Consider the following 57,671-nt stretch of genomic DNA (forward strand, 5'->3'; position numbering starts at 1 on the left):
AGAGCGGCTGTCGCGTATTTGAAGTCGAAGGGAATAGCTTCCCCGCGCATGATAGCCAGGGGATATGGTGAAAGTTTGCCGTTGAATAAGTGTAAAGACGGTGTAAACTGTACTGAAGAAGAATATCAGTTAAATCGTCGGACTGAGATTAAAATTCTGAACATTGATTCTGCACCCGTTGGCAATAAATCAAAATCATCTGTCAAGTCGAATTCGTCGGCAAAAAAATCGAAGCCGAAATCCAGAAAACGCAGACGGTGAGCAAGATATAAATTCAGGCCTGAATACGTAACGGGCTGATAAATTAACCAGATATACGCAAGCCAAAAACGTAGTAGGTTTTCAGCCAAAAACCTCGCAACTTGACCCCTATTTCGACAGATTTTATGCGCTTGGCATTTTATAATTTCGTTACGTGGGGGACGCTGGTTTGTTTGATACTGCTTTCGTATGGGCGTGCCCAAGCTCAGAAAGAGGTTCTTTATTCGCAGTACTTGATAACGCCCCTAAGCATCAATCCGGCATATGCCGGTAGCCGGGAATCTATCCATCTGACGGCTTCACTACGTCGCAAATGGATCAGCGTTCGTGTCGCGCCCGTTACGCAGACTGTGTCGGTCGATGGGGCCGTCGCGAAAGGGAAGATAGGGCTGGGGTTTCAGGCGCAAAATGACCGCATGGGACTTTTTGCGGCTACGGGAGCTTACGGAAGTGTAGCCTACCGATTCAATCTGCCGGCCTTGGCTAAGTTGTCGATTGGTATTCAGGGTGGTATTAACGTACTGCCGATCTACGATTTTGCAAGTGCGTCGAGCCTGAACCGAGCCATCGCGAGTTTTGGAGTTGGGATTTACTACCAGTCCGATCGCTGGTTTGGCGGCATTTCGGCCCCCGAAATGACAGGGCAGGCGCTGGATTTGTCGGGGCGGTATCTGTACAAAAGCGTTCGACCGGTGATGGCACAGGTAGGAGTAAACCTAAGTGCCGGTGAAAATACAGTTTTGATTCCGTCGGTGATGGTATCGAAAATCGAGGATAAACCGCTTGGCGTCGATGTGAACCTGAAAGCCTGGTTTAATGAACAAATTGGGATAGGCGCGTCGTACCGGCAGAATAGTCCGGGGTTGATACAGACGAATTATTTACAGGCTTCGGCTGAATATCAGTTAACAAAAGCGATTCGACTGGGCTACATCTTTTATTCAAAAACGCCCGAAAATCCGACGGCTGGCCTGTATTTCCAAGAGAGCGTTCATGAAGTAATGCTCCGTTTTGCACCCAACGTATTAAAATTTACGTATTAATACTTGATAAGAGCAATCGCTACGTTTGTTTAGATAGCGAGTTTACTAGTAAGAAATCCATTAACCGAAAGCCCATTTGAAACCTTACGAAACCGAGATTTCTGGGGCCAATATGCTGCGCTACCTAGCGGCCGACAGTCGTATGCCCACCCAATCCACCATACAAAACCTTTATATACCTAGCGACCTTGACCGAGAGTTTCCGCTGGCTCCTCATTTTGTCCAGACATTTGGCAGTTACCCAAATTATTTGCACTTCAACGACGATTTCAGACCATCAGCGCGCCAACTGTTGGACGAACGAGGGTTCAAATTAATTAACCACTCTGCCCGCGTAACGGATGAAGGCTGGCAGATAATAGAACGAATTTATCAGCACGATGAAGGCTTAATTCTTAAAGCCGAGTTTGTGGGTGAGCGATTTTTTCGGCTCTACGGCTACTATCGCGAGGAGAGTTCGGCGAAAAAACTATTGGATGGTATTCACGAACACAAGTATATTCACGAAGAAAATCAGACCCATATTTATCTGATTCAAAGTGGCTTGGGAGGGTTGCATACAGAGCGTGTCGAAATTAATCCACCCGAAATCGACCTGGATTTACATTATAACGATGATTTCCCGCCCGTACACGAACGGCTGGTAAACTTATTGGCGCAACCGAAAAGTAAAGGGTTGATTCTATTACATGGTGAACCGGGTACGGGCAAAACGACCTATATCAAATACCTCAGTTCGCTGGTCAGGAAGGATATGCTCATTTTGCCGCCCTACATGACCAATTATCTGACCTCGCCCGAGATTATTCCGTTTCTGCTCGATAACAAAGATTCGGTATTGATTATTGAAGATGCCGAACGGATTCTGCAATCGCGCGAAGCCGGTGGCGACACCAACAGCGTATCAAATATCCTGAATCTCACCGACGGACTACTGGCCGATTGTATGCACATTCAGGTGATTGCTACGTTCAACGCTAGTAAACATCTGCTCGACAAGGCGTTGCTACGTAAAGGACGATTGATGGTTGATTATGCGTTTGGGAAGCTGACACCCAGCAAAGCCAACGATCTGCTGACGCACCTCGGCGCGGAGTTACGCACCAAAGAACCGATGACCTTAGCCGATATTTTCAATCTGGAGGAACAGACCGTTTCGGGCGAGCGGCACGAAGTAAAAATGGGCTTTTAATCGTTCAGGATTTTTCCATTTTTTTTTGAGGAGTTTTCTTTCGCTCACGTACTGATTCGCGTTCGTTTAATTCCTGAACTTTATCTTCGTGAATATCTTCCGCTTCCTCAATGGAGTGAGAAAGCGATAACTTGGCTTCTGTTTTGGCGCGTTCGGCTAGTTGACCGAAAAAGCGATGTAACTCTCGAAGTTCCTCTTCGGTCAGGTCTTCTACGTTGAGCAGGCGGTTACTGGCTTTTCGGTTAACGGCAATGAGTTCGTTGAGCTTAATCTGCATCGCCAACGAATCTTTATTCTGCGATTTCTGAATCAGAAACACCATCAGGAACGTAATGATTGTAGTACCCGTGTTGATAACCAGTTGCCACGTGTCAGAATACCCGAAAATAGGGCCGGTTATAACCCAGATAATAACGGTTAGTAAGGCAACCAGAAAAGCCGTTGATGAACCGGTAGCTTCTGTAGCTCTGGACGCAAACCGTTCAAAAAAACTATTCGATTTGTTCGTATTCATAGTTATAGCGGGAATGGTGACATTTTTCTATAAACAATTCTCACGTAACGTTTGTGAGATTAAATTTATTTAATCTACAAATGTGTTTACTCCATATATCACTGGCGTAAAAGGTTGGTTCTCAATGAGTCGTTGGTCGGCTGAGGCATGGGCGCAACCACATTCTGCTCAGGCACACGCTTACGTCTGGCCTGACGAACTTTAGGCATCGAAAGCACCAGATCGGCCTGCCTGATCATCGCATCGACACCTCCATAACCCACGCCCCTGTGTACCACTTCGCCCGATGGGATGAAATATAAGGCCGTTGGATAACTCGCTACGGCAAATTGTTTCGCCAAAAGGGCACCTTCACCAACTTCGGCATCCAGCTGATAATTGATAAATTTTTCGTTGAACTTAGCGCCTACGTCAGTATTTGGAAAGGCTTCGCGGGCCATACGCTTGCAGGGGGGGCACCAGCTTGTATAAAAGTCGACGAAAATAGGCCGGTTCAGGCGTTTCGATTCTGCCAGAACTTCCTGCCATGAACCCGTAAAAAATCGGATACCAGTTGGGTCTTCTGCCCGGCTATTCAATAAAAACAAAAAGAATAACGTAGTAAGTAGGGCGCCTTTTTTCATACGCCAAAGGTAATGCCTAAGCTACCGAACCGCTACGTTACTTTTAGTGAATTATTGAGCACTGCATTACGAAAGGGAATTTGTGTGAAAATCAGCGTTTTACTACTACGTAGTGCGGGTCATCTATTACATCAATTTATCGTCAGCTGTAATTTGCCTTGCTGATATTGAGAAGGGGTGAGGCTGGTATATTTCTTAAAAGCAATGGAAAAGTGCTGCGCATGCTCGTACCCCAACCGGTCGGCTACTTCATCAACAGATAATGCACTGTTTCGCAAGAGCTGCCCCGCATAATCCATGCGGAGTTTGCGCAGGTAGTTGAAGACGGTGGTATCGAACAGCAGTTTAAAGCCCTTTTTGACCTTAAATTCATTCAGCAGGCAGTAGCGGCTCAATTGGGCAAGTGTGTGCTCTTCCAAAAAGTTTGCTTCCAGATACGATTTTAACTGAAGCAATTTCTCTACTTCGTCGGCCGGAATTGCCTCACATACGCCAGCAGGTGTTCTAAACTGCTCGATTTCGAGAGCCACCAACTCCAGTATACGTGACTGGATCAGCAAGTTACGCATTGGTCCGACGGCCTTGTTATTCCGAATATCCTCGATCAGATACAGCATTTGGGGCGTAATGGTCGGCGTGCCGCGTACACCCGAAAATGGACGTTCCTTTTCCAGATTCAATAAAATACTTTCGCTCCAGACATCGCACGCGCCGATAGACGACGCAAAAAACGCTTTGTCGATGCCCAGCAGCACCGACGACATCCGCTGTCCGCCTTTCATGCGATTCACATTTCCGGTTTCGGGCGAATGAACCAGATTGTGTGTTTTTGCCCGCATATTCATCTCATGACTCAAGCCTGTAAAACGCGAATCGACTTGCCCTTCGAGCATGAAATTAATGGAAATGATGTCGGAGGCTGCGTTGTCGTGGAGTTCAATATCGCTGGCTAAATCCCATTGCATATCAATGAGTTGCAGGTGCGGAAAACCAAAGTGTTTCACATTAATCGTCCCGGCTTTTAGGTGGTGAAATCGACTGTACGCATCGGTGCCAGAATGCCCATTTGACGGACGGGTTCGGTCGCGGGGGAGCCTATCAAATTCAAAAATATCGGTAGTGTTAAAAACGGTAGTCGTCATGATCCTGATAGAATGAAATGATTTGCTTCGCAATCGCTACGAACGTAGTGAACACACAAAGCTAGCTTCATATATGAGTACGACGAACCGAACTACGTATCAATTGAATCAAATGCGGTTCCAACCGGCAATTGGCGCTTATGAATCGAAGTGCGTCGAAATTTCTAAAATCCGTTTTGAGTAGGTTCTTATCCGTTATGCGTAGGCGCTGAACGGGAATCAAGTCAGAATTTTGTCAAAAAAAACGCTGATACGTTGGCGTTGACGACAACTGCTAAATGACTTGAACATGATACGTAAACTCTTTAAATGGACAGGAATTGGTCTGCTGACGGTGATCGGCCTACTCCTGGCGGGCTATTTCTACATCGCCCACACTATTAGCCAACGTACTGAAAAACTATACACCTTTACTCCCCAGAAACTATCGATTTCGACCGATAGTAGTACGTTGGGCCGGGGTAAACATCTGGTTGCGATTAAAGGCTGTACCGAATGTCACGGGGTGAACATGGCTGGCAAAATCATGGATGAATCGCCTGAAATAGGTCGTTTGGTCGCCAGCAATCTGACCAGAGGTAAAGGTGGATTATCCGCCGATTACAGCACTGCCGACTGGGTAAAAGCACTTCGGCACGGCGTCGACCGCACCGGCCGCCCACTGTTGATCATGCCTTCGCACGAAACCGCTTTGTTATCGGCAGAGGATATGGGAGCTATTATCACGTATTGCCAGCAATTACCTGCCGTCGATAACGTATTGCCTAAAACTGAGTTGGGGCCGATTCTTAATATAATGACTTACCTCGGTAAAGTGCCGCTGCTTTCGGTCGAAATGATTGATCATAATCGGGCGTTAGTCGCCAAAACGGATACATCAGCTGGAATCGCGCAAGGCAAATACCTGTCCGTAGCCTGCAGCGGTTGCCATCGCCCAAGTCTAAAAGGTGGAGAAGCTATTGTGCCCAGCCAGCCACCGATTCCTGATATAACCCGAACGGGTGCCGTTGGGAAATGGTCGCAGGCGCAGTTTATCACAACGTTACGTACCGGCAAAACGCCAGGCGGCCATCAGTTGAAAAACGAAGATATGCCCTGGCAGATGACCGCGCAGTATAGCCAGAAAGAGCTGGTTTCGCTTTATCAGTACCTTCATTCGCTCAACTAATAAACCAACGTATCCACCACGGTAATGACACGATTTAGCCACTTTCTGATCGTTGGCCTGAGCGTTTCCAGCATCTTGTTAAACGTAGAAGCTGCTACGTTGCAAACTGACCCGATAAGCTCGAATTCGCCCTGCGGAAGCCGAAAGAGCTACGTCCGAATCTCCTTTGCTGGTGCCACTCAGACGTATATGGATGTAGGTACGTGTCAGTTTTCGAAACTACATGGAATCGACTGCTGGTACGTCCGGGTTGGCTCAGCACGCGAAAATTATCTGTCGATAGCCGTATGCAGCCCCAGCGAAGGCGATTTCTCGTTCGGAAGCGGAAGCCTGATTACCTATTCTGCGGGCGAACGTATTTACTCATCACACTACGTTCCAGATAATTATCTGCTCTTAGACGGAGCGGTGCATCTGGACCAATATGAAGCAAATTCCCAGGTTCAAGGCTCATTTAACGGAACCCTGATACCGCGACATACGACCCAATCTCAGGCTAACGTAGTGCCCATTACAGGTTGTTTTCGCTTGTGCATCAGTTAAGAATTTCACTTAGTACAATTATCTCAAATCAAACAACACAATTCTTTTTAAACCAAATACACAATGAACACACGTACCAAAATCCAAACAACGCCGAACGAAACGGCACACACAAAACAATCTTTTCGCTCACTGAGTCAACGTATCACTAACTACGTTACCGCTGCAATTCTAGCTCTGTTGCTGGTAGTTACCGGATGTAAAAAACCGATTGTTGACCCCGTCGATACGTTAGTTGCCAACGCTGGACCTGATCAGGCCGTTCAGGTAGGGCAGCCTGCAACGCTGGATGGAACCGCTTCCAGAGATCCGCAGGCAAAACCGCTGACCTACCAGTGGATGATTGTTCGCAAACCTGTAAAGAGTGCTGTTACGTTGACAACCGTAAATACCGCCCGACTCACGTTTACGCCCGATGAAGTGGGTGAATATGAGTTCGCTTTAACGGTGTCAAACGGAATGGCTTCGCAGTCGGACAACGTACTGGTGCTGGCATCGGTGGCCCAGCCACTAACTATTGACAAAGATATTACAGTGAAAACGGTACTCGAAGACCGAATCCTGAACCCCGAACTGCCCGATTATATCGTGTCTAAGAGTATTGCCGTGAAACACGAATTGACCATCAATCCGGGCGTTGTGATTGCTTTTGAGCGCGATGTTCGCTTCGATATCAACGACAAAGGGGGGCTACTAATCGCCAGAGGGACAGCCGATAAAAAGATTCGTTTCGTGGGCGTCACTCGTAACAAAGGATATTGGGCTGGTATCATGCATTACTCGCCCAGCAACGCGAACGTAATGGAACATGTCGAGGTGCTGCATGCTGGTAGTAAAATCATGCTCGACGACAAGAAAGCAGGCATGACGATGTTTAAAGAAAGCCAGATGGCGTTTAGCAATGTGCATTTTTCTGAAAGTGCGGGATATGGGCTGTTTGTTGCGGAAGATGCGCTGCTACGTGAATTTGCTACGAATACCTTCAGCAACAACGCCGAAGCGGGCATTCTCCTCTCAACTGACAACGTAGCGAAACTGGATGCTGCATCGGTTTTTACGAAAGGAAACGGACGTAACGTAGTGGAAATCATCGGCGATTACGTTGGCGAGAGCAACCAGAGAAACACAGTAATTACATGGGCTGGTTTTGCTGATAAAACGCCGTATCGGTTGATGAAAAGTGTTGCGGTACGTTCGGGCTGGAAACTGAATCCCGGTGTAACTATCGAATCCGCTCGGGACGTATCGATTGCGATTGATGAAACGGGTTATTTGAACGCCGTTGGAACGGCCACCCAGAAGGTTCGATTTGTTGGTGCGGAAAATAGCCGGGCGTACTGGAAAGGTATTCTGTGTTATTCACCAAGCGCAAATAACCGGATCGAAAATGGCGAAATTATGAATGCTGGCAGTACGGGTATTGTGGCAGGGAGCCGGGCTAATCTGGCTATCTATGGTTCAGATAGCCACATGACCGTCACAAATACCCGAATCAGTGGCAGTGGGGGGTATGGCATTTTGGTGAGTTCAGATGCTCGTCTGAATGACGATGCAGCCACCAGCAATACGTTCGACGGCAACGCACAGGCCAATATAAAATCAGATTATTAGGCTTAACCGGATTATCCCAGTTCGGCAAATGCCCCGGAAATTCGGCTACGTTTAATTGCATCTGGAAGGAATCTGCGTAACAGATTCCTTCCAGACTTTTGGCGTAGATAAGCGATTTTATGGCCGGGCTTACACGACGGCCAACTAGCCCTAATAGTCGACAGACGTGGTTGAACTAATCTGTTAGTAGGCTTGTCTGTTTTGTGTATGGCCAAAGTAAATGCACACATGGGTGGGCCGCCAAACGGCGTGGTTCCAGCAGATGCCAAAGAGCAGGTAAGCTGGCGGGAACGCTTTGCGGCTTTGGGTAATTTGCCCGCCTTTTTCCGATTAGTCTGGGAAGTATCTCCGGCGTTGTTTTTGGGCAATGCCGCGCTACGTCTGGTGAGGGCGGCTATTCCGGCGGCTACGCTCTACGTCGGCAAACTGATTATCGATCACGTTGTTACGTTGGCTAAATCCGGCGGACAAGGGGATACGGAATATCTCTGGTGGCTGGTTGGCGCTGAGTTTGGGTTAGCGATTCTCTCCACGGCATTGGGCCGGGCGGTATCATTGATGGATAGTTTATTGGGTGATTTGTTCGCCAATCGGACATCGGTACGGTTGATGGAGCACGCGGCCTCCCTCGACCTGGAACAGTTTGAAGATGCTACGTTCTACGACAAACTCGAACGCGCCCGACGCCAAACCACTGGCCGAACGGTGTTGCTGTCGGGTGTATTTGGGCAGGTGCAGGAGTTGATTTCGGTCGGGTTTCTGGCGGCTGGTCTGGCGGTTTACAATCCGTGGCTGTTGCTGCTTATTCTGCTGGCCGTTACGCCCTCGTTCATCGGCGATAATTACTTCAACCAACGTAGCTATTCCCTATCCCGCTCCTGGACGCCCGAACGGCGCGAACTTGATTACCTGCGCTACGTAGGCGCGAGCGACGAAACCGCCAAAGAGGTTAAGATTTTCGGTTTATCGGATTTCTTGATCGATCGTTTTCGCACGCTATCGTGGGAGTATTTTCTGAAGAACCGTTCATTGGCGATCAGCCGCGCTGGTTGGGGGACGTTGTTGTCGGCGCTGGGTACGGCGGGGTATTACGGGGCCTACGTGTGGATCGTGATGCGGGCTGTGAATGGACAGATTTCGCTGGGTGATCTGACGTTTCTGGCGGGTTCGTTCCGGCAGGTGCGGGGTTCGCTGGAAGGCATTCTGCTTCAGTTCAGTAGTCTCACGCAGGAAGCAATTTATCTACAGGATCTGTTCGATTATTTCGCCATAAAACCGCTTATTCATTCGCCTACAACCAGTCGTCCATTTCCCAGTTCGATACGGGAAGGTTTTGTGTTTGAGGGGGTTGGGTTCAAATACACGAACTCCGAACGTTGGGCGCTACGTAATCTGTCGTTTACATTGCAGGCGGGTGAAAAACTGGCGTTGGTCGGTGAAAACGGGGCTGGTAAAACCACGTTAGTCAAACTACTTGCTCGCCTGTATGACCCAACCGAAGGCCGTATTCTGCTCGATGGCTACGATTTGCGCGAGTATGATTTAATGGAGCTGCGACGTAACATCGGTGTTATTTTTCAGGATTATACCCGGTTTAAAATGACAGCCGGCGTTAACATCGCCGTCGGTGATATCGACGAACGTACCAATCAACCACGTATCGAAACGTCGGCGCAACGTAGTCTGGCTGATACGGTGATTGCCAAACTATCGGGCGGTTATGATCAGCAGTTGGGCCGGTCGTTCAATAAAGGCGTTGAACTGTCGGGGGGGGAGTGGCAAAAAGTAGCGCTTGCCCGAGCGTATATGCGAAATGCCCAGTTGATTATTCTGGACGAACCGACAGCCGCCCTCGACGCCCGCGCCGAATACGAAGTGTTTCAGCGTTTTGCAAAACTCACCGAAGGGAAATCGTCGGTGATTATTTCGCACCGGTTCAGCACAGTACGTATGGCCGATCGGATTCTGGTTCTAGAAAACGGTACGTTGCTCGAAATCGGTTCGCACTACGAATTGCTGGAGAAAGGTGGACGCTACGCTGAGTTGTTTGGTTTGCAGGCGCGGGGGTATCAGTAACGTATTATTTTTGGTTTTGAGAAAGTTCAGGATCGTTATTTACCTATCTTTCCGTACTAATCTTCTAACCGTGTTTATTATGAAAGCCATCTGTACTACGTTCATTTTACTGGCCGGAACGATAACGCTGGCGTCTGCTCAGGCGCCCTCAATCCCCCCGGCAGAAATACAGATTAAAACCGCCATATTAGCCGCTCCAGCCGACAAACGCGATGGAGCGATGGTGTACGGCTATTCGGCGAAAAATGAATTTGTCGTGCTACGTAAGGGAACGAACGAGATGGTTTGCCTGGCCGACGATCCGGCTCAGAAGGGACTTAGCGTGTCGTGCTACCACCGCGACCTTGACCCCTTTATGGAACGGGGCCGTGTTCTGAAAAAAGAAGGCAAAAAGCCTAATGAAATTCTGGCGATTCGGGAGCAGGAAACCAAAGATAAAAAGCTCACGATGCCCTCGCATCCGTCGACGCTATTTTCCTACACAGCCAAAGACGACAATTACAATGCGTCCACGGGCGAAGTGAAGGATGGCTACCTGCGCTACGTCGTTTATATTCCGTATGCTACCGCCGAAAGCACAGGGTTGCCCCTTAAAGAAGAAGCGCCCGGCATGCCCTGGATTATGGACCCCGGTACGCACCGGGCGCACATTATGATTAATCCTCCGAAATCGAATACAGATCATCACTAAAACAGGATTATTTGAGGAAGTCAGTAGCTCTTTTTTAGTAGAGCATTGACCGGCCGCTAAGTCGTTGGCTCGTTTGTTGCACGAGGAGCGATTACTTAGCATTTTTGCGAAAACTCCTCTATCACAGTTGCATGACGAAACGTCTCCTTTTCGGGACTCTTTGCTTATTACCGGGCTTACTACAGGCACAACGTTTAACAGGCTATCAACTCAGCAGGTATGCTGGTACAAATAGCTTGTATCTGAACCCATCGTCGATAGCAGACTCACCCTGGAAGATGTTTGTTAACGTAGCAACCGTTTCGTTTCAGGCAGCCACACAACCACGATTACCTCTGGCAACGATTCCGTTTGTGCAGGCAGATATTAAACTGGGCGGTGAGTCGCTGGCGCTGAAGCAAACCGATATTCGTGGGCCTGCCTTTCTGCTCCAGTTTCGAAATCATCACACCCTGGCCGTTTCGACGCGCTATCGAGCCGATCTGAATATTTCAAGTGATTACGATTTGGTTCGCTGGTTTCAGGGTGATAAAACACCACTTCCGCTAGCCGATCGTTCACCGGCATTAAATGCTGACGCGTTCGGTGAAATTGCATTGTCGTATGCAGTTCCTATTATTAATCGGGGCGGGCATGCTGTTAAAATTGGGGCTACTTATAAGCATGTACGTGGTCTGCAAACGGCCGCTATGTCCGCTGAAGGAAGTTTTGAGGCAAAATCGGATCGGCTGGACTACACCATCCGACAAATGCAGGTGTCTTACTCCGATTTGCTGACACTCTCAAAATTAACACCTACCGATGCCATTCTGGGTACTGTGCCGGGGATAGGCAACGGCTTTGATTTAGGATTTACATACGAATTCCGTCCACAGGCGCCTGCCCATCGTGAAACGACATCGGACGCGCCACAATCCGAATCAGTACCCTACAAATATCGGTTTGGAGTATCTCTGCTCGATATGGGTAGCATTCGTTATAAAAGCGCCAGTATTTGGCGCGTAATACCTACGACGAGCTTTTTGCTGCAAACGGATGTGCAGCCTCCCAAAACGCCAACCCAGATTCGGGATGCTGTAGCCCGCACGCTCGGAGTGCTTCCCGAAGGCGAAATTGGCGAACTAAATACAAAACTGCCTCAGACTTTATCGGTTCAATTCGATGCTAATGTGGGTAAGAACTGGTTTTTGAGTGGCACTTGGTGGAAACCTACCACGCCAATCACAGGAGCTCAGCATCGTTCGGAGTTGATAACGCTTGGCGGGCGATACGAAACGGCCAAACTCGAATATTCGGCCATGCTGAACTACTGGCAGGACATGGGCAAAGTGTCCATCGGTACCCATGTCCGGTACGGCTACGTTACAATCGGAAGCGATAACCTGTTTGGTTTCTTTTCATACAATAACATGGCCACACATCTGTTTGCTGGTGTATCCATACCGATTGGTGCCAAACTGTCTAAACCTTCAAGCGCCAAACAACAAAAGAGCACGAACAGCGATAGCGACGGCGACGGCATTGCCGATCAGCTTGACCTTTGCCCCGACGTAGCAGGTATCCAGGCTTTTCAGGGCTGCCCAGACACTGACAAAGATGGCATTCAGGACATTGAGGATAACTGCCCGCAACAATCTGGACCACTTTCAATGCGCGGTTGTCCGGATGCTGACGGCGACGGAATTGCTGACAAAGATGATGCCTGCCCCCGCGATGCTGGTCCTGCTGCCATGAAGGGTTGCCCGGATTCGGATGGCGATGGTATTGCCAACAACCTGGATGAATGCCCAACTATTGCCGGACCTGAGAATTTACATGGCTGCCCAGATTCGGACGGAGATGGTTTGAGCGACAATCAGGACCGCTGCTCAACTGAATTCGGATTAAAAGAGTTGGGTGGCTGCGCGTTGGCAGATATTGCGCCAACGGATACAGTTGGTTTATTGGCTTCGGAGAAGTCTCTGCTCAATCAGTTAAGAACAAATTGGATACATGGCCCAGAATATGCGTCTTCATTGATGAATACGCTTCAGGAGTACCTGGCTGCCAACCCTAAACGCATGATTACTATGGTTTTTACGGGTTCAAGCCAGGCGCAGACGGCCAGTGTACTTTCTTTGTTCAAAAACGAATTGAGCAGAAACTCGATTAGCCTTGATCGGTTTAAATTTTCGGGTAACGTAGCAGTCAACTACAAAACAGGACTGAAATTAGGTATCACCAATACCCCATAACAGACGTAGCAGGTAGCCAACTGCCTAACTCAGGCCTTCTCCGGTTCCGACCCGCGAAATGCATCCTTTTTATCGACAGGAGCTAATTTTACTGGTCGCCCTTCCCGCGCTGATTGATAAATAGCTTCCATAATTTTCTGGTCCTGAAGCCCTTCTTCGCCAGGGGTATAAGGCGTTTTATCCGCTAGTATGCAGTCCGAAAAATGGTCCATTTCTGTCGCAAAATGGTCCTTATCAGCAATTTTATGTTTAATCACCTGATTCTCCTCGCCTTCCGCCTGACTGGTTTCTAACTCCAGACCCGTATATGGGAAAGCCGGGTCCATTTTAATCCAGCCTTTATCGGCCAGCACTTTGTAATTTTTGTCGTCGTGATGGCCGTAGCTGGTAGCGCAACTAGTTTGCACACCACTCGGAAATTTCATCAGCCAGTTGACCTGCTCTTCAACCTCCGTGAAACGAGGATCTTTTGGCGTGCTATGAACGTAGCCAACCACTTCTGTAGGCTCTTCGCCAAGCACGAAACGTATCGTGTTCAGGCAGTAGAGGCCAACATCAGGAAGCGAACCGCCACCGGCCAATGCTTTGTTGAAACGCCAGTGCTTTGGGTTATCCGAATTCTGACCGTTATTGGCCATAATAGATTTTACTTTTCCAAACTTCTCCTGCTGCACCATCTCGCGTACCATCCGGTTGTGTGGCTCGTACTGTATCCGGTACGCAATCATGAGTTTGCGATTAGCCTGTTTGCAAGCGTCAATCATCGCCTGACATTCGGCCACTGTATTCGCCATTGGCTTCTCGCACAAAATGTGCTTGCCAGCCTGAGCTCCGCGAATGGTGTATTCGGCATGCATTCCGTTGGGCAACACGATGTAAATGGCCTGTACGTCTTTGTTGTCACGTAGTTTATCGTAGTCGGCGTAGCTGTAGCAACTTTCCTGCTTTATACCATACTGAGCCGCTACTTTTTGCATTTTTTCAGGGCTACCGCTCACCAGAGCAACAACTTTCGATTTTTTGCACGCGCCAAAGGCCGGTAAAATCTGATTCAGCGTCAGGTGGCCTAGTCCAACCAGGGCATAACCCACACGCTGATCTTCAGATAATGGCGTAGGAGTTGGCCCTTCCTGCTGTTCGGTTTTAGCTTTGATTTGCTCTAGTTCAATGGGTTTGGTAGAGTCGGCTGGTACGTCGGCGGGCGGAGACGTAGCGGGTAGTTTAGGTACAGATCCACTTGAAACGGCTCCTGAGGTGGGTGTGGACGTCTGTGTGTTCGGTTTTTGCTCGCAAGATGTAAACGTAGCAGTTATGGCACCAGCCGCTAACCCTTGAGCCGTAAGTTGTAGAAAATCCTGTCGCGATACGGAAATAGATTCGGATGGATTGAGCAGGCAGTTAATAAAATGAGAAATCGGTTTCATAACGTAGTTAAGTTTACGCATGAAACCGATTGTCAAAAGAGGTTGTTTGTCGTAGGCCGGAAAACTAAGGCAATGACTAGATTGTCAATTATTTAATTGGCGAATAATCCGTTGGCTTCATGTAGACCGACTCCACTTTTGTGGTCAGCGCGCCATCTTTTTCGGACTCTGCTTTGGCCTTCACCCAATCTGGATCTTTCCGGAACGCATCGAAATGAGCCTTGCCTTCGGCTTCGCTCGGATGCGCCAGAATATAAACCAGCTTTGGTTGGGCAGATGGATCTTTTTCTTGCGTCACCCAGTAGGCAACATTCGTCATGCCGTGCTTGCTGAATAACTTGATGGTATGATCGCGGAAACGGTTCAGCAGATTAGGCAATTTGCCCGGCGCAGGCGTATAGGTACGTAGTTCGAAGGTACGTTCGGGCGATGCCTGTTTCAGACTGAGCTTCGGCGAAATTTCAGATTCCGTCATGAAAATCTGATCAACATGGTCAACAATTTTTCCGTTAGCTTCTGTTTTGGCCACTACGGCTTTCCACTCAGGATCGCTACCAAAGGCCTTCCACGATGCATCGCGGGCTTCTCGATTGGGATAGGCCAGTATGTAAATCAGTTCCTTGTTCGACGTATCGGTAGGCATCCAGTAGCCGATATTTTCCATACCATGCTTCTCGAAAATTTTGGTTGTGTACTTCCGGAAACGGTCTACAATAGCGGCATAGTTACCCGGTGTTGGGTGATAAATTCGTACTTCGTAGAGTTTTGAATCGGCCATCGCTGTTGCTGGTTTTGTTGATGGCGTTTTTCCTGGATCGGATGCGGCCATGGCGAACGTACCACACAACATTCCGAAAGTGAGTAAAGATAATTTGATGAACATGAGATTGCGCATATATAGTTGCTACGTTGGTGATATAAGTGTTTATTGCTTCTTTTCTAACTGTTTTAACAGGTCAGTACGTCCTCAGAAAATTGAATGGGTTGAGAACCAACTGACTGCTACGTTGCTAGATACGTCATCGAAATTGCCCAACTCAAGCGTATCGGTACAATTTAATAATTGACTGGAAATAAGTTGTTTATCAGATAACGCTACGCACACCAAATTTTTTTATTGCGTAAAAGCCTGTCTTCCTTATTTTTGTTGGTTATTTGTCAATATTACCCAACTTTATATAATATGCTAAGCCGGGTTGCGAATTCTGTTTACTGGATGCATCGGTACATTGAGCGGGCTGATAATTACGCTCGTTTTATGAGCGTTAATTTTAATCTGGCCCTCGACCTCCCTCCTAATGTTGACCAACAGTGGGAACCCTTACTTACGGCTACTGCCGATAATCAGCAGTTTAAAAAGTACTATAAAGAGCCAACCCGTGAGAATGTCATTCAATTTATGACATTCGATAAACGGAATCCCAATTCCATCGTTTCCTGCCTCAGCTACGCCCGCGAGAATGCCCGTACCATTCGGGAGGTTATTTCGAAACAGATGTGGGAGCACCTCAATAAATTTTACATGTTCGTGCGTGATACGTCGCCAACGCAGGAGTGGAGTCAGAGCCAGACGCAGGAATTCTTTATGGAAATCCGGAACGGTACGCAACTGTTTTACGGCATTATCGACGCCACCATTACTCGAAATGAAGCCTGGCATTTTGGCCGGTTGGGGCGATTTCTGGAACGGGCTGATAAAACGTCCCGCTTTTTGGATGTGAAGTATTTTACACTGCTCCCCGATGTTGGCGCAGTAGGTACCACTATCGATTTAATGATGTGGTCGGCGGTGCTACGTTCCGTAAGTGCCTATAACATGCATCGTCAGCGGCACCGATCACTTACGCCCGCCAGCATCGTTGAGTTTTTGATTCTGGATAAAATGTTTCCCCGGGCGGTTTCTCATTGTATTCGTCAGGCCGAGCTTTCGCTGTACGAAATCTCCGGAAACAACATCACCAGCGGCTTTGACAATTCGGCCGAGCGGACACTTTCCAAGCTACGTTCTGATATCGATTTTACCGAAACTGCTGACATTTTTAAGGTTGGTCTACATCAATACCTGGATACGTTCCAGACCAGAGCCAACGAAGCGGCCGACGCCATCTTTGAAACGTATTTCGATTTGAAGCCAATTGAGGTATAGGTAGTTAAAAGTTGTAGGGTTATAGGGTGTAAAGTTGGTTGACGCATTCACAACAACTTTGCAACCCTATAACCCTACAACTTTTTAACCGTATAACTCAAAAGAAAACCGGAAATGTAAGCGCCAGATAGCCCATGCCTGCCCGGTGACGGAAGCGATTATTGTCGGCTACTACGTCGCGGTTGGCGGCTGATGTTTCGGTAGTGAGCCATTGATAACCCGCTTTAACGGCGATACGTGGGGTTATGTACACGCGAGCGTAAACTTCCGTAGCGAGGGTGCCGATGTCATTATCGCCCAGCAGACGTACGTTGAACGTACTGGGTGATGTTTTCTGGAACGTATTGACACCCTGATAATATAACGTAAGAGAATCGCCCCCAGTCGCGTTCTTTACCGTAAACTGCCCCGTCGACGACTTATAGCGACCGATACGTGACTTGCCTAGTGTTAAACCGACCAAATCGGCACTGGCACCAATTTCAACAATACCCAGATTGAATTGAGCACGTACACCTACACTAACCGATGTCATCGATACGTAATCGTAGCGAATGGTATCGATGTTTTTGTCGATTAGAGGGGCTCCCAGCGCACCAAAGCCTGTTTTGCCACGAGTCAGGCGAGCCGGGGCTGTATAATAATTAAGATTATCGCCGTAGAAAGCACCCGCCCGGAGCGTCCAGCCGAGGGCAAAAAGGCGACGATCTCCGGTATTCAAAAGCTGATAATAGGTTATTGAAGGGTTATAATGCTGAGTGGAGTAGGCCATTCCTATATCATAACCACTGCTCAGGCGCGCCGATACCGGCGATTGTGCAAAACTGCTAACGGCTACGAACGATAAAAACGCAACGAGTATTTTCTTCATGCAATCAATTTTTAACCGGGATTGAGCAGATTGATGGATTTTCAGGATTTTGTTAATTGATGGAACGCTTCGAAGAAGCGAAAAACAAAATCCTGAAAATCCATCAATCTGCTCAATCCCGGTTCAGAAACCTTTTTAGACAGCCTTTAGTACCACTGCTCCCAATGGCGGTACGTTAATCTGGAGGGATTGCGGACGGCCATGCCATGCCTCTTCTTCGCTTACTAACGACTGGCCGTTAATAAATCCGCTACCGTGAAACTCAGTAGCGTCGCTATTGAATACTTCCCGGTACGTACCGGCAGCCGGAATACCGATTCGGTAATTCTGACGTGGCATAGGTGTCATATTCAGAACAATCAGCAACGTATCGTTAGCATTATTTCCTTTTCGGAGATACGTAACGATACTATTTTCGCGGTCTGTCGTGTCGACCCATTCAAAGCCGTCGGCTGTAAAATTCCGTTCGTACATGGCTGGCTCAGTTGTGTACAGCCGATTCAACGCTTTTACGCAGGCCGCCATGCCTTTGTGCGGATCAAATTCTAGCAGATGCCAATCGAGACTGGCATCGAATTTCCATTCCGACGTCTGCCCAAATTCGCCACCCATAAATAGCAGTTTAGTGCCCGAATGGGTAAACATATAGGTAAACAGCAGCCGTAGGTTGGCAAATCGCTGCCATTCGTCGCCGGGCATTTTAGACACCAGCGAATGCTTGCCGTAAACTACTTCATCGTGCGAAAGCGGCAACATGAAGTTTTCAGTGAAGGCATAAATGGTACTGAATGTTAACTCGTCCTGATGGTACTTGCGGAAAGCCGGGTCACGTTCGAAATACCGTAACGTATCATTCATCCAGCCCATCATCCATTTCATACCGAAGCCCAACCCGCCTGTATACACTGGTCGCGATACGCCCGGAAAAGCGGTAGATTCTTCGGCAATGGTCTGTGTATCAGGAAATTCTTTGTAGATGACTTCGTTCAGTTCCTTAAACAACGAGATAGCTTCCAGATTTTCGCGACCGCCAAACATGTTAGGTTCCCACTCGCCGGCGTTACGTGAATAATCGAGGTAGAGCATCGACGCAACAGCATCTACCCGCAAACCGTCGGCATGGCAGCGGTCGAGCCAGAACAGGGCGTTGCTTAGCAAAAACGAACGTACCTCGGGGCGCGAATAATTGAAAACGTAGCTTTTCCAGTCGGGATGATACCCTTTTCGCATATCGGGGTGCTCGTACAGGTGCGACCCGTCGAACTCGTACAGACCATGTGCATCGCCCGGAAAGTGAGACGGAACCCAGTCTAGAATGACACCGATACCAGCCTGATGGAGCCGTTCTACAAGCTTCATAAAGTCCTGTGGTGTACCGAATCGGCTGCTGGGCGCGTAGTAACCCGTAATTTGGTAACCCCAGGAAGGCGCGTATGGATATTGCATCACAGGCATAAACTCAACGTGCGTGAAGCCCATATCCTGGACGTAAGGCACCAGCGCATCTGCAATTTCGCCGTAGCTCAGTTCGCGTTCGGGGTTGCTTGGGTCGCGTCGCCAGGAGGCTAGATGCACTTCATATACCGAAACAGGGGCATTGAGCGCATTTTTGGCGTGTCGGTTAGCCATCCAGTCCTGGTCTTGCCATTCGTAATACGTATCCCAGATGAGCGAAGCGGTTTTGGGCGGAATTTCCCAGGAATGAGCATAAGGATCGCCTTTTTCCAGCTCACGGCCGCTTTCGTGCACGATAAAATATTTGTACACTTCGCCCCGGCCGATATCGGGAATAAAAACTTCCCAGATACCCGACGAATCCCAGCGGACGCTCATCGTATGGCTGCCTTTGTCCCAGCCGTTGAAATTGCCAATAACGGCAACGTAGCGGGCCGAAGGAGCCCAGACAGCGAAATACGTACCAACAACGCCGTTGTACTCAACAGTATGTGAACCGAATTTTTCGTAAAGACGGTAATGTTTTCCCGACCGAAATAGGTGAACGTCGAAATCCGTAAAGCGGGAATAATCGCCTTCCTGCATTACAGGTTCAGTCGTCGCTGTGGTTTCTGATTGTACTTTTTTACGAGTTGCTGGTTTAGCAGACGTAGTATTTGCCGGTTGTTCGGTTTCGGGGGTAAGAGACGGTGAAGTCGTAGTTTTACGTTTTGCCATAGGTTTGAACGAATAGCGTTCTAGTGAGTGAACCGTATCAGGGCCGGAAAGTTAGAAAAAAACTGGGATGGGTAAAGCGACTATTATTTTTCAATAGCAATCGGAAGAATTCCGCTAAGCGCAACTCCACTGTCTGGCTCCCTTTTCCAGAATGGCATCGATGGCCTCTCTGTCTAACGTATCAGGCTTCGTGATTTTCAGGCAACTCTTCCCGTTTCGAACCGATTTAATCCGATACTTGTCTTGAGCATCCAGCTCAGGTGATGCGTCCAGAGGCATTAAATAGAGTATAAGGTATTTATCCGTCAGTCGAAGGCCGGCAAAGTACTGGCCGATTAGTTTAAATTCCTCAATTCCACCCTTCGGCGTGTTGCCCGTTTTGGAAGTATAAGGTTGGCTAGTCATGCCATCGATGTCGAGAAGCTGCTCCCGCAGAGAATCGTGTAATTCTTGTAATGTCATGATTTTTAGGGGGTTTCTTTAGTTACGATTTCAGCCTCGAACAATTCCAGCAGATCCTTTCGAGATCGATTGCTTTCATACTTGAAACCAGCCATGGTTATCGCATAGGCAAACACAATCATTCCCAACGGAAGCAGGGCAATTGGATTAAAGTGATTTTCGCTCCTAAACAGGTTTGCCCAAATGCCTGTGAGAAACATGCTAATGAAACCGACCCAGCCACATAGAAAAACAATTACGAAGGGGTGAAGCCCCATTTTAACCTGTACCGTTGTTTCCTGAAAACCCGACTGAATAACTCCACTGATTTGCGGTAAAAATGAGTTTCGGTAGCGGATGATTCGCGTTATGGTGAACTGATTACCAACGATTTCACCCTGGTAAGGTTTTTCGGAACTAGACCAGAGAAGCTCAAAACGAAAAGTACGTTTTGGCTCAACCGAATCCAACAGCCGCGTAATAATTTCTGATTCACATAGTCTGGTCCGGTACGTTATGCGCTCGTAGGGCAACAGAATCATGATCTATTTGGGCTGGAGTAACCCAGTTTGCAGCATAGGCACATCGGGTACTACGTTCCCGTCGCTCAGCCGGATTTTTTCGATTTCACGTATTACATCGATGATACCTTTCAGGGGGATTTTAACCCAGGCGGGGCGATAGCTAATCTCATAACCCAATTCGTAAACGGCTTTCTCCAACAGATAAATCAGCAGAAGAAAATTGATTTCGCTGTTGTTTTTAAAGAGCGGATGCGGTGCCCCAAACACGTCCAGATACGCATCGAGGAACGTATCACGGATGAGGTAGAACCATCGATCCGATACGCGCTGAAGATGGTTCGGGTCCAGGCCTTCGGTTTCGGTCGAGTTGAACAGTTTGGCCGAAACCGCGTAATGGTACGAACGTATCATGCCCGCTACGTCTTTGAGGGGCGAGTGCTTGATTTTTCGTTCGGCGATGCTGCTTTCGGGTTCGCCCTCAAAATCAATGATAACAAAATCTCCCTGCGACGTAGCGCCCGACACGGCCAGCACTTGACCCAGGTGGTAATCGCCGTGGATACGGATACGTAGCGAATCGAGTGGGCGGTTGCGGAAATCGTCGATGAACGTTTCGATCATCTCTTTAGCTTCCATAAATACCCAGGCCAGCCGCTGCGCCTGCGGGTCGAGTTTGGTATAATTGTCAATCAAGAGCGCATACCGCTGGTTGAGCAAATCCTCAAATCGCTTTATCAGAAACTGGCGATACGCATCGGTAAAGGGCTCTGGCGCAAAGGCGGCTTCGGCGCCGGGTTTGTATAATGCACAGTGCAACTCGCCGGTACGTCGGCCAAGCAGTTCAACTTTATCAAAAACGTCTTCGCGAATGGCAAACATTCGGTTGGGAACACCGTACAGAAAATCGTTGAGGTAATCGCCGGTCTGCATCCAAGAATCTTTCTCGTTTGGCACCATGCGCTGCACCATGCCCAGCGTTACGTCGGGAGAGTTGCTACGTTGCCAGATAATACTTCCACCGAAAGCCGGAATATTCGCAAATTCGCTCTCATCCGTTAGAAAGGCCACCATATCGACTTCGGGGTTGGTTTCCTGAAAAAGCTTTCGGTAGAGTTTTAGGAAATATTTATCGCCAAACGTCATGGCGGAATTACTCGAATCGACGGGTAAAACGCGTGACGGTAACGTAGCATCGCCCTCTTCCAGCCCATTCCCTCGATGAAACGTTAGTGTTCCGGCTGCTTGATCTGTTTTCTGATTTGTATAAATGCCTGAAAATAAGGCCTTCCGGAAACGTTCGTCATAAATAGCATCAATCAGGAGGCCAGCTTGACCATTCAGCGCTACGTTACTGATACGCCCTTTTTCAGGAATTGCGTCAGCCAGCATATCTTCAGGTGAATCGGCCTCTTGCGGAATGAACGATACGGGAAGCAGGTAATTTTCGGGAATTCCATCGACGTAGCGAGCTTCCAGAATCAGCAAATAAGCAACAGTCTGGTCGGGTAGGGGAAGCGCGTGAATGGTTGAAATTGAAATTCCCTGCTGCTGACGGGCCTTTCCCGCAAACCAGCGGCACGAATTGACGTAATCGGGAAGAATTGTCTGAGCCAGATTTTCCCAGAATTGATTGTCAGCCGCTACGTTAGACCAGGCAGTATTGGAAGTGATGGATTGGGCCGCGAACATGATAGTTTACTTAAGAAAGTTTTTGTCAACGCTGAACAGGTACACCTCTTCAGGCTGATACGTTGGTCGGAGCGCTACGTTAGTAAGCACTTACGCAATAACGCACTTATTTGAAAACAAAAAATTTCTGATTTTAAAATAACAGTAGGTGGCGTTTCTACCAAACTCGGACTAGTGGGACTGACCCGAAACAAAAAAGCCAGACCGGTTAAATCGGTCTGGCAAAGGAGGTAGTGTATTGAAATGTTAGTTATTGATGGCAACGGCCTCAATGGTACGTTGAGGGGTTTGAGTAGCAATTGTAATGGTTTGGCGCGTTGTGTCAACGCCGTTGGTGATTTCTAATTGATATGTACCATTAGGCAATTCGCTCAGATTCAGTCGGCTACGATACATGCTTTCGTTTCTGTTCAGCCGTTGGCTGTAGAGTTCTTTTCCGTCGGCATTTTTCAGTACAATATCGACGTAGCCACCTTTTTCTTTATCAAGTGCAATTGCCAGCTTACCATTAGTAGTCATGTATATACCCGTCTTAAACGTAGCAGCTTTCTCTGCACGACGACCTGGATTGGTATCGGCAAATGTGTTGGCAACTGTAACGAAACCCAGGGTGAGGGCAAGAGCGAGAGATTTTACGAGCGTTTTCATGGCAGTATGTTGTTTTAGTTCTTGTTCTAAGCAGGTCGGGTTTGTCCCGATTGGTGAAACAAAGATATAGGCAGTAGATGGTACTATGTATTGCAAACTACTGGAACGGTTACTGGAAAGGATAAACGGTTTAGCGAGGAGATACTACGTTAATAATTCTTTTAACAGTGCGATAAAAGCGCTAAAAAACGGTAAACACCATGAAGCTCCTTCCTATATATAAAACCCTAATCGAAAATGATCACCTTCTGAATGAGCCTGACCTTGACGTGATGCTCCCTATGACTATTGAGTTTTTTGATAGAATAGGGTATGAACCGCCTTGGATTGGCTATGTGGCCGATCTTAACGGTACGTTAGTAGGAAGTGCGGCATTTAAGGGTAAGCCCAAAGATGGCCGCGTTGAAATAGCGTATGGCGTATTTTCTCAATTTCAGCAGAAAGGCATTGGCACCGAGATTTGTAGACAATTAGTCAGATTGGCATTGCAGACCGATGCGTCTGTTATCGTTACCGCCCGAACGCTACCGGAACCGAATTATTCGACACGTATTCTGAAGAAAAATAATTTCGTTCTGCTCGGGACTGTTTACGATGAAGAAGATGGTGACGTCTGGGAATGGGAATATCGTGGAAGTGTAGTGAATGGCCCTCAGCAGTAGCTGTTACGTTTCGGTAATAACGTGCCGGGTTTAGGATAGTAAATGATCAATCGTGTAGAAATGCGTTCGTTTTGGTTACGCTATAGGCTTCATAATCGGGGCCGTCTATAACTGGTTGGGGGTGCATAATAACGCAGACCTGGTTCTGATACTGCGTACTGCCTCGTTGCTGAGGAGGTTGCGGAATACAAACAACATAGTTTACGACCCGATCAACTACGTACCGGTCTTCTATATCCTGTTCGCCGGGTCGCTTAAAGCGAATAACATCGCCGTGTTCGTAACGAGGCATAAAAGAGAAGCGTTGTCGAAAGATTTCTATATGCTGCGAATGAGAATTTACTTCGACAGCATAGAGTACAAATACATAAGGAATTGTCAGGCGGTTTTCTCCGTAAATCGTAATGTCCATAGGTTAATTAGTCTCACAGGCAACCAACCTACGAAGAAAAAATACGTCTGTCAAATAATTAGTGTAAACGGTAGGTTGGTAACTTAGAAGAAATTAATAAGTAATTATAACTAGCTAAATATTACATTTATTGATATGAGTAAAGTATAAGTAAATACTTTGTCTTAATTGTTTATATTTATATATTAATCGGTATGTGAAGCTGATGCTCTGGAAATTAGCTTTAAATGGGGCTTCCTATGGTGATATGAGGTAATTCCCAATGCTTGGGTTTAATATACTTAGTAAAGTATATTGGATATATAAAACTTCCACTGCGTTGATTTTAGTAGATTGATTTATTCAGTATGAAGAATGTAATCACTAACCGAATGAGGCTGCATAAAAACGTCAGTCATACTAATGGCCTAAATGTGACCAATTAGGTACTGTTTCGTATATATAATTCCTTTTAGGAAATTTTATTTTTACACGTAATCATAAATGCCAGCTCTTTTGGGGCTGGCGTTTTTTGATTTACCGATTGTTCAAAATATGGGCTATTATTCAATTAAAATATTGATTGTCTATGAAAAAAATCCCCGGATCACGCATAACGTAAGCCGGGGTGTATTGCCACTAATTTATAGGCAATTGCTTTATGGGACTACCTTCAAACGCGCTCCTGACTGCAAAGAAAGCCGACCTCCATTTTGATAGATGACTCTTTTTACCTGCGTGGTAACTCCTGCGCTTAAAGTGACCTGATGGGCAATGCTGACCTGATCGGTTGCCAGTGGAACACGGTTGCATGACCAGGTCGAAGGACTATTCCAGTTTCCATTCTGAACCGTCGCCATAACAGGGCAGGAGGATTGTATCCACAGACCATAATCATCAACTTGCCCACCCGTTGTGAGGGCGCACGCACTGTTCGTTGAACCGGGGCCATCGGCCAGCACCCGCATGCGCAGCAACGTATTGGTGGGGGCTGTGGTGGGAATAGTTATTACTGCACTCGCACTGTTTGCCGAACTTGTCAATACCAGTTCTCCCGTATCGGTAAATAGTCCATTCCCATTGTAGTCAATCCAGACACGCAACCGGTGGATATTAGAAGAAACACCCTTCAGATTCATCGTATAACTGCTTCCTGCGGTAACCGTTGTCTGCGTAACGCACGATAAGTCGGTGTAATTTTGCCCGTCGTTACTGGCTGACGAGGACTGCGTGTCAATCGTGTTGAAGCGGAAAAAGTCTGTTCCATAAAAAATACTCAGGTCGCCTGATACCGTTACAGGGCAGGCAGCTATCGGGCTCTGGCCGGGGCAGGTTGTGCCTGGATCAATCGCTACAACTGTGTAGGAATAAGGAGCCTGAGTCGTTCCGTTTCGGACAACGTTCGATACCGTAACCCGATACGTTTTATCAGCAGAGCCGTTCCAGGCCAGATCCGTCGGAAGCAGATTCCACGCAAGTGTGTTGTCTCCATAACCACTCACTGGCGCGTGCGTCGTAAGGCTAAGCGGAACTCCTAACTCATCCTGAACCGTCACCGTAGCTGCCGAAAAATTAGCGCCGGGAATGCTAAAAGACCAACGAGCAGGAATCAGATTACGAGGCACATAACCCGCCGGTGGAAAAGCGACATAGGGAGGAAGAGAAGCAGGTGTTGCGCCAGGATTGGCAATCCAAAGAGCATCGGCAAAACCGAAAAGCGGATTGGCGGCTCGAGTGTTGCCATGACCAAAACTGGTCGCTCGCGAATACAGAATCCAACGCCGATGCCCAACGAAATCATTTCCAGGACCGGTATCATCTATATATTGCTTGACAGCCTGGCTGGAATGATATCCTAGGCCCAAATTAGAATTAGAAGCCCCGTTATATCCCTGGCTTGAGTAGCAGAGTGAGGTAGAAGCAGGTTCGTGGTCGAGCTTATTATTAGCCCCCATTATCAGGGCCGCGGCCTGAGTGTCGGTATTGCGGCTCGGATCGAAAGTCATATTGTCGGGTAGACCTACTAGTCGGCGGTAGTAGTTGATACGCTGAATGGTACGGTCCTGGGCCAACTGAGAGATACTTCCTGGAGTGCAGGTCGCTAGGTTACCCGTCCAGTTCAACTGATTATCGCTCACTGTAGAACCCAGGAAATTCTGGAAATAGTCAGCAATAACAGCCGAACGATTCCAAGGGTCTATGAGCGTTTTAGCTGGTTTAGGCGTCTGTATGACCACAGTATCGTACGTTGATTGGACGTATCGTGGCGCTTCGTTTAACTGGTCAGTGGGAACTTGCTGGGCAACGGATCGGATGGATACCAACAGGCTGACGTACATACCCCACCAAATAAGTCGATCTATGAAGAGCTTGCGCATATACTTATGAAATTATGGGCTGTGAAGATATTTTCAACTGAATCTATTAGTTAAAAATAGTATAATCTATAGAAATCTACTAGACTTAACTTACTGGTTTTTGGATTAATGAAAACTATAACGTAGCAGGATTTGCCTACGGGTTAGACGTAGTTGAAATTAGAATGAAATGTCTGGCAGAATTAGCTATTGATTAGCAGAATGAAGTAGAGAACTATTCCAGAAATGATCGCTCTCTTAACAGATTAGTGTCGAACCTCTGTAATCAACCGATTATATAAATGTAGACAGGCTTCACGCTCAGTATCGAATGTTTCCAACCCTGTTTTACTGCCTCGTTCACTATAGTATACCTGCCATCCGTCGGCAGTTTGATTCAGGCAATAGGCCTCGTGTGGCAGCCCGCCAGTCAAGCAATAGGCGTCGGCAGGAATGCCGGTTATGGCTAATCGATTCGCTAACTCCTGTCGGTTCATGTTGCCTTTTACTAGCGATTTACTATTGTCATTAAGCCAGTATAAAGATAGCTTTCTTTTTCAGACAGCATTAATTGGTAGGCAGTATGATTTAGGCTAAAATACACCCAGTATATGCGAAACGCCAACTTAATCGAAGCTGGCGTTTGTAAGTGTTGGGATAAACTCTCCTAAAATGAGTGGTGTAGAGAGCTAACAAACAGTAAAATACGTTAAAAAGTATGCGCGTTTCTTTACGTTTCAAAACCATTTCATCAATTCGTCGGCGATTAACGTATGACCCGCTACGTTCGGATGAGCGACATCAGTCAGGTATTTTCTTAGCGGCTCACCCTGCGCAACTTTCGCTTGAAACAGCGCATAACTATCTACCAGGCCAATATGATACTGTTTAGCCAGTTGTCGAATCTGAATTACGTTTTGTGCGAGTGTGGTTTTAAACGATGGTGCTTTATACCCGAGGTCAGCATTGGGCGTCAACAGGATCACTTTAATGTTTGATTTCTGAGCTTGCTCGATCATATCCTGCCAGGACTGACGGGCTTTTGCGAGTGTCAGTGCCCGATCATTGAGCCCATAGTCGATCAGTAATACATCGGGTTTATGGGTTAGCACATCAGATCGAAAGCGTGTATCTCCCTGTGCTGAATTTTCTCCCCCAATAGCCGTTACAATAATATTTATAACGGCGTATGGATATTTTGCTTTTAATCGACGTAGCAATAACTGTGGGTAAGAGGAAAACGTATTGACAACAGTCAGTGTAGAATAACCCGCTGGGACACTATGTCCGTGAAAAACAATATTAATTGGGTGACTCTGAGGCCATTGTTTACGAAGTTCATTTTTGACAGTCTTTAGGTATGAATCCGTAATTGCTACGTCATGAGTTGTTGATAACCCCTTGGTAGCTAGCAAACCAGCCAGAGCTAAAATGAAAATTACACATTTCATAAAGTACTTAATGGAGTTACAAGTCGACGTAATGTAAATATACTTAGTGGTATTTACTTAAAATCTTGCAAGTCATTAAATGGGTATTAAAAATGAATAACTGTAAAATAGTCAAGTAGTTAAATAGATTATAGGTATTGATTTACTTAGTTAAATTCTACTTTACTCTATGGAGTATCTAGTTGAAAAGATAAGAAAGCTGAAGGCTGCAACGTAATAGATACTGAATAAGTGAGCTAAGGTTTAGTTTATGAAGTAATTGGATAAATCAAAGTATTTTTCTGCAAGGGTGATGGAAGTTATGCTGGCAGTTCATTAAGTTGTAAAAGGCCGGCGGTAATGTGGGCTAAAACGCCTGAAGTTGGTATAGCCGTATTTAGTACAAGGAGATTGTAAAGGGATGGCTTAAGGAAGCAGAAAAGAAGATAGTGAAGGGAGCCCTAGACAACCCAGAAGAAATTGTGAACTGGTTTGTATGAAAATTGAATTGATGTCTTCGTTGAATTTTGTTCCTTACTTGTATCCAGCCAAATTGACTGAACTATAAATAAACAAAAAAGCCATTCCTCAAACTGGGAATGGCTTTCACGTTTTCTTAACCTAAACTAAGTCCGTTAGTATGTATGATGTGTCCACCAGAACTCTATATCATCCTTCATACATAGTATATCCTACATTTCTTTAGTTCTGCCCACCAGCCCGGCTTTGTTCGGCAGACGTGGCTGAATTACGCTGGCGTGCAGCTTTTACATTCTGATTACCAAAACGATACGTAAACGTCAACATGATCCGGCGGCTCTCCCAGCGCGACATAACCCGGAAGTCAATGTCCTGCACCACGGCCCGTCCGCTGAACTTATTCATCCAGAAAGGGTCGCTCACATTTAATTTCAGATTTCCTTTTCCATCCATCAATTTCTTCTGGACTCCCACGTTAAACGCACCCATTGGCTGTGCCCGGTAGAACCCATATTGCGAAGCAGAGTTGAACCAGCCCGATACTTCCGCCGATACGGTTTTGCTGAAGGTGAAGTTCTGAGACGTGTACAGATTGTATGCGACCAGTTTCACTTCGTAGGGCGTTCCTGAGTAGAACGTCTGGTAGTTCTGGTAGTACCCGTTGATATTATTCTGCATCCGCCACCATTTCGTTACTGTTACCGGAAAGCTCAGGTTCAGACCAATATTGTCCAGATGCCCCTGGTTTTCAGCGATTACGTACGTAATATTTTTCTCCGGAATCTGGCGAGGGGTTTCTCGGTTGATGAAATCGGTAGTCCGGCTGAAGTTAATAGACGTAGTAAACGCGCTTTTGAATACGTGGGTCAACTCAACCGAATTTGTGTATTGCGGTCTTAGGAATGGGTTACCCTGCTGATACGTATATGGGTCTAGATAGAAAACGAATGGGTTCAGATTCTGGTAATCCGGGCGGTCGATACGCCGGCTATATGAAAGATTCAGTACGTTGTTGGTATCCAGTTGCCGCGATAGAAACAGCGTTGGGAAAATGTTCAGATAGTTCCGGTCAACGGTTTGGTTGAGCGTTACCGACGTACCAATCGAGTGAGTGTGTTCGGCCCGTAATCCCGCCTGAATTTTGGTTTTCTTACCCAGTTTGCCGGCGTAGTTTATATAGGCGGCATTGATATTTTCATCGTACTTGAACTGGTTCGAGCGGCTGGCGTCGGGAAGCCACTGGCGGGTTTCCTGCTGCAACGTATCGTACAGGGTGTTGTTGTCGGCATTCACAAAACTGCTTTTCAGACCGGCTTCCAATTTGCCGCCATTTTTCAGCGGATGAATGTAATCCGTTTTGAACGCCAGAATATTAATGGCCGATGGCATCCGATTCACTACGTCCTGATTGGGGCGCGTCGTTACGTTCTCGGCATTCACGTAACTGGTGCTCAGATTGTTGGTGTTACGTCCGCCATAATGAACGTAGTCCGCGTCGACTGTCCATTCACGGCCTTTGCCAAACTCGTACTTGTAGTTAACGTTGGTCGTTACGTTGTTAAACAGGTTCTGGATACCAGTTTGAGTTATTGCCTTACTGGTCATCTGCCGATATTCATTGCTGATGATCGTATTGTTCACACCTGTCTGACTCCAGTTGTTCTCAAAACCATTGACCAACACACCTATCGTACTCTTCTGGTTGATAAAGTAATCAAGCCCAGCCCGATAAGAATGACCCACAAACTTATTGGGACGAAACGATGCCTGGTCGAAGTAATTAGTTGCTCCGTTGTATTTTATCACCCGGTTAAGCTCGTTTTGCTGCGCGCTCTCACGGTTTGTATAGCTATAGTTACCGAACAGGTTGACTTTCCCTTCGCGGTGATTCAGGTTTATTGATGAATTGAATTTCGGCAAGTCGTCGCGGGCACCACTTTGACTATTCACCCAGCCATATCCGGCACCTACGATGATATTTCCGTTCGTACCGAAATTCTTATTCTTCTTCATCTTGATATTAATAATCCCCGAATTACCAGCCGCATCGTATTTCGAGCCAGGATTAGTAATAATCTCAATTGAAGCAATGTTATCGCTCGGCGTATTTTTTAGCAGGTTCGAAACCTCCTGTTGTGAGAGGTACGTCTGTTTGCCGTCGATATATACAATAACTCCACCTTTTCCTTTTAGAATAATCTGATCGTTCTGGCGATCGATGGTTACGCCGGGAGCTTTTTCCAGAACTTCCAGTGCCGTATTCCCGCTCGAAACAATGCTTCCTTCGACATTCACAACGGTTCGGTCAACCTGTTGTTCAATGAACGGTTTCTGGGCAGTTACTTTCACCTCATTCAACGTTTTCGATTCTTCGGTCAGCGACAACGGACTCAGCTCCAGGCTAGGATGGGCTTCATCAATCGTGAACGGTACACTATACGTTTTCCGGTAGCTGACTTGTTGAGCCGCTACCAGATACTGTCCGGCGCCCACATTTTCGAAACTATATTTACCGTCTATATCACTGATGGCTCCTTTTACCAATGTAGAATCTTTGGCTTTCAGCAGCATTAACGTCGCAAATTCGAGTGGCTTCCCAGCTACCGTACCTACATTTCCGTGAACGGTTCCCCGCGTCAGAACCTGCCCAAAGGCAGTTGTCAGCGACAGCAAAAGGAGTAGGAGTATGGATGGTATAAGCGTTTTCATTTTAGTAGGTTGTTCAGAAGGTTGTTGTGCTGTTTTAAAGTACATGGCAAAGGTAGGTAGTATGTATCGCAAAGTACCTGTTCTTACACAAGCGGTCTGAACGCAAGGATGAGTGGATGTTTGTCGTGAGAAATACTGAGAAGAGTACGTCTAAAAGACACAGGTAAAAGCGAAACGTTGCATACAGAACCGGGATTTTAACAGGATTCAAAAGATTGGCAAGATTATAAGTCAGAAAACAGTACCTGCCAATTCTTTAAATCCTGTTAAAATCCCGGTTCAGACTACAGCTTTATTCCAACCGCCCACACGCTGGCGTCGGGACCCATACCCGAACGGAAGGGGCTGTCGGGTTCGTAGCGGAAGAAAAGTTTAGTGTGGCCGCGGAATCCAACCTCGGCAAGGTAACCCCAACGGGTAGAATTCAGATTGTAGCGATCGTGCGTACGGCTTGCGCTGCCGCCATCGGGTTTCACTTTGGTGTAACTGTCCAGCCGCATTCCGTAATAAGCCCCTGCGCTGATCGAGAAGCGTGACCGGAACGTAATGTTTACCATAACCGGAAGGTTGAGCTGCGCTGTAACGAGCTTCGAACGACTCAGATTAACAGGGGCGGCTTCAACGATAAGCTGCTCATTTTGTTTACGTAGCGTATTGTTGTTTTCGAACATAAAGTTGTTCCAGGCTACTTCTGGGCCAGTAATCAGGCGGAGCTTCGTAGAACCATTCACCAGTAGAGGAATTCGCTGCTGCCAAGCTAGTGCAAAAAAGCGTGAGCCCAGCGGACTAAATTCGTAACCCGTTGGTAAAGCACCACCGAAATTGTTGAAACCCAAATAGATTCCAAAATCCGACGTAACACGGTGATAGTTTCGTTCATGCTTAATTACATGTGTCGACGTATTATTCGTCGAGTCGTTGGTGGTGGTAATCGTAACCGTGGTTTGAGCGAACGTAACGGTTGATGCAGCCAGTAAAGCTGAGGTCAGTATGGATTTGAATGTGTTCATGTTGTAGTCAAAATAAGGGTTTAGGAAACTCATTTTTCAGTTGTTGTTTACTGTCTCCTTTCGTTATTTGACCAGTAGATGTAAGACCTCAGTACGTAGGTTGCATAAGAGATTATTTTTTTGAGAAAATTTTTGCGGATGCTCTAACGCAAAAAAGGCCAGCCCATGTTAGTAGGCTGGCCATCTGAGACTTAGGTCAATTTTAGGGTTGACTTTTTGTCGTGGTATCTTTCTGTTCCTTCTGCTCCTTTTGAAGCGGAATAGCGTCTGGAACTGGGATCGGCTGGAACAACGTCGAATCGGTCATCTCACCCGACGTATCTGTTGAATCACTTTCTTCCGAGCTTTCTTCCTCATCGTAACCACAATCCAGATAGTTCTTCGTAATACCAACTGGTTTCGGAAACGGTTGCTGGAGCGATTTAAATTTCGAGTCAGTATAGACCTTTTCCAGAAAGCGCCCAACGAGCGGTAAAGCCGTTTTTGCCCCTTCGCCCAAATCAGTTGACCGGAAGTGGATGCTACGATCGTCTCCACCTACCCAGGCACCGACTACTAGTTGATTGGACACGGCTACAAACCAGCCATCCGAGTTGTTGGACGTAGTGCCAGTTTTAGCACCAATCTCGTTTCGATTTCTAAACAGATTATAAGACCAGAGATTTTGAGACGTACCGCCCGATTCTTGGAGGCCACCTTGTAACATGTAGCGCATCAAAAACGCTGTCTCTGAGCTAATAGCGCGTTTATGGGGACTTGTAAATGTCTCAATAACATTCCCGTCGCGGTCTTCGATACGTTGTACAATCAGGGGGTCGGTCGTTTCGCCATCATTGGCAAATGTGCAGTAGGCACCCACCAGCTCATACAACGATACGTCTGACGACCCTAAGCCGATGGAGGGCACCGCCTGAAGTCGACTTTTTATGCCCATCCGACGAGCGTACTGTACCACACGTTCGGGTGTTACCTGGTCGGTTAACTGAGCTGTAATCGAATTGACCGAACGAGCCATCGCCCGACGTAGCGTCATGTTCGAATAGCTAAAGTAACCCACTGAATTCCGGGGCTCCCAGACCTTATCTTCGCCGTTTTCGCGATATTCTTTTCGGAACGGCTTATCCTGAATTCGGTCGCAGGGGGCCATGTTGATGAGCGTATCGTCGATGGCAGTCGTATAAACAAACGGCTTGAACGTAGAGCCCGGCTGGCGTTTTCCCTGTTTTACGTGGTCGTATTTAAAATAATCGTAGTCCAGACCACCAACCCAAGCACGGATGTAGCCCGAATGTGGGTCCATCGCCACCATACCCGCCTGCAAAAAATGCTTGTAATAAGCAATTGAGTCATAAGGAGTCATAAACGTTGAATCGTACCCCTTTTTATTGTTCCAGCTAAATACCCGCATTTTGTACTTCTTATTCTTCATGTAGTACATGATCGAATCGGGGTATAGAGGCATAAACCGGCGACTTAGGGTTTTGTAGCGTTCAGTACGTCGGGCAACGGAGTCAATAAAGCCAGGCAGTTCATTTCCATCTTCATCCGTCCAGGGGTTTCGACCGCGCCAGTGATTATCGAACGTGCGCTGTAATTGCTTCATTTTCTCACTCGTAGCTTCTTCGGCGTACGTCTGCATTTTCGAGTCGATGGTCGTAATGATACGTAGTCCATCGGTGTTGAGGTCGTATCCGTTTTCGTCCCCCCATTTTTTCACGTAGTCCTGAACGGCGTTTTTCAGGTAACTGGCTGGACCTGAATACGGATTTTCGGGCGTAAAATCAGTTTCGAGCGGCAACGCACTGATGGAATCCGCCTGGTTTTTAGTCAGGAATTTGTATTTCGCCATCTGCCCAATCACTACGTTCCGACGTTCTTTGGAACGGTTCGGATTTCGGAGCGGATTGTAGCTCGTAGTAGCTTTCTGAAGCCCTACCAGAACAGCGCCTTCCTGTACGTTCAGACTGTCGGGTACTTTGTTGAAAAACGTGCGGGCCGCTGTTTTAAGTCCGAACGCGTTGCTACCAAAATCGACCGTATTGAAGTAATACGTAATAATGTCGTTTTTCGAAAAATTACGTTCCAGCTTGAGGGCCATGAGCCACTCTTTCGACTTATAAATGATTTTCCGAATAAATGGAATCCGGGTCAGGATGCCCGTTTCCGATTTACGGCGGGTTTTGAATAGGTTTTTGGCTAACTGCTGTGTTATCGTCGACCCTCCACCTTCGCCACCAAAACTAATGATTGCCCGACCGAGGGCGCGAGGATCAATGCCACCATGCTCATAAAAACGGGCATCTTCGGTAGCAATAAGCGCATTGATTAACGGCTTCGGAATATTTTCGAATTTAATGGGGGTTCGGTTTTCGGCGTAAAACTTGCCAATCAATACCCCATCCTGCGAGTATATTTCCGACGCCTGGTTCAGTTTTGGATTCTTTAATTCCTCCACACTCGGCATAGGGCCGGTCAGGTAGAGAAAATTGTAGTTGAGCATAAAAACGTAAATACCCAACAGGAGCGATCCCCAGAGAAACCCTTTGGTCAGAAATTTCAGGTAAGGATAATACCAGGATTCAGGGTCGATATACTGGTGAACAAACGTCCGAAATCGCTCTCGATAACCTTTATAAGCGGATGCCCATGAACTAACGCGTTCTTCTCCAGCAATTCGGGCCGTCTGTTTATATAGCTGGCGACCCACACCACGTCTGACATCGCCCAAGCGTAATCCTCGCTCTTTAATACGTCGTCGGAATGCGCCAAAAGCGTGCCGTACAGTGCGGAATCGCTTCCTGTATTGACTCATGCGTTTTTAAAAAGAAAAACCTTGTATTCTGTAAAAGGTCACCCGAAAGCTATTAACCGGCTTAGAGTGTGGACAAACAAGGTATACATTACGTATCAGTCGAAGCTGAATAAATCGCTTAAACAGGCCCGACCGGGCACCAAATATAACGTATTTTCGGGCGATGTGATATAGAGCAGGCGTCCAGAAAACGCGAAAAACGAGAAGGGGAGGCTGAAAGAAACTATATCTAGCTCCTTTTCAGCCTCCCCTTCTCGTTTTAATGCTAAACTATTTCTTCTCAAACGTCATGGCAACGCCGTTCATGCAGTAACGTAATCCCGTTGGTTTAGGTCCATCATTGAAAACGTGGCCCAAGTGCCCGTCGCAAACGCTGCAAAGAACTTCGGTACGTACCATGCCATAGGATTTATCCGATTCTTCTTTTACCGCATTCTTGGCTATTGGCGTAAAGAAACTTGGCCAACCCGTTCCCGAATTAAACTTAGTGTCCGACGAAAACAGCGGGTTATGACAGGCCGCACAATAGAACGTACCGTGTTCGTGAATATCGTTTAATGGGCTGGTACCGGCTCGCTCGGTGCCATGCTCACGTAGCACAGCATATTGATCAGGCGTAAGGATTTTTTTCCATTCCGCATTTGTCTTAACGACCCGACGAGGTGGTTTATCATCAATCAGTGGTTTGGCATTTACCTGATTGAACGACCCTCCCGACCAGGTATTAACAAATGAAAAGCCCGATAATAAACAGGCGGCAAAGACGATTAATGAAGCGTATTTCATGGTTATAAGGTTTGTCTAAACTATACGTTTTTAGCCTACGTCTGGATTGACTAATTCCCGGAAAATTCCAATTTTAGGCTATAGCTAAAGCAGGGCACGGACTGTTACGTGTCTATTTATTTAACACCAAAATAGGGGAGCTCGTTCAACTATTGACGGGTGTCATAGCGAGCAGAGTCGTAAGAGTAGGAGTAGGACTTCCTCCGCGCTTTTCAACGGTTACAGCAAAGGCATCAGCCTGATTTATAGAACGATTCAAACGTTGTAGTAGCTGGTTACCATTGGTTGGGTCAAATACGCCAGCGTCTACAGGTTTACCTCCCACCAGCGACCAGAGTTGATACTGTTTGTCTGGCGGCAATGTTGGTAATGATTGCACCTGAATAGCCACTTCGTGGGTCTGCGTATTCCAGAAAACCACCATATTACCGTCGGGGGCTTTTTCATTTCCCCGCAAAGGGATTGTCCGTGTGCCTGGCTGACGCAGTAAAGCCAGTACCTGATCATTTTGCGATTGCTGTTCCCGTAATCCCTGAATATCCCCCTGCAACTTGGTATTCGATTCGCGCATCGAAGCCAGAGTTTTCTGGTTGGTACGTAGTTCAGACAATAGATATAAAGAAAAGAGCAGCAAAAACAATCCTACAGACGCTGCTACGATCCAGGTAGCTCGAAAACTTGAAATAAATGGGCGATCAACCGGTAATGGGCGGACGACGGTTTCTTCCGACTGTTCGCTAAAATCCAATTCCTTCAGTAACTTGGCTTTAACCGACGCGGGTGGCTCTACACTGTAGGACAGTGCGTATTGCTCGAAGGCTTCTGATAGCTGGTCGAGTTCCGCTTTTATTTCAGGATATATAGAGGATAGGCACTGAACCTCACGCCGTTCCTGGTCGCTTACGGCGCCCATCACGTAAGATTCTAAGATACCTGATTCTATGTACTCTGTTACGTTCATGACTTAAATAATTGCTTTAACTCCTGCAACGCGGCCCTAACTCTTGTTTTCACCGTACCAAGGGGAAGCTTCAATGCATCAGCGGCTTCCTCATGCGTATATCCGCCGAAATAAACCAGGTCGATAAGTTGCCTTCGATCGGGTCTGAGTTGGTCCACAACTTCCCTGATACCAATGTGATCGGGGTTAGGTTGCTCCGTGTTATGCTGGCGATCAACTATATGTACGTTTTCATCGTCAGTTCGGATTGCACCGGAAGGTTGTGTTTTGCGCGCACGTAGCGAATCGATAGCCGTATTGCGGGCTATATTGAGCAACCACGTAAATAAACGGCCTTTGCTGGCGTCGTAGGCGTCGAGGCTTTTCCAGATTTTAACGAAGATATCTTGTAAAAGGTCCTGCGCTTGTTCTTCTTCACGCACAATACGGAGCACCACACCGTAGAGTGCGGGTGAGTATTGATCGTAAAGCCATTGAAAAGCCTGTCGATCTCGCCGAGCGAGTTTTTCGATCAGGACATCTTCTGAGACTAGGGAAGACTGGCGTTTCACACAGAGGGTATTAAGTGAGTCAAATATAGGGAGAATTTTATGAACGTATAATGATAAAGCGTTATGATACGTATCTAACTCGGTAAATGCCAAAGCATCCCAAAGAACTAGAGCAGATGTTTTCCTCAACCTGTTGTTAGTTCTCTGAAATGCTTTGGCAGTCCGAAACGGTCAACTTACGGTTTGGGCGGGGTTGATGAGCTATTCGTTTTTGTCGAATTGGTTGTAGTACTCATCGCACCCTGTGTATTCGGATTACTGCCTGCTCCAGTAGGCGCATTCGTAACGTTGTTGCTGTTGTAATTTGTTGTGTTACTGTTATTTATAGACGTACCGTCGCTTGCCGAGCTTTGCTTGTATTCGGCATCCTGCACCGACGTATTGCTCCGGTTCTGTCGAACATTCTGTTTCATCGCTCGACGATTTTCGCGCATGGCTTTTCGCGACGATTTCGCTGGCATGGAATCTGGCGCAACTGCTCCCTGCGGATACGTTGTCGACGTAGCAACTCCGGTCGGTGTAGTGGGTGTCGTTTGAGCCCAGCTACTGGTAATACTCAGTCCAGCGGCAATAGCGAAAAGACCAATAGTTTCCTTGAGTTTCATAACGTTCTGAGTTAAAATATGGCTACCATTATCTTCGTTTTAACCTCTGTTTAGTTAAAAAGTTTTTGAATAGACACATAATTGTTAACTGTCAGGCCAGTAGATTTGGTCTTTTTCAACAAACCAAATTCGAGTTATGCAGTCGATTCTTCCACTTCCAACCCAACCCGTAAAACCAGGCACCAGCACCGGTTTACATTTCTGGCACGATGAAAATAAGAAAAATCTGAACGTACTCGATTCCTATTCACCAGCTGACGGACAGCTTATTGCCCGCGTACACGTATCAACCCGATCGGATTATGATCAGGTTGTGGCAACGGCGCAGGCTGCTTTTGCCGAATGGCGACTGGTGCCCGCGCCACGACGAGGTGAAATTGTTCGGCAAATGGGTGAGCAGTTCCGACGATATAAACGGGAACTCGGTACGTTGGTGAGCTACGAAATGGGAAAATCGCTTCAGGAAGGACTGGGCGAAGTTCAGGAAATAATTGATATCTGCGATTTTGCGGTCGGGCAGTCGCGGCAATTATATGGACTGGCCATGCAGTCTGAGCGGCCCGCGCATCGGATGATGGAACAATGGCATCCGCTGGGAGTGATTGGTATTATTTCGGCCTTTAACTTTCCGGTGGCGGTCTGGTCCTGGAACGCCATGATTGCCTGGGTCTGTGGCAACGTATGTGTCTGGAAACCATCCGAAAAAACACCGCTGACGGCACTCGCCTGCCAGCAGATTATTGGCGAAGTGCTACGTAACAACGACGTACCGGAAGGGGTATCTTGTCTGATTACCGGCGGACGTGACGCGGGTGAATGGCTGGCTCGTGACCCACGTATTGCGCTGGTGTCGGCTACCGGGAGTACACGCATGGGAAAGGCCGTGGCTGAAACCGTAGCGAGCCGATTGGGAAAAACATTGCTGGAACTGGGCGGCAACAACGCCATTATTGTTTCGGAATACGCCGACCTGGATCTCGCAATTCCGGCCATTGTGTTTGGGGCAGTAGGCACAGCTGGCCAGCGTTGTACGACCACACGACGTATCATTGTTCAGGAACGTATTTATGACGATGTGAAAAATCGACTCAAAAAGGCGTATGCGCAGCTACGTATCGGCAGCCCACTCGAAGAGACGTATCACGTGGGACCTTTAATTGACACGGCTGCGGTTGCCAGCTACCAGCAGACTGTTCAGGAAATACGGGAGTTGGGTGGACACTTTTTGGTAGAACCGGGCGTGCTTAATGGCCTGGGATTTGAGTCGGGCTGCTACGTTCGTCCGTGCATTGCCGAAGCCGAAAATGGCTGGCCGGTAGCTCAGCGTGAAACCTTTGCTCCAATTCTTTATCTGCTCAAATACACTACGTTAGAAGACGCCATTCAACAGCAAAACAGCGTTCCGCAAGGCTTGTCATCGGCTATTTTTACGCTGAATATGCGCGAAGCCGAGCGATTTTTATCGACTATTGGCTCCGATTGTGGCATTGCTAATGTGAATATTGGTACGTCAGGAGCCGAGATAGGTGGGGCATTCGGTGGCGAGAAAGAAACGGGTGGTGGACGCGAATCAGGTTCCGACGCCTGGAAAGCCTATATGCGTCGGCAGACCAATACCATCAATTACGGAACTACAATGCCTCTTGCTCAAGGTATTACGTTCGAATTATAGAGGATCAAAAATTGGGTATAATTACTATATTAAAGTTACGTTCTGGCGGCAATATATGGTACGTGTATCATGTATTGCCGCTAGAATATTATATGACGATGACGATTAAGTTACTAAAGATTGGCAATTGTAAAGTTTTGATGTATAGTATATTAAATAAATAATAACACATTGGGCTGACCTGAAATTGATGTAGATTTGTAATTTATCATTAGTGCCAAACTATATAATTTAAGCTTTTTTGATGAGTATTTATAACAACATTTTTTGAAGTTAACCATTGATTTTATAAGCTCATAAGTAGCTTTTGAGTACTAATTTGTAGTTCTTTCCACGCCAAAAATTTATGAAGAGTCTGTGCATACTGCATTTGCTATGCTTATTCTGTCTTGTCAGTTTATCATCTTGGGGTCAGCAACTTTATATTAATGAAATTATGGCCTCCAATGGCACAACCATTGCCGATGCGACGGGGGCCTATGAAAGTTGGTTTGAGATTTACAACCCCACATCAACTACAGTTGATATAGGAGGGTACTACGTTACTGATAACCTTGGGAATCCTACCAAATCTCGAATTCCGACCGGGTCTCCACAAACCATCATACCAGCAAACGGATACATTATTTTGTGGGCCAGTGGGGCGCTTAATAGAGGTCCTTTACACCTAAATTTTAAACTCTCAGTTGCAGGAGAAGCAATTGGCCTGTTCAGTCCATCTGCAACAATGGTTAATCAGGTGATTTTTGGGCCGCAGCGTACAGATATTTCCTGGGGGCGGCAACCGGATGGGTCGGAGGACTGGATTTTCTTCAAGAACACACCGCTAGCCACTAACATCAGTCCGGGAGCGTCGAATATTGCTAAAACGGGCTATCCGGTGGCGCTTAATGCACCTACTTTCTCGCAAACAGGTGGTTTTTATGCCGATAGTTTTAACCTGGCAATCACTCCAAACGACGCGGGTGCTACAATTTACTACACGCTCGATGGTTCGGACCCTGACCCTGCTAATTTGACGGGCACTACGTTTCAGTATAAAAACAGCTTTCCGGAGTTTCCTGAGCAGCCGTTTGGTTCTTTTCTAACCGACTCGTCGCTGACGTATGCTTATTCAGGGCCTATCCTTATTCGCGACCGAACGACTGATGTCAACAGGCTTTCTTTAAAATCATCTACTTTCTTTGATCCATATTCTTATTTCCCCGTTACGTCTGTTTTCAAAGGAACAGTAGTACGTGCTGTTGCTTATAAAGATGGCTCGCTGGTCAGCGACATTGTTACGCAAACGTATTTTATTACCCCTAATTCGTCCCAACGTTATGGTGTTCCCGTAGTGTCGATTGCTACCGATCAACGAAACTTGTTTGACTACAATACAGGAATTTTTACGCCTGGTGTCACCTTCGACAATTGGCGTACGGCTAATCCTGATTTAGGTGTACCTTGCGGAGTCGGCAATTATGCCAATGATGGTGATACGTGGGTACGACAGGGTAACATAGAGTTTTTTCTTTCTTCCAATTCCGTTATAAATCAGGGGGTAGGGCTGGCCATCAATGGGGGATGTTCGCGAGGGGTTCCTGCAAAGAGTTTACGTCTGTATGGTTATACCGATTTTAGATATCCGTTCTTTAGTAATCGATCCAGTAATCAATTTTATAACCGTTTACTGCTACGTAACGGCGGAAACAACTGGAATTATAATATCATAGCCGATTCGTATGCGTTGACAATGGCTCAGCATCTGCCTTTCGATACGCAGGCTAACCGGCCCAGTGTCCTGTTTGTCAATGGAGAATTTAATGGCGTTTATAGCCTCAATGAACGCTACGATAAATATTATCTAAATCGGAATTACCAGGTTGATAGTGACAGCGTTGACATTGTTTCTATCTCCTTTGGGTACCAAGCCGATGAAGGCGATTTAACACGGTATGGTGCTCTGGTGGATTATTTCAACCTGACCAGTTCGGTCAGTTATAGTTACGTGAATACGCAGATGGATATTGAGAATTTCACCGACTATCAGATCACCGAAATATTTACCAATAATATCGACTGGCCTCAAAACAATAATATGTGCTGGCGAAAGCGGACCAGTACGTATATACCGAATGCGCCGAAAGGACATGATGGCCGCTTTCGCTGGATGATGAAAGACGTGGATTTGGCCCTGAGTTGCGCGAGCGGCTGTACGGGAAATGCTCTTGAACTGGCTATGGCTTCGCAGTATAATCTTTTCCTTCCTAAGTTATTAGCCTTATCAGACTATAAAAAGTACTTCATCAACCGCTACGCTGATCTGCTGAATACTACGTTCGACAGCACACGTACTATTTCTCTGCTGAATACCATGCAGGAGCAATATCGGCCCTACATAACCGAACATTTCAATCGATGGAAAACGGGTACTACGTTAGCATCGTGGTTAACCAATGTTGATGATATTCGAACTTTTTTGCGAGTGCGTCCTGATTATGTTCGTAATCATATAAAAGCTAAGTTCAACTTAACGGGCACGAGCAGCCTGACGGTTGATGTTTCAAATAGCACTGCGGGCTACGTTAAGGTAAATACCATTGATTTATTGCCTACAACGGTTGGCGTTCCAGCCACTCCCTACCCCTGGAAAGGTATTTATTTTCAGGGCGTTACTATTCGCTTAGTTGCCAAAGTCAAAACCGGCTATGTCTTCGTTGGCTGGAAGGAGGGAAGTGTAACCGTTTCTACCGACACGGCCTATACCTACAATCCACTCACCAATCGCAAGCTAGTTGCCGTATTCGATTTCGACTATTCCATTCCCCCGACTCCACACGTACTGAGCAGCAGCGAATATCGGTTTGAGGCATGGCCAGCCAGCTCGCCGGCTGGTACGTATCCAGCTCATATGCAGTTGGTCAGCATGAACCAGGCCGACCCGCCCTTGTCGGCTACTTATGCCCTGGCCGACACCGTGAAGGGAGCCTACAATCTCACTAGCAGCACCCGGATTAACGGGCTGGAGGCCAATGGCTTATCGTTCATCAACACAGGCGGCACTAATCCGGGCTATCAGGCAACCTCGTTGGGGGCGGCTGTGCTGGCCCTGAGCACCAGCGGAGTTTCCAAAGCCAGTGTGCGCTGGGTAGGGGGGACGGTGACGCCGGGAGCACGGCAATATCGGATTCGGCTACGTTACCGCATCGGCAACAGCGGCCCCTTTGTGGACCTGCTCGACGCATCAAACCAGGTGGTAGAATATGTACGTAGTGAAACGGCCAACCAGAGCAGCACAATTGGACCAATTGATCTGCCAGCCACGTTACTGAATCAGCCTTATGTTCAGCTGGCCTGGCAGTACTATTATACGGGGGTAGGAACGTCGGGGAGTCGGGACCAGCTGCGGCTGGATGACATCCTGATCGTGGCAGGCGACCGTTGCTGGAGTGCAGGCTCGGGCAGTTGGCATGAGGCCTCGACCTGGAGTTGTGGTCGGGTGCCTACGATTCAGGATTATGTTGTCATTAAAAGCGGTCATCAGGTGAATTTCTCCACGACCAATACGGAGATAAAAGGTCTGCGGTTAGAAGAAAATGCCCGATTAGTATATGGATTGCCATTAGCCAAAATAGTCATCCGCAAGCCCTGAAACTAGCTGAACAGTTTCCTGGTCGCCTTTATAGGTGACCTAGCCGTAAAAAAATTGGGAATTGCACCTCACGTTCCTCCGTGCCCCAACGTACCTGGATTGCTTCCCCCAGATCGATTACGGGATCGGTTTCGTTTTCGTGGATATACTGACGTACTGCCGACCAGGTCCGCAGGTAGTTCAGAAATCGCTCCAGCGACCAGCTACGTTTAGCGGTGAAAGTAGCCCGCTGCGCATCTCGAAAAGGAAATAGTAACGTAGCATAAGCCGTATCAACGTACTGCCGTTGCGGGTCCCAGTAAGGGCCGATGCGGTTTCGGTAAAAATCCAGCATGATTGGGTCAATCTCTTCGCCAAGCTGAACCAACCCATAGCCCCATTCGGCAATCGTAGCGCCGGGTTTTGCTACTCGCCTGACTTCCTGATGAAAGGCAGTTAAATCAAACCAGTGCAGCGCCTGTGCTACGGTAATTAAGTCGAACGTAGCGTCAGGAAATGGCGTCTGTTCGGCAGAGCTTGGCTGGTAATGAATGTTAGGTAGCTGAACGGCAAGCGCTAGTTGTGTTTCGCTAATGTCGGTGGCTTCTACCTGGTTGAAATGCTCGGCAAGGGCTCCTGCTACCTGTCCGTTACCGGTTGCACAATCCCAGGCAGTTTGCCGTTCGGGCGTATGGGACAGAATAAATTCATATAAATCATCAGGATAATCAATGCGGTACTGAGCGTAAAGATTGGCGTGGCCAGAGAAGCGATCGAGTGGTTGCATAAACGTTTTTTGTACAAATTTTAAACGTTTTCTAACAAGAACTATCTAATGTTTAGTTTATAGGAAAAACCGAAGCCAAAATTGGGTTATCGTCTGAAACCATATATTTTTGCGCGGCTGACCTACTAATCGCTCATTCAATTGTTTGTTCATTTATCGATTACCTAATCACATGAAAAAACCATTTGGCATTCTCATCGCTTCGGCTGCGCTTGTCGTAGCCTCTTTCGACGCTAACGCTCAGGCACCCGCCGATATTCCGGCTGATATGAATGCCCTGATGACGAAACATACGTGTATTGCCTGCCACCGTCCTAACCAGCGGCTCGTCGGTCCGGCTTATGTCGATGTGGCCAAGAAAAATTACAGTGATGAAAAGATTGTGGAATTGATTTACAAACCCGAACCATCGCACTGGCCGGGTTACCCTCCGATGGCTCCTATGACACAGGTGCCAAAAGAAGACGCAATGAAGCTGGCCCATTGGATTAACTCGCTCGATGGCGGTTCAAAGACGACGACCAAAAAATCATCGACTTCTACTACGAAGAAGACTACCAAAAAGTCGTAATTGACCTTTTACTTAAAAAAGCCCTTTCCCGAAAGAGAAAGGGCTTTTTTGTTTTATAGCCTGAAAATCAATGTTCTAAATTATTTTGATGTAAAACAGTGTCGCCAAAGTTTGTAAGGGAAAGTTTTCATTGTATGTTTGTTTAAAATTATTCTAAATAAGAGAATGTCGCTTATGGAACACAAGCATCAGCTAAAGTCTCTTTCTCAGACCGACAATGGATACGTGGGCTATTGCGCGGGTTGCCAATCGTATAACGTAGCCTACAAAAATTCCCTGTTTGTTTTATCGGAAGAGGAATTCAGGTGTTATCGACAGGTTATGCTGGAGCGTACCGCCATGAACTCTTTTTTTACGTCGCACGGCAAAGAGTGGCTACTCAAAACACCGATGCCGAATTATTTCATTCTGTTCGCTGACTCAGAAATTGATGAACTCACTCAGATGCTGGATGAAGCGTATCTGATGCGGGAAGTGGAGCATATTCTGGAAACCCCATCATCGACAAATCGTTAGCCTAACCCATAGCCTTTTCTCAACGTAATGAATCAGCCAGCGACATATTCCCAAACCGGTTATCATAATCTTCAGGACGTCGGTGGTTTTGTGGAAATTCATTTTAAAGGCAAGCTGCTGAGACTAAGTCAACAGGAAATCAATACATTGTTAAGCGGGCTTTCAACGGCGTGGACCGTTCTGTATCAGGTTGGTCTTTTCGACGTCTGGGATACGTGTATCCGAACCGGTTTTCAGGGCAGGAATAGTCAGATAACATTTCAGGAATATAGCGAACTCAGTCTGGCTTTACAGGAAGCCTTTCTGCAGCTCGACTAAACGAACTTCACCAGGTAATCATAGGTTAGTAGAGAAGGAGCAAAGGAACTGGTTAATGACCAGTTCCTTTCTAAAAAATAACAGCAGGTATGCAGGAATCAAATACACTTTTAGCCACCGCTCGGGCCAAATTAGAAGAAATGCTGCTGGCCAGAGGGCTACGTCGATCTTCGGAACGATTTGCTATTCTGGAAGAAGTTTATTCACGAAACGACCATTTCGATGCTGAAGATTTATTTCAGGCCATGCATCAGAAATCGTATCCGGTGAGCCGAGCCACAGTTTACAATACGTTGGAGGTATTGGTTGAATGTGGTCTGGTCAGTCGGCACCAGTTCGGCGATAATGATAAAGTCAGAAGTCGCTACGAAAAATCGCTTGGACGGCAGCAGCACGCCCATCTGGTTTGCACAGTTTGCCACAGAGTAACTGAATTTTGCGACCCCCGGCTGCACCTGATCAAAACGAACGTAGGACAATCCATGCAATTTCAGGTCGATTCGCATTCGCTGGTATTTTACGGTCACTGCACAGGTGGTGATTGTGGGAACGGAATGAATGATGAATGATATATTGTGTATAATATATAATGTATGGCGTATACGTAGTAAGTAATGCACCAAACATCTTACTTCATACATTATTATAAATTTGTTAGGGGTAAAATCGTATGTTTCGGCCTTTACCTAACAACTACGTATCATTACCCTATGACCTTTCCGTTCTCCAGGAACCATTTTGGCGTATTGCTGCTGTTCAGTTTATGCCTGATGAGCCAGTTGGCATTTAGCCAGCGCACTTTTACCAATCCCATTAAAAACTCAGGTCCTGACCCGTGGGTGATTCAAAAAGACGGCTGGTATTATTACATGAACACGACGGGGCGAAATCTTACCCTCTGGAAAACCCGCAACGTAGCAGATCTTAATACGGCCGAAAGTAAAGTAATCTACACACCCCCCGCCGGAAAGGCCTACTCCCGCGATTTATGGGCACCTGAAATTCATTTTTTCAACAATCGCTGGTACGTTTATTTTTCCGCCGATTCACTCAATAACCTCACTCACCGGGTTTGGGTCATTGAAAATACGTCGCCCGACCCGATGCAGGGCGAATGGACGATGAAAGGAAAAATTGGCGATAAAGACGACCATTGGGAAATCGATATGTCGGTTGTTGATTTTAACGGGCAATTGTATGCGGCCTGGTCGGGGTGGGAGGGGGCTACCAATGGGCGTCAGGATATTTACATCGCCCGACTGAAAAACCCCTGGACCATCGACGGCGACCGAGTCAAACTTTCTCAGCCAGACCTTCCCTGGGAACGCCACGGCGACGTACCGCAGGAGTGGCAGAAAAACGGTGAGGTCCCTAAAATCTATGTCAATGAAGGGCCGGAGTTTCTGGTTCACGACAACAAACTGTTTCTGGTGTATTCGGCCAATGCCTGCTGGCTCGACTACTGTCTGGGCTTGCTGACGTATAAAGGCCAGGGCGATATACTCGATCCTGAAAACTGGACTAAAAGCCAGCAGCCCGTTTTCACACAATCGCCCGAAAACGGTGTTTGGGCGCCGGGACACGGTGGCTTTTTTCGTTCGGCCGATGGCAAACAGGACTGGATGATTTATCATGCCAATTCTTCGGAAAAGGATGGTTGCGGTAATAAACGGGCTCCCCATATCCAGCCATTTACGTGGAATGCTGACGGCTCACCTAATTTCGGTAAGCCAGCCCCTAAAACACCGATGCCTGTTCCTTCAGGTTCTTAACTAGTAATGAGCGCTGAACGCTTATCTTTAATCTCTTACTACTAATTTTTCTTATGAAGCGATTATCTGTTTTTGTTCTTCTTTTTATCACTACGTTATCGCTGGCGCAGCAAAGCGCACCCGGTCGGTGGACGGCGGAGAAAGCCAATGCCTGGTATGCCAAAGAACCGTTTCTGGTGGGCGCTAACTACATACCTGCCAATGCGATCAATGAACTCGAAATGTTTCAGGCCGAAAGTTTCGACCCGGCTACTATCGATAAAGAACTGGCGCTGGCCGAAGGTCTGGGCATGAATACCATGCGCGTATTTCTGCACGATCTGCTCTGGCAGGATGCCGCCGGTTTTACCAAACGGCTCGATCAATTTTTGGGTTTGTGCGCTAAACACAAAATCAGACCCATGCTGGTACTGTTCGATTCCTGTTGGGACCCGCATCCGAAACTAGGCAAACAGCGCGATCCGCAACCCGGAATTCATAATTCTGGATGGCTGCAAAGCCCCGGTGCCGACGCCCTTGGTGATCCGTCTCAATACCCGCGGCTGGAAGCTTACGTAAAAGGCGTAGTAGGTGCGTTTAAAGACGATAACCGCATTCTGGCCTGGGACACCTGGAATGAACCTGACAATGGTAACGATAACAGCTACGGGCAGAACCACCTGAAAACGGAATTGCCTAAAGATCAGAAAATTGATATCATTACCAGACTCTTGCCGCAGGTGTTTCAATGGACAAGAGCTGCCGGTGCTACGCAACCATTAACCTCGGCGCCCTGGATTTTTAACGGTACACACGACTGGAGCGATCCCGCTAAGTGGACGCCGATGGAGAAGGTTCAGTTCGAAAATTCCGATATCATTTCGTTTCACCAGTACTCAACCACCGACGACCTCGAAAAAATTATTCCCATTCTCCAGAAAATGGGTCGTCCGGTAATCTGTACGGAGTACATGGCTCGTGGTGCCAATAGCAAATTCCAAACGCATTTGCCCATTGCTAAAAAGGCAAAAGTGGGTATGATTAACTGGGGATTTGTGGCCGGAAAAACCCAGACTTTTTTACCCTGGGATAGCTGGCAGAAACCCTACGTAAACGGCCGTGAGCCAGCCATCTGGTTTCACGAGGTTTTTAAAACCGATGGAACGCCCATCGACCCCACAGAAACGGCAGCTATCAAGCAGTCGACGGGGAAATAGTAAGTTATAGAGTTATAAAGTTGTAGGGTTGTAAAGTTGGCTGACGCCTAAATACATGTATGCGTCAGCCAACTTTACAACCCTACAACTTTATAACTCTATAATGGTAAATAGATGACGAACGTAGCGCCTTCGCCGGGGTGACTAAAGGCGGTGATTGCTCCCCCGTGATTTGAAACGACTTTCTCGCAAATGGCCAGCCCAATGCCAGTCCCCGCGTATTCGGTACGTCCGTGCAGACGCTGGAAGACCTGAAAAATGCGGTCGATGTATTTTTCATCAAAACCAATCCCGTTGTCGACCACACGAATACAGTGATACGTTGCACTTTGACGAGCCGGTTTAGCGTTGGCAGGAAGTTTCGCTGAGGTAACCTGACTTACCTGAATCTCAATGTGAGGAATCACATCAGGTTTTTGAAACTTAAGGGCGTTACTTAATAGATTCTGAAATAACTGCCGCAGTTGCGATTCGTCGCCTGTTACGGTCGGCAGCTGATCTAGCTTGATACGTGCATTCGATTGCGCAATGGCTACCTCCAGATTATCTATTACGTCGGCCACCACCTGATTGAGCGGTACAGGAGCCGCTGTTTCCTGACGTACCGAAATGCGGGAAAACGTTAGCAAATCTTTAATTAGCAACGACATACGATTGGCTGCCATTTGCATTCGTTCCAGATACGTAACGCCTTCGCCCAGTTTTTCGACGTACTGATTCTTCAGAATATCGCCAAACGACATGATCTTACGTAACGGCTCCTGTAAGTCGTGGCTGGCGATGTAGGCAAACTTCTCCAGATTCTCGTTCGAGCGACGAAGGTCGTGATTCGAGGCCGTCAGCTGTTCCGTGCGAGCCTGTATCTGTTGTTCCAGACTGGCGGCCAGTTCTTCAATTTCTTTTCGAATATGGACCTGTTCTGTTACGTCGACGGCCATATTCAGAATGGCGTATATCTCACCTTCCGCAGTAGTTAAAGGTTTGTAGGTGAAATTAAAATAATACGATCCTAATTTATTATTGACCACCAAATCGGCTCTTGCCTCCTGCGTATGATAGGCAACGCCAGTCGTATATACTTCATCGAGAAGTTGGAGAAACGGTTGGCCTTCCAGTTCGGGAAGCGCTTCGTGAAGGGGCATCCCGATAATGGACTTATCTTTTCCCCATAGCTTAAGCATGGCCTCGTTAGGCATTTCAATGATTAGATCCCGACCTCTGTAGATAGCAGTAGCTACGGGAGCTTCGGCAATCAGGTCACGGAATCGCTGTTCACTTTTCTGCAGGGCAGTTTTTGCAGCAACCTGCGTAGTTACCTCGGTAGCAACGACCATGACGCCGGTAATTTCGCCATCGTTGCGCAGGGGAGCGTAAACAAAATTGAAGTAACCTTCCTCAAGCTGGTCGTTTCTGTACAACCAGCAGAGGGTTTCTGTGCCGTAATGCGCAATGCCCAAATCATAAACGCCCTCCAGCAATTCAATGAAGCCTTGGCCCTCCAGCTCGGGTAATGCCTTAATAAGCGGCATCCCAATGATGGATGATTCTTTCCCCCATAACGCCAGCATGGCCGTATTGGCCATTTCGACGTTCATGCTACGTCCGTCCAAAACACTTATGGCCACTGGTGCCTGCATAACCATGTTTCGGAAGCGCTCTTCGGTAGCCCGTAGTTTGGTTTCAGCCTCGATACGTTCCGTAATATCGTACGAGATGATGACCATACCCTCGGCTTCATTCTGCGAATCGTCCAGCCGCGTTACGTTCATCTGCACCCACCGATACGTTCCGTCTTTGCAGATATACCGTTTAATCAGATTGAAGAACGGGCGCTTTCCCCCGGCAACTTCCTTAAATAGCTTAAGGTTGTATTCCCGGTCGTCGGGGTGGGTTAGTTGAATGCTGTTTAGGGTGGAAAGCTCCTCTTTGGAGTAACCCAACAAAAGCGTATAAGCCTCATTGACTAATGTAAAATTAGCCTGCCGATCCGTGAAAGCCATCCCAACCGACGTATTCGCAAAGGCGATAGAGAATCGCTCTTCGGCTTCGCGGAGGGCTCTGATTTTCTCCTTTTGGTCAGTAACATCGAGAGCAATCCCGGAAAATGAAACTGCTTTGCCTGCCGAACCGAAGATGTATTGGCCAATCACCTTGATCCAGTGGTGTGAACCGTCGTTCCAGATAAACCGAACTTCGTAGCTGATGATACCACTACGTGCTCCGTCTTTGTAAGCCTGATCGCGGATGGGCCGATCATCGGGATGAACGTAATCAATCAGAACGCTTCGTGTTAAGCCTTTTTTTGCGTCACCCGTCAAGATGCGGGCCAGGGTGGGTGAATAAACAATGCTGTCGGTGCGTAGATCAACGATAAAGGAGCCTGCCCCCGACCCCTCCAGGGCTAACTTTGCCTGTCGTTCTGATAAATCATTTTTCTCACGGGCAATTACTTCGTCGGTAATATCTTGAGCAACACCCGAAAAGCGGTAAGGTCGGTCGTTTTCGTCGAAGTAAGTCTGCCCCAGGAAGCGCACCCAACGTAGTTTCCCATCGTTCACGCCAATGGTCCGAAAGCGCTGGTCGTAACTTCCGCCAGACTTTATATCCAGCGCCCATTGTACGGCATAATTTACCCTTCCTTTATCTTCAGGGTGAATAAAATCCTGACTTTGCTCGTAGGAAAGCGTATCCACATTGCTTAACCCCACCAACTCCTGGCACCGGGCATCCCAGCTTACTACCCCTGATTTTGGGTCTAAATCCCAGGTGCCCAACTGCGCCGATTTCAGCGCAAACCGCAGTCGTTCTTCGCTCTCGTCGCGCGCTTTCTGCAAGGCAACCCGTTCCGAAATATCCTGCATGGCACCAACCATCCGCACTGCTTTGCCATCGCGGTGCAGAACGTATCCCCGGTCAAAAATAGTGGCGTAGGTGCCATCGGCCCGGCAGAATCGGTATTCGTCAGACCAGTTTGTTCCACCGCTATCAATAACCTCATGGATGGATTTCAGAACGCGCTGTTGATCGTCGGGATGAATATGCTCATACCAGGAGTCGGGCCCACTTTTCAGGCGGTCGTGATTATGGCCAAACAGCGTAAAGAAACCTTCATTCCACCAGACACTATTCGCTTCCAGATCCCAATTCCAGACGGCATCGCGGGTCGCTTTGGCGAGCAGGTCAAACAGTTCGCTGGTTATTACAGATTCGGTATTCAAGGGTTTTCGCTACGTTAAAAATTCAGTAGACATGTTATCAGGCGTATTCAAGTAACTCGAACCGATTGCCAAACGGATCGCGAAAGAAAAACCGGTCCCGTCCGTCGATAACCGACGAATACTCAAGGGTAACCCCTTTCTTCTCTAACGAATTCCGGGCTACTTTCAGGTTAGTAATTTCGAAGGCAGGATGCCGCTTGGAGAAATTACCGTTCGCTTCTTCGCGAATGTGCAACTCAATATCACCAATCTGAAACCACATAGCTCCGTCGGGATGATTTCCCGGAATTTCAGTCAGTTCCAGTACGTCGGTATAAAATGCGCGTGCCTCGGACGTAGCACCGATGGGAATACAAATAAGAAAGTGGTCTACCCGTTTGAACGCAATCATGGAAAATGTTTTAGGTTATCAGCTTTCTGTTTGAACGCGGGTGGTCAGGATTGTAGACCTGACCACCCGCGCTACCTCAATCAATAAAAAGTTGGCGGTGGGTTCAGCGTTACATTCTGACGCTGGTGCCAGTAGGGGTAAATGGGCGGTACGTTGCTGGCGGCATCCAGTTTCTGAAGCTGTTCGGTCGTCAGATTCCAGCCAATAGCTCCCAGATTTTGTGTCAACTGCTCCTCGTTACGTGCCCCAATCACAATACTCGATACCGTTGGCCGTTGCAGTACCCAGTTAATGGCTACCTGCGCTATTGATTTTCCGGTTTCGTTGGCGAGTTCCTCCAACGCATCGGTGATCTTGAAAAACGTTTCTTCGGGTACGACTGCCTGCGGTACGGGGCTGCCACCTTCCACGACCCGGCCTTCGGTTGGAGCCGGTTTGTTACGTCCGTATTTACCACCCAGTCGACCGCCAGCTAATGGACTCCAGACCAGCGCACCCACTCGTTGATCGATACCCAGCGGCATCAGTTCCCATTCGTATTCGCGGTTCACGAGCGAGTAATATACCTGGTGCGCTACGTAGCGATTCCAGCCGTATTTCTCGGAAATTCCCAGCGACTTCATCAGGTGCCAGCCCGAAAAATTAGAACAGGCAACGTAACGTACTTTACCACTCTGCACCAGATCATCCAGGGTACGTAGCGTTTCCTCAATGGGGGTTACGCCGTCGAAACCGTGCATGTGGTAGATGTCGATGTAATCGGTTTGGAGCCGTTTGAGACTGCTTTCGCACTGACGCAGCAGATGAAACCGCGACGAACCCTGGTTATTCGGACCCTCACCAAACGTGAAGGTAGCTTTGGTCGAAATGAGGGCTTTATCGCGTTTGCCGGCCAGCGCTTTCCCCAGAATCTCTTCCGACAGGCCATTTGAATACACATCGGCCGTATCGAACAGATTGACGCCCGCATCCAGGCAAATGTCAACTAACCGAGTCGCTTCGTCGGTTTGCGTGGTTCCCCAGGCTTTAAAAAATTTCGTGCTGCCGCCGAACGTAGCAGTGCCAAAACTCAGGACCGGTACGTTGAGCCCCGACGCGCCTAATTGCCTATATTCCATAAGTCAAAATTCAGGTCTATTTTACCGCAAAGTAAGTAGAATCGATAAAAGTATTAGTGCCATAAAGTTACCAACCCGCCCGACTGCCCCTGCAACGGGTCGGTTTTGGGAACTGGTACGTTAACGATGTTCTTATCCGCTTGCGGACGTTCGCCGGGTTGGCCCCTCAGTACGTCAAAATCACGACCATCTGGATAAGCACCTACTACCCCAAAATCGGGTGACGATTCCAGCTTTTTGTGACCAACCCCCGCCGGAATCACGATGATATCTCCCGCCGTTACGTCCACTTTTTTTCCCTTTTCACCGCCTAACTGCAACGTAGCAGACCCACTATAAACGCCCAGCACTTCGTGCGTAATGCTGTGATAATGATGGTACGGAAAAACACCGTTTCGCCAGGAATTGGTCCAGTTGTTAGCGGCAAATCGTTTTTCCAGCCACGTAGCGCCAGCACTGCCCGTTTCCGAAAATGCTTTTCGGTAGAGTAGGAGCGATAGTTTACTGTTCGGAATTTGGCCGTCGTCGGTGAAGATGAATGTTTCGGGAGGCTGTTGATTTGCTTGCATGGCAATAAAACATAAAAGTAAAGGAACGTATCGCTTGAACCGTTTGACTTTCATAAGCAGAAGAGTCGTAATCAGGTTTTGTATACCACAAAACTAGTACCCGGCTACTACGTTTGCTGCATTGGATAAGTAAAGGCTTTTAAATCAATATTAATTCTACCTTAAAAAAAGCAATGACAAGGGTATTATTTATCGTACTTTTGACGCCTGTCTTTTGAGTATAAATGCTGATCAATTGGGGTTAATTTGTTGATTATAAGTGCTATAAACCGCAACCTTTTCTCGTTTCATGCAACAAAAAATTCGCCGTGAGGATGCGCTTGCGTATCATGCCAAAGGTCGTCCCGGCAAGCTGGAAGTCATTCCAACCAAAGAATACAGTACCCAGACCGATTTGTCGCTGGCCTACTCGCCGGGCGTAGCAGAGCCTTGTTTAGCCATCGCCGAAAACCGGGAAGATGTATATAAATACACGGCCAAAGGCAATCTGGTGGCGGTTATCAGCAACGGTACCGCTGTGCTGGGTTTGGGCGATATTGGCCCCGAAGCCAGCAAACCCGTGATGGAAGGGAAAGGGCTACTTTTCAAGATTTACGCCGACATTGATGTGTTCGATATTGAACTGGATACCAAAGACGTCGATGAATTTGTGCGCATGGTGAAAATTCTGGAACCGACTTTTGGCGGGGTCAATCTGGAAGACATCAAAGCGCCCGAATGTTTCGCTATTGAAGAACGGCTGAAAGCGGAACTGAATATTCCCATCATGCACGACGACCAGCACGGAACGGCCATTATTTCAGCGGCTGCGCTGCTCAACGCACTCGACATTGTGGGCAAAAAAATTGAAGACGCTAAAATTCTGGTCAATGGGGCAGGGGCATCGGCGATTTCGTGTACCAAGCTCTACGTAGCACTGGGCGCCAACGTCGATAACGTAGTGATGTGCGACAGCAAGGGCGTCATCCGGTCCGACCGCGCTGACCTCGACGAACGGAAAAGCCTGTTTGCTACCAAACGCGATCTTACTACGTTGGAGGAAGCTTTTGTGGATTGTGACGTATTTATTGGTTTATCGAAAGGCAATACGGTGAGTCAGGACATGGTACGTTCGATGGCCGAAAATCCAATTGTGTTCGCGATGGCCAACCCGACGCCCGAAATCAGTTACGAAGACGCTACGTCGGCCCGACCCGACGTAATCATGGCAACGGGCCGTTCCGATTATCCGAACCAGGTGAACAACGTATTGGGTTTTCCCTACATTTTTCGGGGTGCACTGGACGTACGGGCTACCGAGATCAACGAAGCCATGAAACTGGCGGCTGTGCACGCGCTAGCCGACATGGCAAAAAAGCCCGTTCCTGATCTGGTAAACATGGCCTATGGAACGGACAATCTGCTTTACGGAAAAGGCTACATCATTCCCAAACCCGTTGATCCCCGACTGCTCGAAACGGTGGCACCGGCGGTGGCTAAAGCCGCAATGGAATCGGGTGTAGCGAAACAGCCCATTACCGATTGGGAAGCCTACGAAAGTCAGCTCGCCCGTCGACTGGGGCAGGATACGCGGATTTCGCGGGTCATTAACAACAAGGCACGTACCAATCCAAAGCGGGTTGTTTTTGCGGATGCCGAAAATCTAAAAGTCTTAAAAGCGGCTCAACAGGTGCGAGATGGCGGTATTGCTTACCCTATTCTGTTGGGCGAAAGTTCGGTTATTCAGGAAATGATTACCCAGAATAACCTCGATTTACACGATGTGCCCATCATTACGCCCCGCAAGGAACAGCAGTTAATTGACCAATTTGCCGACCTGCTCTACAAAAAGCGATACCGGAAAGGATTGACTGTTGCCGACGCCCGCAAACGGATGCTATCGCGTACGCACTTCGGTGCGATGATGGTTGAAACGGGGCAGGCCGACGCGCTGATTTCTGGTTTGACGCACAACTACCCGGACACCATTCGCCCTGCGCTGCAAGTGATTGGTAAAGAGCCGGGTGTGCGAAAAGTAGCTGGTATGTACATTCTGCTCACCAACCGTGGGCCGCTATTTTTCTCCGATACGACGGTTAACATGAATCCGACGGCTGAGGAGATTGTCGAAATTACTGAACTGACGGCCCGTGCTGTCGAGCGATTCAATATAAAGCCACGTATCGCGCTGGTAACATACTCCAATTTTGGCAGCGCCAGTGGCGAAGATGCTGACAAGATGTTGCTGGCCGCCGAAATGCTTCAGGCCAAACACCCCGACATGATTGTCGATGGTTCGATGCAGGCGCACCTGGCGTTCAACGTCGATCTGCTACGTCAGAATTATCCGCTCAGTAAGCTAGTCGATGAAGGAGCTAATACGTTGATTTTTCCGAATTTGTCGGCGGCAAATATTGCTTATAACCTCATGCGCGAAGCGGCTGGCCCACGAGCGGCCGGTTTCGACGTAATCGGACCGATTCTGCTGGGTATGCGGAAACCCGTTTACGTATTACAGCTTGGTTCGTCGGAACGGGAAATTGCCAATATGGTAGCCATTGCGGTAGTAGAAGCACAAGGAACTACGTCATAATGCACAATAAGCAATGCATAACGTATTTGATTAATAATCATTTGCGTTATGCATTGCTTAGTACATATGACCAGGCTACGTTGCTGATGAATACGTTCGCACCAGATCGACATAAGCGTCGGCAAACTGAACTAGTCTGTTTTCAGTATTCGCATCGGTAATTGTGCCTGCTACGTCGATTTTTCCTTTTACGCCCTGTATCAATAGCGTAGTGTCTTCCGTGAAAACGGTTTCAACGGTTTTCATAATCATTTTCAGTTCTTCGTGCCCCATCTGACCGCTGGCCGATGCCGTGATGAGGCCAGTCGGTTTGCCTGAAAAAACAGTACTCGCAACGCACCATTCAATGGCGTTTTTCAGACCACTCGGAATACTGAAAATATACTCGGGCGTGCAGATTATCAGGCCATCAGCGGCTTGAATAGCAGCCCTGAACTGGATAATGGCCTCCGGTACGTTAGTGATTGACTGTTCAGGGTTAAAGGGCGGCAATTCAGATAATCGGTCAAAAATGAGCATGTCGAGATCATCTTTTGCTACGTCCGCAATTCGGTTGACCAGCTTTAGATTCGAAGAGTTTTTACTGGCGCTGCCGATAATGGCAAAAACGGTTTTACGGGAAGGCATGGTATCTGTATAAATCAGGTTGTGCTACGTAGCACTTGCTATGGCGTAGAAAGTTTTTACGATACTGATTAGTTCCACGGCTCACAATTCCCAAATTACCCGAACTACTTTGCCATGGACACCAATGGTCTGGAAAAATTCCAGCCAGTGCAGTTGCTGCGGCCCCAAGTGATCCGTCGGCGATTTAACTTCGACAAATTCATATTTTCCCAGATCGTTCCAGATCAGCAGGTCGGGGAAGCCGCGCGTGTGCTCGCGCAGGTTGCGGGCGATCTCCAGCAAAATGAGTCGTAACTGCTCTACGTCCAGCAAGTCAATGATACGTTGTACAAGCCCCAGCAACTCATCCGACCAGTCGACCAGTACGTTGGTGATGCCATATTTTGCGTTGAACATGCGTCCTACATGCCGTCGCCAGTCGTCTTTATTGGTGAGTTCGGCCAGCCGTTTTTTGAGCAGTTCTTCGCGCTTCAGGTAAAAATCGGGCAAATAAAAATCTGACGGAGCCCGTTGCAGCGGATGGTGAATGGCCGATACGTTGGCGTCGTAGATAATATCCCAGAAAACCAGCCCGAAAAGCCCGCGCCACGGATAGTTTTCAGTAAACGCAGCATCGAAATCCTGCTCCAGGTAATAATTCATGACCCCCGCTTCAACATGATGCCGGTAAGCTGCCGGAATGTTGACGCTTTCGGCATCCGACAGAAAGCGCGTGGTGGCCTTGCGGGGCCGTTTTTTCTCGCCCACGCTCAGGATTTTATCCCGAAAATCGTTGGCGAAATACCGTTCTTCAGCATTTAGCGGATTCAGCGCGATTTCGTCGCAAAGGGCCAGCGCTTCGTCTACAGAACCGTTTCGGAACAGTAGTCGCACGCGCCGTTCGCGGGCCGGAACGCGGTCGGAAAGTTCATAAACCGATAGTGCCTGTTCGGGCAATTTCTGTCGTTCGAGGTAGCCACCAACC

50 protein-coding genes (2 of these 50 running past the window's edge) are annotated in these 57,671 nt (G+C 47.6%); 21 read left to right on the forward strand and 29 right to left on the reverse strand.

All coding sequences use genetic code 11. The features are described from left to right. The 3 genes from ACYVF1_RS07620 to ACYVF1_RS07630 all read left to right on the forward strand — a co-directional run. Positions 1-261, forward strand: partial view of a carboxypeptidase regulatory-like domain-containing protein gene (locus ACYVF1_RS07620; protein WP_461077201.1) — the final stretch only. Its footprint begins 2,205 nt before the window's first position; 261 of the gene's 2,466 nt are visible here — the last part of the coding sequence; its start codon lies off the left edge, out of view; its stop codon occupies positions 259-261. A 125-nt stretch (positions 262-386) separates the two neighbouring features. Continuing rightward, the gene (locus ACYVF1_RS07625; RefSeq protein WP_461077203.1) at positions 387-1,304 is read left to right on the forward strand and encodes a PorP/SprF family type IX secretion system membrane protein; all 918 of its coding nucleotides are present in this window, start codon (positions 387-389) and stop codon (positions 1,302-1,304) included. Between the two features lie 76 nt (positions 1,305-1,380). Beyond that, positions 1,381-2,496: an AAA family ATPase gene (locus tag ACYVF1_RS07630; RefSeq protein ID WP_461077205.1), complete on the forward strand. Its 1,116-nt coding sequence runs from the start codon at positions 1,381-1,383 to the stop codon at positions 2,494-2,496. Between the two features lie 4 nt (positions 2,497-2,500). Here ACYVF1_RS07630 and ACYVF1_RS07635 read toward each other — a convergent pair whose 3' ends face one another. The 3 genes from ACYVF1_RS07635 to ACYVF1_RS07645 all read right to left on the reverse strand — a co-directional run bounded on the left by ACYVF1_RS07635 (position 2,501) and on the right by ACYVF1_RS07645 (position 4,775). Continuing rightward, complete coding sequence (locus ACYVF1_RS07635) at positions 2,501-3,010, reverse strand: low affinity iron permease family protein (RefSeq protein ID WP_461077207.1); 510 nt, start codon at positions 3,008-3,010, stop codon at positions 2,501-2,503. 98 nt (positions 3,011-3,108) lie between these two features. Beyond that, positions 3,109-3,633, reverse strand: a complete 525-nt coding sequence (locus ACYVF1_RS07640) for a thioredoxin family protein (protein ID WP_461077209.1) — start codon at positions 3,631-3,633, stop codon at positions 3,109-3,111. A gap of 131 nt (positions 3,634-3,764) precedes the next feature. Continuing rightward, positions 3,765-4,775 (reverse strand): helix-turn-helix transcriptional regulator, encoded by a 1,011-nt coding sequence (locus tag ACYVF1_RS07645; protein ID WP_461077211.1) that lies wholly within the window; start codon positions 4,773-4,775, stop codon positions 3,765-3,767. A 289-nt stretch (positions 4,776-5,064) separates the two neighbouring features. Between ACYVF1_RS07645 and ACYVF1_RS07650 the strand changes: the two genes are divergently transcribed. From ACYVF1_RS07650 to ACYVF1_RS07675, 6 genes are all read left to right on the forward strand, one after another. Beyond that, positions 5,065-5,943: a c-type cytochrome gene (locus tag ACYVF1_RS07650; RefSeq protein WP_461077213.1), complete on the forward strand. Its 879-nt coding sequence runs from the start codon at positions 5,065-5,067 to the stop codon at positions 5,941-5,943. Between the two features lie 24 nt (positions 5,944-5,967). Beyond that, a complete protein-coding gene (locus tag ACYVF1_RS07655; protein ID WP_461077215.1) occupies positions 5,968-6,486 on the forward strand; it encodes a hypothetical protein in 519 nt (172 codons plus the stop codon). Between the two features lie 63 nt (positions 6,487-6,549). Beyond that, positions 6,550-8,097, forward strand: coding sequence for a PKD domain-containing protein (locus tag ACYVF1_RS07660; protein ID WP_461077217.1), 1,548 nt, complete (start codon positions 6,550-6,552; stop codon positions 8,095-8,097). A 207-nt stretch (positions 8,098-8,304) separates the two neighbouring features. Next, positions 8,305-10,173, forward strand: a complete 1,869-nt coding sequence (locus ACYVF1_RS07665) for an ABC transporter ATP-binding protein (RefSeq protein WP_461077219.1) — start codon at positions 8,305-8,307, stop codon at positions 10,171-10,173. Positions 10,174-10,252: 79 nt separating this feature from the next. Next, positions 10,253-10,864: a hypothetical protein gene (locus ACYVF1_RS07670; protein ID WP_461077221.1), complete on the forward strand. Its 612-nt coding sequence runs from the start codon at positions 10,253-10,255 to the stop codon at positions 10,862-10,864. A 131-nt stretch (positions 10,865-10,995) separates the two neighbouring features. Then, a complete protein-coding gene (locus tag ACYVF1_RS07675) occupies positions 10,996-13,098 on the forward strand; it encodes a DUF5723 family protein (protein WP_461077223.1) in 2,103 nt (700 codons plus the stop codon). 29 nt (positions 13,099-13,127) lie between these two features. Here the strand turns inward: ACYVF1_RS07675 and ACYVF1_RS07680 are convergent, their stop codons facing one another. After that, on the reverse strand, positions 13,128-14,522 hold the full coding sequence (locus ACYVF1_RS07680) for a Gfo/Idh/MocA family protein (RefSeq protein WP_461077225.1): 1,395 nt from the start codon (positions 14,520-14,522) through the stop codon (positions 13,128-13,130). Between the two features lie 88 nt (positions 14,523-14,610). Beyond that, positions 14,611-15,405, reverse strand: a complete 795-nt coding sequence (locus tag ACYVF1_RS07685) for an NIPSNAP family protein (RefSeq protein WP_461077227.1) — start codon at positions 15,403-15,405, stop codon at positions 14,611-14,613. Positions 15,406-15,705: 300 nt separating this feature from the next. Between ACYVF1_RS07685 and ACYVF1_RS07690 the strand changes: the two genes are divergently transcribed. Continuing rightward, positions 15,706-16,668: an alpha-E domain-containing protein gene (locus tag ACYVF1_RS07690; RefSeq protein WP_461077229.1), complete on the forward strand. Its 963-nt coding sequence runs from the start codon at positions 15,706-15,708 to the stop codon at positions 16,666-16,668. 97 nt (positions 16,669-16,765) lie between these two features. On the opposite strand, the gene ACYVF1_RS07695 is transcribed toward ACYVF1_RS07690, so the two are convergent. The 6 genes from ACYVF1_RS07695 to ACYVF1_RS07720 form a co-directional block, all read right to left on the reverse strand. Further along, positions 16,766-17,539, reverse strand: coding sequence for a hypothetical protein (locus tag ACYVF1_RS07695; protein WP_461077231.1), 774 nt, complete (start codon positions 17,537-17,539; stop codon positions 16,766-16,768). 135 nt (positions 17,540-17,674) lie between these two features. Then, on the reverse strand, positions 17,675-19,711 hold the full coding sequence (glgB, locus tag ACYVF1_RS07700; RefSeq protein WP_461077233.1) for a 1,4-alpha-glucan branching protein GlgB: 2,037 nt from the start codon (positions 19,709-19,711) through the stop codon (positions 17,675-17,677). Between the two features lie 114 nt (positions 19,712-19,825). Then, positions 19,826-20,173, reverse strand: a complete 348-nt coding sequence (locus tag ACYVF1_RS07705; protein ID WP_461077235.1) for a hypothetical protein — start codon at positions 20,171-20,173, stop codon at positions 19,826-19,828. A 5-nt stretch (positions 20,174-20,178) separates the two neighbouring features. Then, on the reverse strand, positions 20,179-20,694 hold the full coding sequence (locus tag ACYVF1_RS07710; RefSeq protein ID WP_461077237.1) for a hypothetical protein: 516 nt from the start codon (positions 20,692-20,694) through the stop codon (positions 20,179-20,181). Positions 20,695-20,697: 3 nt separating this feature from the next. Then, complete coding sequence (locus tag ACYVF1_RS07715) at positions 20,698-22,365, reverse strand: putative maltokinase (RefSeq protein ID WP_461077239.1); 1,668 nt, start codon at positions 22,363-22,365, stop codon at positions 20,698-20,700. A 246-nt stretch (positions 22,366-22,611) separates the two neighbouring features. After that, on the reverse strand, positions 22,612-23,013 hold the full coding sequence (locus tag ACYVF1_RS07720; protein ID WP_461077241.1) for a hypothetical protein: 402 nt from the start codon (positions 23,011-23,013) through the stop codon (positions 22,612-22,614). Positions 23,014-23,213: 200 nt separating this feature from the next. On the opposite strand from ACYVF1_RS07720, the gene ACYVF1_RS07725 reads away from it, so the two are divergent. Continuing rightward, positions 23,214-23,675, forward strand: a complete 462-nt coding sequence (locus tag ACYVF1_RS07725; RefSeq protein WP_461077243.1) for a GNAT family N-acetyltransferase — start codon at positions 23,214-23,216, stop codon at positions 23,673-23,675. A 46-nt stretch (positions 23,676-23,721) separates the two neighbouring features. On the opposite strand, the gene ACYVF1_RS07730 is transcribed toward ACYVF1_RS07725, so the two are convergent. The 7 genes from ACYVF1_RS07730 to ACYVF1_RS07760 form a co-directional block, all read right to left on the reverse strand. Continuing rightward, positions 23,722-24,087, reverse strand: a complete 366-nt coding sequence (locus ACYVF1_RS07730; protein WP_461077245.1) for a hypothetical protein — start codon at positions 24,085-24,087, stop codon at positions 23,722-23,724. A 638-nt stretch (positions 24,088-24,725) separates the two neighbouring features. Further along, the gene (locus tag ACYVF1_RS07735) at positions 24,726-26,444 is read right to left on the reverse strand and encodes a CAP domain-containing protein (protein WP_461077246.1); all 1,719 of its coding nucleotides are present in this window, start codon (positions 26,442-26,444) and stop codon (positions 24,726-24,728) included. A gap of 245 nt (positions 26,445-26,689) precedes the next feature. Next, on the reverse strand, positions 26,690-26,920 hold the full coding sequence (locus tag ACYVF1_RS07740; protein WP_461077248.1) for a hypothetical protein: 231 nt from the start codon (positions 26,918-26,920) through the stop codon (positions 26,690-26,692). A gap of 240 nt (positions 26,921-27,160) precedes the next feature. Beyond that, entirely contained in the window at positions 27,161-27,874 is a 714-nt protein-coding gene (locus ACYVF1_RS07745; RefSeq protein ID WP_461077250.1) for an SGNH/GDSL hydrolase family protein, read from the reverse strand. A 681-nt stretch (positions 27,875-28,555) separates the two neighbouring features. Then, entirely contained in the window at positions 28,556-31,042 is a 2,487-nt protein-coding gene (locus ACYVF1_RS07750; RefSeq protein ID WP_461077252.1) for a TonB-dependent receptor, read from the reverse strand. A gap of 284 nt (positions 31,043-31,326) precedes the next feature. Beyond that, positions 31,327-32,052 carry an outer membrane beta-barrel protein gene (locus ACYVF1_RS07755; RefSeq protein WP_461077254.1) on the reverse strand — a complete coding sequence of 242 codons (726 nt, stop codon included), beginning with the start codon at positions 32,050-32,052 and terminating at the stop codon, positions 31,327-31,329. 202 nt (positions 32,053-32,254) lie between these two features. Beyond that, on the reverse strand, positions 32,255-34,864 hold the full coding sequence (locus tag ACYVF1_RS07760; RefSeq protein ID WP_461077256.1) for a penicillin-binding protein 1A: 2,610 nt from the start codon (positions 34,862-34,864) through the stop codon (positions 32,255-32,257). 21 nt (positions 34,865-34,885) lie between these two features. Here ACYVF1_RS07760 and ACYVF1_RS07765 point away from each other — a divergent pair, with 21 nt between their 5' ends. Beyond that, positions 34,886-35,038: a hypothetical protein gene (locus ACYVF1_RS07765; RefSeq protein ID WP_461077258.1), complete on the forward strand. Its 153-nt coding sequence runs from the start codon at positions 34,886-34,888 to the stop codon at positions 35,036-35,038. Between the two features lie 96 nt (positions 35,039-35,134). On the opposite strand, the gene msrB is transcribed toward ACYVF1_RS07765, so the two are convergent. From msrB to ACYVF1_RS07785, 4 genes are all read right to left on the reverse strand, one after another. After that, on the reverse strand, positions 35,135-35,650 hold the full coding sequence (gene msrB / locus ACYVF1_RS07770; RefSeq protein ID WP_461077260.1) for a peptide-methionine (R)-S-oxide reductase MsrB: 516 nt from the start codon (positions 35,648-35,650) through the stop codon (positions 35,135-35,137). Between the two features lie 145 nt (positions 35,651-35,795). Continuing rightward, positions 35,796-36,611, reverse strand: a complete 816-nt coding sequence (locus tag ACYVF1_RS07775) for an anti-sigma factor (protein WP_461077262.1) — start codon at positions 36,609-36,611, stop codon at positions 35,796-35,798. Continuing rightward, positions 36,608-37,162, reverse strand: coding sequence for an RNA polymerase sigma factor (locus ACYVF1_RS07780; RefSeq protein WP_461077264.1), 555 nt, complete (start codon positions 37,160-37,162; stop codon positions 36,608-36,610). Before ACYVF1_RS07780 ends, ACYVF1_RS07775 begins: the two co-directional genes overlap by 4 nt. Positions 37,163-37,338: 176 nt before the next feature. Beyond that, the gene (locus ACYVF1_RS07785) at positions 37,339-37,767 is read right to left on the reverse strand and encodes a hypothetical protein (protein ID WP_461077266.1); all 429 of its coding nucleotides are present in this window, start codon (positions 37,765-37,767) and stop codon (positions 37,339-37,341) included. 136 nt (positions 37,768-37,903) lie between these two features. On the opposite strand from ACYVF1_RS07785, the gene amaB reads away from it, so the two are divergent. Further along, positions 37,904-39,439 (forward strand): L-piperidine-6-carboxylate dehydrogenase, encoded by a 1,536-nt coding sequence (amaB, locus tag ACYVF1_RS07790; protein WP_461077268.1) that lies wholly within the window; start codon positions 37,904-37,906, stop codon positions 39,437-39,439. Between the two features lie 346 nt (positions 39,440-39,785). Then, on the forward strand, positions 39,786-43,073 hold the full coding sequence (locus ACYVF1_RS07795; RefSeq protein WP_461077270.1) for a CotH kinase family protein: 3,288 nt from the start codon (positions 39,786-39,788) through the stop codon (positions 43,071-43,073). Positions 43,074-43,101: 28 nt separating this feature from the next. Here ACYVF1_RS07795 and ACYVF1_RS07800 read toward each other — a convergent pair whose 3' ends face one another. Continuing rightward, positions 43,102-43,839, reverse strand: a complete 738-nt coding sequence (locus tag ACYVF1_RS07800; RefSeq protein WP_461077272.1) for a class I SAM-dependent methyltransferase — start codon at positions 43,837-43,839, stop codon at positions 43,102-43,104. 172 nt (positions 43,840-44,011) lie between these two features. Here ACYVF1_RS07800 and ACYVF1_RS07805 point away from each other — a divergent pair, with 172 nt between their 5' ends. From ACYVF1_RS07805 to ACYVF1_RS07830, 6 genes are all read left to right on the forward strand, one after another. Beyond that, positions 44,012-44,410 (forward strand): c-type cytochrome, encoded by a 399-nt coding sequence (locus tag ACYVF1_RS07805; RefSeq protein ID WP_461077274.1) that lies wholly within the window; start codon positions 44,012-44,014, stop codon positions 44,408-44,410. Positions 44,411-44,584: 174 nt separating this feature from the next. Next, on the forward strand, positions 44,585-44,926 hold the full coding sequence (locus ACYVF1_RS07810) for a DUF6686 family protein (RefSeq protein ID WP_461077276.1): 342 nt from the start codon (positions 44,585-44,587) through the stop codon (positions 44,924-44,926). A 27-nt stretch (positions 44,927-44,953) separates the two neighbouring features. Further along, the gene (locus tag ACYVF1_RS07815; protein WP_461077278.1) at positions 44,954-45,244 is read left to right on the forward strand and encodes a hypothetical protein; all 291 of its coding nucleotides are present in this window, start codon (positions 44,954-44,956) and stop codon (positions 45,242-45,244) included. Positions 45,245-45,333: 89 nt separating this feature from the next. Continuing rightward, entirely contained in the window at positions 45,334-45,813 is a 480-nt protein-coding gene (locus ACYVF1_RS07820) for a Fur family transcriptional regulator (RefSeq protein ID WP_461077280.1), read from the forward strand. Positions 45,814-46,014: 201 nt separating this feature from the next. Then, on the forward strand, positions 46,015-47,016 hold the full coding sequence (locus ACYVF1_RS07825; protein WP_461077837.1) for a glycoside hydrolase family 43 protein: 1,002 nt from the start codon (positions 46,015-46,017) through the stop codon (positions 47,014-47,016). A 53-nt stretch (positions 47,017-47,069) separates the two neighbouring features. After that, positions 47,070-48,212 carry a cellulase family glycosylhydrolase gene (locus ACYVF1_RS07830; protein ID WP_461077282.1) on the forward strand — a complete coding sequence of 381 codons (1,143 nt, stop codon included), beginning with the start codon at positions 47,070-47,072 and terminating at the stop codon, positions 48,210-48,212. Positions 48,213-48,310: 98 nt separating this feature from the next. On the opposite strand, the gene ACYVF1_RS07835 is transcribed toward ACYVF1_RS07830, so the two are convergent. The 4 genes from ACYVF1_RS07835 to ACYVF1_RS07850 all read right to left on the reverse strand — a co-directional run bounded on the left by ACYVF1_RS07835 (position 48,311) and on the right by ACYVF1_RS07850 (position 53,508). Continuing rightward, positions 48,311-51,430, reverse strand: a complete 3,120-nt coding sequence (locus ACYVF1_RS07835) for a PAS domain-containing sensor histidine kinase (RefSeq protein WP_461077284.1) — start codon at positions 51,428-51,430, stop codon at positions 48,311-48,313. 37 nt (positions 51,431-51,467) lie between these two features. Next, the gene (locus ACYVF1_RS07840) at positions 51,468-51,821 is read right to left on the reverse strand and encodes a VOC family protein (protein ID WP_461077286.1); all 354 of its coding nucleotides are present in this window, start codon (positions 51,819-51,821) and stop codon (positions 51,468-51,470) included. 80 nt (positions 51,822-51,901) lie between these two features. Continuing rightward, positions 51,902-52,939: an aldo/keto reductase gene (locus tag ACYVF1_RS07845; protein WP_461077288.1), complete on the reverse strand. Its 1,038-nt coding sequence runs from the start codon at positions 52,937-52,939 to the stop codon at positions 51,902-51,904. 53 nt (positions 52,940-52,992) lie between these two features. Further along, a complete protein-coding gene (locus ACYVF1_RS07850) occupies positions 52,993-53,508 on the reverse strand; it encodes a cupin domain-containing protein (RefSeq protein WP_461077290.1) in 516 nt (171 codons plus the stop codon). Between the two features lie 289 nt (positions 53,509-53,797). Here ACYVF1_RS07850 and ACYVF1_RS07855 point away from each other — a divergent pair, with 289 nt between their 5' ends. Next, entirely contained in the window at positions 53,798-56,080 is a 2,283-nt protein-coding gene (locus ACYVF1_RS07855) for an NADP-dependent malic enzyme (protein ID WP_461077292.1), read from the forward strand. Positions 56,081-56,155: 75 nt separating this feature from the next. Here ACYVF1_RS07855 and ACYVF1_RS07860 read toward each other — a convergent pair whose 3' ends face one another. Further along, positions 56,156-56,707, reverse strand: coding sequence for an NADPH-dependent FMN reductase (locus ACYVF1_RS07860; RefSeq protein ID WP_461077294.1), 552 nt, complete (start codon positions 56,705-56,707; stop codon positions 56,156-56,158). An 81-nt stretch (positions 56,708-56,788) separates the two neighbouring features. Further along, positions 56,789-57,671: the 3' portion of a VRR-NUC domain-containing protein gene (locus tag ACYVF1_RS07865; protein ID WP_461077296.1), read on the reverse strand. Its footprint extends 806 nt past the window's final position; only the last 883 of its 1,689 coding nucleotides appear in the window; the start codon falls outside the window, past its right edge; its stop codon occupies positions 56,789-56,791.

The sequence above is a fragment of the Spirosoma flavus genome (genome assembly GCF_054778555.1).

What these genes read in the sequence shown, in the direction of transcription:
- ACYVF1_RS07625 (WP_461077203.1), top strand. Translation starts at nt 387, where the DNA reads ATGCGCTTGGCATTTTATAATTTCGTTACGTGGGGGACGCTGGTTTGT.
- ACYVF1_RS07635 (WP_461077207.1), bottom strand. Translation starts at nt 3,010, where the DNA reads ATGAATACGAACAAATCGAATAGTTTTTTTGAACGGTTTGCGTCCAGA.
- ACYVF1_RS07640 (WP_461077209.1), bottom strand. Translation starts at nt 3,633, where the DNA reads ATGAAAAAAGGCGCCCTACTTACTACGTTATTCTTTTTGTTTTTATTG.
- ACYVF1_RS07645 (WP_461077211.1), bottom strand. Translation starts at nt 4,775, where the DNA reads ATGACGACTACCGTTTTTAACACTACCGATATTTTTGAATTTGATAGG.
- ACYVF1_RS07650 (WP_461077213.1), top strand. Translation starts at nt 5,065, where the DNA reads ATGATACGTAAACTCTTTAAATGGACAGGAATTGGTCTGCTGACGGTG.
- ACYVF1_RS07655 (WP_461077215.1), top strand. Translation starts at nt 5,968, where the DNA reads ATGACACGATTTAGCCACTTTCTGATCGTTGGCCTGAGCGTTTCCAGC.
- ACYVF1_RS07660 (WP_461077217.1), top strand. Translation starts at nt 6,550, where the DNA reads ATGAACACACGTACCAAAATCCAAACAACGCCGAACGAAACGGCACAC.
- ACYVF1_RS07665 (WP_461077219.1), top strand. Translation starts at nt 8,305, where the DNA reads ATGGCCAAAGTAAATGCACACATGGGTGGGCCGCCAAACGGCGTGGTT.
- ACYVF1_RS07670 (WP_461077221.1), top strand. Translation starts at nt 10,253, where the DNA reads ATGAAAGCCATCTGTACTACGTTCATTTTACTGGCCGGAACGATAACG.
- ACYVF1_RS07675 (WP_461077223.1), top strand. Translation starts at nt 10,996, where the DNA reads ATGACGAAACGTCTCCTTTTCGGGACTCTTTGCTTATTACCGGGCTTA.
- ACYVF1_RS07680 (WP_461077225.1), bottom strand. Translation starts at nt 14,522, where the DNA reads ATGAAACCGATTTCTCATTTTATTAACTGCCTGCTCAATCCATCCGAA.
- ACYVF1_RS07685 (WP_461077227.1), bottom strand. Translation starts at nt 15,405, where the DNA reads ATGTTCATCAAATTATCTTTACTCACTTTCGGAATGTTGTGTGGTACG.
- ACYVF1_RS07690 (WP_461077229.1), top strand. Translation starts at nt 15,706, where the DNA reads ATGCTAAGCCGGGTTGCGAATTCTGTTTACTGGATGCATCGGTACATT.
- ACYVF1_RS07695 (WP_461077231.1), bottom strand. Translation starts at nt 17,539, where the DNA reads ATGAAGAAAATACTCGTTGCGTTTTTATCGTTCGTAGCCGTTAGCAGT.
- glgB (WP_461077233.1), bottom strand. Translation starts at nt 19,711, where the DNA reads ATGGCAAAACGTAAAACTACGACTTCACCGTCTCTTACCCCCGAAACC.
- ACYVF1_RS07705 (WP_461077235.1), bottom strand. Translation starts at nt 20,173, where the DNA reads ATGACATTACAAGAATTACACGATTCTCTGCGGGAGCAGCTTCTCGAC.
- ACYVF1_RS07710 (WP_461077237.1), bottom strand. Translation starts at nt 20,694, where the DNA reads ATGATTCTGTTGCCCTACGAGCGCATAACGTACCGGACCAGACTATGT.
- ACYVF1_RS07715 (WP_461077239.1), bottom strand. Translation starts at nt 22,365, where the DNA reads ATGTTCGCGGCCCAATCCATCACTTCCAATACTGCCTGGTCTAACGTA.
- ACYVF1_RS07720 (WP_461077241.1), bottom strand. Translation starts at nt 23,013, where the DNA reads ATGAAAACGCTCGTAAAATCTCTCGCTCTTGCCCTCACCCTGGGTTTC.
- ACYVF1_RS07725 (WP_461077243.1), top strand. Translation starts at nt 23,214, where the DNA reads ATGAAGCTCCTTCCTATATATAAAACCCTAATCGAAAATGATCACCTT.
- ACYVF1_RS07730 (WP_461077245.1), bottom strand. Translation starts at nt 24,087, where the DNA reads ATGGACATTACGATTTACGGAGAAAACCGCCTGACAATTCCTTATGTA.
- ACYVF1_RS07735 (WP_461077246.1), bottom strand. Translation starts at nt 26,444, where the DNA reads ATGCGCAAGCTCTTCATAGATCGACTTATTTGGTGGGGTATGTACGTC.
- ACYVF1_RS07740 (WP_461077248.1), bottom strand. Translation starts at nt 26,920, where the DNA reads ATGAACCGACAGGAGTTAGCGAATCGATTAGCCATAACCGGCATTCCT.
- ACYVF1_RS07745 (WP_461077250.1), bottom strand. Translation starts at nt 27,874, where the DNA reads ATGAAATGTGTAATTTTCATTTTAGCTCTGGCTGGTTTGCTAGCTACC.
- ACYVF1_RS07750 (WP_461077252.1), bottom strand. Translation starts at nt 31,042, where the DNA reads ATGAAAACGCTTATACCATCCATACTCCTACTCCTTTTGCTGTCGCTG.
- ACYVF1_RS07755 (WP_461077254.1), bottom strand. Translation starts at nt 32,052, where the DNA reads ATGAACACATTCAAATCCATACTGACCTCAGCTTTACTGGCTGCATCA.
- ACYVF1_RS07760 (WP_461077256.1), bottom strand. Translation starts at nt 34,864, where the DNA reads ATGAGTCAATACAGGAAGCGATTCCGCACTGTACGGCACGCTTTTGGC.
- msrB (WP_461077260.1), bottom strand. Translation starts at nt 35,650, where the DNA reads ATGAAATACGCTTCATTAATCGTCTTTGCCGCCTGTTTATTATCGGGC.
- ACYVF1_RS07775 (WP_461077262.1), bottom strand. Translation starts at nt 36,611, where the DNA reads ATGAACGTAACAGAGTACATAGAATCAGGTATCTTAGAATCTTACGTG.
- ACYVF1_RS07785 (WP_461077266.1), bottom strand. Translation starts at nt 37,767, where the DNA reads ATGAAACTCAAGGAAACTATTGGTCTTTTCGCTATTGCCGCTGGACTG.
- amaB (WP_461077268.1), top strand. Translation starts at nt 37,904, where the DNA reads ATGCAGTCGATTCTTCCACTTCCAACCCAACCCGTAAAACCAGGCACC.
- ACYVF1_RS07795 (WP_461077270.1), top strand. Translation starts at nt 39,786, where the DNA reads ATGAAGAGTCTGTGCATACTGCATTTGCTATGCTTATTCTGTCTTGTC.
- ACYVF1_RS07800 (WP_461077272.1), bottom strand. Translation starts at nt 43,839, where the DNA reads ATGCAACCACTCGATCGCTTCTCTGGCCACGCCAATCTTTACGCTCAG.
- ACYVF1_RS07805 (WP_461077274.1), top strand. Translation starts at nt 44,012, where the DNA reads ATGAAAAAACCATTTGGCATTCTCATCGCTTCGGCTGCGCTTGTCGTA.
- ACYVF1_RS07810 (WP_461077276.1), top strand. Translation starts at nt 44,585, where the DNA reads ATGGAACACAAGCATCAGCTAAAGTCTCTTTCTCAGACCGACAATGGA.
- ACYVF1_RS07815 (WP_461077278.1), top strand. Translation starts at nt 44,954, where the DNA reads ATGAATCAGCCAGCGACATATTCCCAAACCGGTTATCATAATCTTCAG.
- ACYVF1_RS07820 (WP_461077280.1), top strand. Translation starts at nt 45,334, where the DNA reads ATGCAGGAATCAAATACACTTTTAGCCACCGCTCGGGCCAAATTAGAA.
- ACYVF1_RS07825 (WP_461077837.1), top strand. Translation starts at nt 46,015, where the DNA reads ATGAGCCAGTTGGCATTTAGCCAGCGCACTTTTACCAATCCCATTAAA.
- ACYVF1_RS07830 (WP_461077282.1), top strand. Translation starts at nt 47,070, where the DNA reads ATGAAGCGATTATCTGTTTTTGTTCTTCTTTTTATCACTACGTTATCG.
- ACYVF1_RS07840 (WP_461077286.1), bottom strand. Translation starts at nt 51,821, where the DNA reads ATGATTGCGTTCAAACGGGTAGACCACTTTCTTATTTGTATTCCCATC.
- ACYVF1_RS07845 (WP_461077288.1), bottom strand. Translation starts at nt 52,939, where the DNA reads ATGGAATATAGGCAATTAGGCGCGTCGGGGCTCAACGTACCGGTCCTG.
- ACYVF1_RS07850 (WP_461077290.1), bottom strand. Translation starts at nt 53,508, where the DNA reads ATGCAAGCAAATCAACAGCCTCCCGAAACATTCATCTTCACCGACGAC.
- ACYVF1_RS07855 (WP_461077292.1), top strand. Translation starts at nt 53,798, where the DNA reads ATGCAACAAAAAATTCGCCGTGAGGATGCGCTTGCGTATCATGCCAAA.
- ACYVF1_RS07860 (WP_461077294.1), bottom strand. Translation starts at nt 56,707, where the DNA reads ATGCCTTCCCGTAAAACCGTTTTTGCCATTATCGGCAGCGCCAGTAAA.